At 72.7% G+C, this 57,365-nt stretch carries 49 protein-coding genes, 1 pseudogene and 1 riboswitch; of the genes and pseudogenes, 14 read left to right on the top strand and 36 right to left on the bottom strand.

Annotated elements, in window-relative coordinates; translation table 11 throughout:
* Window positions 1-18: 18 nt before the first annotated feature.
* Entirely contained in the window at window positions 19-1,176 is a 1,158-nt protein-coding gene (locus ACIQNG_RS24400; protein ID WP_401487795.1) for a serine hydrolase domain-containing protein, read from the top strand.
* A gap of 95 nt (window positions 1,177-1,271) precedes the next feature.
* Here the strand turns inward: ACIQNG_RS24400 and ACIQNG_RS24395 are convergent.
* Both ACIQNG_RS24395 and ACIQNG_RS24390 read right to left on the bottom strand, forming a co-directional pair.
* Window positions 1,272-1,775: pseudogene (locus tag ACIQNG_RS24395) on the bottom strand (hypothetical protein); the annotation flags it as partial.
* A 156-nt stretch (window positions 1,776-1,931) separates the two neighbouring features.
* Window positions 1,932-4,214 (bottom strand): heavy metal translocating P-type ATPase, encoded by a 2,283-nt coding sequence (locus ACIQNG_RS24390; protein ID WP_401487736.1) that lies wholly within the window; start codon window positions 4,212-4,214, stop codon window positions 1,932-1,934.
* A gap of 138 nt (window positions 4,215-4,352) precedes the next feature.
* On the opposite strand from ACIQNG_RS24390, the gene ACIQNG_RS24385 reads away from it, so the two are divergent.
* Entirely contained in the window at window positions 4,353-5,345 is a 993-nt protein-coding gene (locus ACIQNG_RS24385; protein WP_401487734.1) for a hypothetical protein, read from the top strand.
* Window positions 5,346-5,514: 169 nt separating this feature from the next.
* On the opposite strand, the gene ACIQNG_RS24380 is transcribed toward ACIQNG_RS24385, so the two are convergent.
* On the bottom strand, window positions 5,515-6,198 hold the full coding sequence (locus ACIQNG_RS24380) for a GntR family transcriptional regulator (RefSeq protein ID WP_401487733.1): 684 nt from the start codon (window positions 6,196-6,198) through the stop codon (window positions 5,515-5,517).
* A 62-nt stretch (window positions 6,199-6,260) separates the two neighbouring features.
* Window positions 6,261-6,761, bottom strand: coding sequence for a VOC family protein (locus tag ACIQNG_RS24375; RefSeq protein ID WP_401432619.1), 501 nt, complete (start codon window positions 6,759-6,761; stop codon window positions 6,261-6,263).
* 192 nt (window positions 6,762-6,953) lie between these two features.
* On the opposite strand from ACIQNG_RS24375, the gene ACIQNG_RS24370 reads away from it, so the two are divergent.
* On the top strand, window positions 6,954-9,152 hold the full coding sequence (locus tag ACIQNG_RS24370; RefSeq protein ID WP_401487731.1) for a thiamine pyrophosphate-dependent enzyme: 2,199 nt from the start codon (window positions 6,954-6,956) through the stop codon (window positions 9,150-9,152).
* Between the two features lie 40 nt (window positions 9,153-9,192).
* The gene (locus tag ACIQNG_RS24365) at window positions 9,193-10,692 is read left to right on the top strand and encodes a dihydrolipoamide acetyltransferase family protein (protein WP_401487729.1); all 1,500 of its coding nucleotides are present in this window, start codon (window positions 9,193-9,195) and stop codon (window positions 10,690-10,692) included.
* Between the two features lie 15 nt (window positions 10,693-10,707).
* Here ACIQNG_RS24365 and ACIQNG_RS24360 read toward each other — a convergent pair whose 3' ends face one another.
* Window positions 10,708-11,787 (bottom strand): LacI family DNA-binding transcriptional regulator, encoded by a 1,080-nt coding sequence (locus tag ACIQNG_RS24360; RefSeq protein WP_401487727.1) that lies wholly within the window; start codon window positions 11,785-11,787, stop codon window positions 10,708-10,710.
* Window positions 11,788-12,264: 477 nt separating this feature from the next.
* On the opposite strand from ACIQNG_RS24360, the gene ACIQNG_RS24355 reads away from it, so the two are divergent.
* Entirely contained in the window at window positions 12,265-13,806 is a 1,542-nt protein-coding gene (locus ACIQNG_RS24355) for an amidohydrolase (RefSeq protein ID WP_401487725.1), read from the top strand.
* 67 nt (window positions 13,807-13,873) lie between these two features.
* Here the strand turns inward: ACIQNG_RS24355 and ACIQNG_RS24350 are convergent, their stop codons facing one another.
* Window positions 13,874-16,504: a SpoIIE family protein phosphatase gene (locus ACIQNG_RS24350; protein WP_401487723.1), complete on the bottom strand. Its 2,631-nt coding sequence runs from the start codon at window positions 16,502-16,504 to the stop codon at window positions 13,874-13,876.
* A 94-nt stretch (window positions 16,505-16,598) separates the two neighbouring features.
* Between ACIQNG_RS24350 and ACIQNG_RS24345 the strand changes: the two genes are divergently transcribed.
* A complete protein-coding gene (locus tag ACIQNG_RS24345) occupies window positions 16,599-18,497 on the top strand; it encodes a hypothetical protein (protein WP_401487721.1) in 1,899 nt (632 codons plus the stop codon).
* A 1-nt stretch (window position 18,498) separates the two neighbouring features.
* On the opposite strand, the gene ACIQNG_RS24340 is transcribed toward ACIQNG_RS24345, so the two are convergent.
* Together ACIQNG_RS24340 and ACIQNG_RS24335 are read right to left on the bottom strand one after the other, a co-directional pair.
* Window positions 18,499-19,689 (bottom strand): spermidine/putrescine ABC transporter substrate-binding protein, encoded by a 1,191-nt coding sequence (locus tag ACIQNG_RS24340; protein ID WP_401432596.1) that lies wholly within the window; start codon window positions 19,687-19,689, stop codon window positions 18,499-18,501.
* 249 nt (window positions 19,690-19,938) lie between these two features.
* Window positions 19,939-21,375, bottom strand: coding sequence for a gamma-aminobutyraldehyde dehydrogenase (locus tag ACIQNG_RS24335; RefSeq protein WP_401432594.1), 1,437 nt, complete (start codon window positions 21,373-21,375; stop codon window positions 19,939-19,941).
* 197 nt (window positions 21,376-21,572) lie between these two features.
* On the opposite strand from ACIQNG_RS24335, the gene ACIQNG_RS24330 reads away from it, so the two are divergent.
* The 6 genes from ACIQNG_RS24330 (at window position 21,573) to ACIQNG_RS24305 (ending at window position 27,597) form a co-directional block, all read left to right on the top strand.
* Window positions 21,573-22,079, top strand: a complete 507-nt coding sequence (locus ACIQNG_RS24330) for an Lrp/AsnC family transcriptional regulator (protein ID WP_401432591.1) — start codon at window positions 21,573-21,575, stop codon at window positions 22,077-22,079.
* A gap of 20 nt (window positions 22,080-22,099) precedes the next feature.
* Entirely contained in the window at window positions 22,100-23,464 is a 1,365-nt protein-coding gene (locus ACIQNG_RS24325) for an aspartate aminotransferase family protein (protein WP_401432588.1), read from the top strand.
* 255 nt (window positions 23,465-23,719) lie between these two features.
* Window positions 23,720-24,460: an ABC transporter ATP-binding protein gene (locus tag ACIQNG_RS24320; RefSeq protein ID WP_401432586.1), complete on the top strand. Its 741-nt coding sequence runs from the start codon at window positions 23,720-23,722 to the stop codon at window positions 24,458-24,460.
* Window positions 24,442-26,046, top strand: a complete 1,605-nt coding sequence (locus ACIQNG_RS24315) for a hypothetical protein (RefSeq protein WP_401487718.1) — start codon at window positions 24,442-24,444, stop codon at window positions 26,044-26,046. The genes ACIQNG_RS24320 and ACIQNG_RS24315 overlap by 19 nt, the downstream gene beginning before the upstream one ends.
* A 171-nt stretch (window positions 26,047-26,217) precedes the next feature.
* A complete protein-coding gene (locus ACIQNG_RS24310; protein ID WP_401432581.1) occupies window positions 26,218-26,625 on the top strand; it encodes a VOC family protein in 408 nt (135 codons plus the stop codon).
* A gap of 309 nt (window positions 26,626-26,934) precedes the next feature.
* A complete protein-coding gene (locus tag ACIQNG_RS24305; RefSeq protein ID WP_401487792.1) occupies window positions 26,935-27,597 on the top strand; it encodes an LAETG motif-containing sortase-dependent surface protein in 663 nt (220 codons plus the stop codon).
* Between the two features lie 105 nt (window positions 27,598-27,702).
* On the opposite strand, the gene ACIQNG_RS24300 is transcribed toward ACIQNG_RS24305, so the two are convergent.
* From ACIQNG_RS24300 to rlmN, 5 genes are all read right to left on the bottom strand, one after another.
* The gene (locus ACIQNG_RS24300) at window positions 27,703-28,500 is read right to left on the bottom strand and encodes a maleylpyruvate isomerase family mycothiol-dependent enzyme (RefSeq protein WP_401487716.1); all 798 of its coding nucleotides are present in this window, start codon (window positions 28,498-28,500) and stop codon (window positions 27,703-27,705) included.
* A 9-nt stretch (window positions 28,501-28,509) separates the two neighbouring features.
* Window positions 28,510-29,610: an ABC transporter ATP-binding protein gene (locus ACIQNG_RS24295; RefSeq protein ID WP_401487714.1), complete on the bottom strand. Its 1,101-nt coding sequence runs from the start codon at window positions 29,608-29,610 to the stop codon at window positions 28,510-28,512.
* Between the two features lies 1 nt (window position 29,611).
* Window positions 29,612-31,288 (bottom strand): ABC transporter permease, encoded by a 1,677-nt coding sequence (locus ACIQNG_RS24290; protein ID WP_401487712.1) that lies wholly within the window; start codon window positions 31,286-31,288, stop codon window positions 29,612-29,614.
* Window positions 31,264-32,352, bottom strand: a complete 1,089-nt coding sequence (locus ACIQNG_RS24285; RefSeq protein ID WP_401487709.1) for a thiamine ABC transporter substrate binding subunit — start codon at window positions 32,350-32,352, stop codon at window positions 31,264-31,266. The genes ACIQNG_RS24290 and ACIQNG_RS24285 overlap by 25 nt, the downstream gene beginning before the upstream one ends.
* 80 nt (window positions 32,353-32,432) lie before the next feature.
* Window positions 32,433-32,551: riboswitch (TPP riboswitch) on the bottom strand.
* Between the two features lie 21 nt (window positions 32,552-32,572).
* A complete protein-coding gene (gene rlmN, locus ACIQNG_RS24280; protein WP_401487707.1) occupies window positions 32,573-33,679 on the bottom strand; it encodes a 23S rRNA (adenine(2503)-C(2))-methyltransferase RlmN in 1,107 nt (368 codons plus the stop codon).
* 110 nt (window positions 33,680-33,789) lie between these two features.
* Here rlmN and ACIQNG_RS24275 point away from each other — a divergent pair, with 110 nt between their 5' ends.
* Window positions 33,790-34,281 carry a hypothetical protein gene (locus ACIQNG_RS24275; RefSeq protein ID WP_401432563.1) on the top strand — a complete coding sequence of 164 codons (492 nt, stop codon included), beginning with the start codon at window positions 33,790-33,792 and terminating at the stop codon, window positions 34,279-34,281.
* Between the two features lie 660 nt (window positions 34,282-34,941).
* Here ACIQNG_RS24275 and ACIQNG_RS24270 read toward each other — a convergent pair.
* From ACIQNG_RS24270 to rpsB, 6 genes are all read right to left on the bottom strand, one after another.
* Window positions 34,942-35,652 carry a hypothetical protein gene (locus ACIQNG_RS24270; protein WP_401487703.1) on the bottom strand — a complete coding sequence of 237 codons (711 nt, stop codon included), beginning with the start codon at window positions 35,650-35,652 and terminating at the stop codon, window positions 34,942-34,944.
* Between the two features lie 111 nt (window positions 35,653-35,763).
* The gene (locus ACIQNG_RS24265; protein ID WP_401487702.1) at window positions 35,764-36,966 is read right to left on the bottom strand and encodes a phosphatidate cytidylyltransferase; all 1,203 of its coding nucleotides are present in this window, start codon (window positions 36,964-36,966) and stop codon (window positions 35,764-35,766) included.
* On the bottom strand, window positions 36,966-37,523 hold the full coding sequence (gene frr, locus ACIQNG_RS24260) for a ribosome recycling factor (RefSeq protein WP_401432554.1): 558 nt from the start codon (window positions 37,521-37,523) through the stop codon (window positions 36,966-36,968). The genes ACIQNG_RS24265 and frr overlap by 1 nt, the downstream gene beginning before the upstream one ends.
* A 198-nt stretch (window positions 37,524-37,721) precedes the next feature.
* Window positions 37,722-38,480: a UMP kinase gene (gene pyrH / locus ACIQNG_RS24255; RefSeq protein ID WP_401432551.1), complete on the bottom strand. Its 759-nt coding sequence runs from the start codon at window positions 38,478-38,480 to the stop codon at window positions 37,722-37,724.
* 208 nt (window positions 38,481-38,688) lie between these two features.
* The gene (gene tsf, locus ACIQNG_RS24250) at window positions 38,689-39,525 is read right to left on the bottom strand and encodes a translation elongation factor Ts (RefSeq protein ID WP_401432548.1); all 837 of its coding nucleotides are present in this window, start codon (window positions 39,523-39,525) and stop codon (window positions 38,689-38,691) included.
* A gap of 291 nt (window positions 39,526-39,816) precedes the next feature.
* Window positions 39,817-40,776 (bottom strand): 30S ribosomal protein S2, encoded by a 960-nt coding sequence (gene rpsB / locus ACIQNG_RS24245; protein ID WP_401432545.1) that lies wholly within the window; start codon window positions 40,774-40,776, stop codon window positions 39,817-39,819.
* A gap of 1,102 nt (window positions 40,777-41,878) precedes the next feature.
* Between rpsB and ACIQNG_RS24240 the strand changes: the two genes are divergently transcribed.
* The gene (locus ACIQNG_RS24240; protein WP_401487699.1) at window positions 41,879-42,598 is read left to right on the top strand and encodes a M23 family metallopeptidase; all 720 of its coding nucleotides are present in this window, start codon (window positions 41,879-41,881) and stop codon (window positions 42,596-42,598) included.
* Window positions 42,599-42,849: 251 nt separating this feature from the next.
* Here the strand turns inward: ACIQNG_RS24240 and ACIQNG_RS24235 are convergent, their stop codons facing one another.
* The 17 genes from ACIQNG_RS24235 to ACIQNG_RS24155 all read right to left on the bottom strand — a co-directional run bounded on the left by ACIQNG_RS24235 (window position 42,850) and on the right by ACIQNG_RS24155 (window position 56,393).
* Window positions 42,850-43,407 carry a TetR/AcrR family transcriptional regulator gene (locus tag ACIQNG_RS24235; protein WP_401432842.1) on the bottom strand — a complete coding sequence of 186 codons (558 nt, stop codon included), beginning with the start codon at window positions 43,405-43,407 and terminating at the stop codon, window positions 42,850-42,852.
* Window positions 43,408-43,653: 246 nt separating this feature from the next.
* On the bottom strand, window positions 43,654-44,499 hold the full coding sequence (gene whiG, locus ACIQNG_RS24230; protein ID WP_401432539.1) for an RNA polymerase sigma factor WhiG: 846 nt from the start codon (window positions 44,497-44,499) through the stop codon (window positions 43,654-43,656).
* A gap of 271 nt (window positions 44,500-44,770) precedes the next feature.
* Entirely contained in the window at window positions 44,771-45,916 is a 1,146-nt protein-coding gene (gene dprA / locus ACIQNG_RS24225; protein ID WP_401487697.1) for a DNA-processing protein DprA, read from the bottom strand.
* Entirely contained in the window at window positions 45,913-47,538 is a 1,626-nt protein-coding gene (locus ACIQNG_RS24220; RefSeq protein ID WP_401487694.1) for a YifB family Mg chelatase-like AAA ATPase, read from the bottom strand. Before ACIQNG_RS24220 ends, dprA begins: the two co-directional genes overlap by 4 nt.
* Before the next feature lies 1 nt (window position 47,539).
* Window positions 47,540-47,902: a YraN family protein gene (locus ACIQNG_RS24215; RefSeq protein WP_401487692.1), complete on the bottom strand. Its 363-nt coding sequence runs from the start codon at window positions 47,900-47,902 to the stop codon at window positions 47,540-47,542.
* A 152-nt stretch (window positions 47,903-48,054) separates the two neighbouring features.
* Window positions 48,055-48,363 (bottom strand): DUF2469 domain-containing protein, encoded by a 309-nt coding sequence (locus ACIQNG_RS24210; RefSeq protein WP_003965949.1) that lies wholly within the window; start codon window positions 48,361-48,363, stop codon window positions 48,055-48,057.
* Window positions 48,364-48,419: 56 nt separating this feature from the next.
* Window positions 48,420-48,968, bottom strand: coding sequence for an NUDIX hydrolase (locus ACIQNG_RS24205; protein ID WP_401487690.1), 549 nt, complete (start codon window positions 48,966-48,968; stop codon window positions 48,420-48,422).
* A gap of 25 nt (window positions 48,969-48,993) precedes the next feature.
* Complete coding sequence (gene lepB, locus ACIQNG_RS24200; RefSeq protein WP_401487688.1) at window positions 48,994-49,788, bottom strand: signal peptidase I; 795 nt, start codon at window positions 49,786-49,788, stop codon at window positions 48,994-48,996.
* 184 nt (window positions 49,789-49,972) lie between these two features.
* Window positions 49,973-50,977, bottom strand: coding sequence for a signal peptidase I (lepB, locus tag ACIQNG_RS24195; RefSeq protein ID WP_401487686.1), 1,005 nt, complete (start codon window positions 50,975-50,977; stop codon window positions 49,973-49,975).
* Complete coding sequence (gene lepB, locus ACIQNG_RS24190; RefSeq protein WP_401432520.1) at window positions 50,868-51,986, bottom strand: signal peptidase I; 1,119 nt, start codon at window positions 51,984-51,986, stop codon at window positions 50,868-50,870. Before lepB (ACIQNG_RS24190) ends, lepB (ACIQNG_RS24195) begins: the two co-directional genes overlap by 110 nt.
* The gene (gene lepB, locus ACIQNG_RS24185) at window positions 51,979-52,761 is read right to left on the bottom strand and encodes a signal peptidase I (protein ID WP_401432517.1); all 783 of its coding nucleotides are present in this window, start codon (window positions 52,759-52,761) and stop codon (window positions 51,979-51,981) included. Before lepB (ACIQNG_RS24185) ends, lepB (ACIQNG_RS24190) begins: the two co-directional genes overlap by 8 nt.
* 45 nt (window positions 52,762-52,806) lie before the next feature.
* Window positions 52,807-53,157, bottom strand: a complete 351-nt coding sequence (gene rplS / locus ACIQNG_RS24180) for a 50S ribosomal protein L19 (RefSeq protein WP_030852073.1) — start codon at window positions 53,155-53,157, stop codon at window positions 52,807-52,809.
* 135 nt (window positions 53,158-53,292) lie between these two features.
* On the bottom strand, window positions 53,293-54,126 hold the full coding sequence (gene trmD / locus ACIQNG_RS24175) for a tRNA (guanosine(37)-N1)-methyltransferase TrmD (RefSeq protein ID WP_401487682.1): 834 nt from the start codon (window positions 54,124-54,126) through the stop codon (window positions 53,293-53,295).
* Complete coding sequence (gene rimM, locus ACIQNG_RS24170; RefSeq protein WP_401432511.1) at window positions 54,126-54,668, bottom strand: ribosome maturation factor RimM; 543 nt, start codon at window positions 54,666-54,668, stop codon at window positions 54,126-54,128. Before rimM ends, trmD begins: the two co-directional genes overlap by 1 nt.
* A 127-nt stretch (window positions 54,669-54,795) precedes the next feature.
* Window positions 54,796-55,035 carry an RNA-binding protein gene (locus tag ACIQNG_RS24165; protein ID WP_003973401.1) on the bottom strand — a complete coding sequence of 80 codons (240 nt, stop codon included), beginning with the start codon at window positions 55,033-55,035 and terminating at the stop codon, window positions 54,796-54,798.
* A 5-nt stretch (window positions 55,036-55,040) separates the two neighbouring features.
* Window positions 55,041-55,460 carry a 30S ribosomal protein S16 gene (gene rpsP / locus ACIQNG_RS24160; protein ID WP_401432508.1) on the bottom strand — a complete coding sequence of 140 codons (420 nt, stop codon included), beginning with the start codon at window positions 55,458-55,460 and terminating at the stop codon, window positions 55,041-55,043.
* Window positions 55,461-55,793: 333 nt separating this feature from the next.
* The gene (locus ACIQNG_RS24155) at window positions 55,794-56,393 is read right to left on the bottom strand and encodes a hypothetical protein (RefSeq protein ID WP_401487680.1); all 600 of its coding nucleotides are present in this window, start codon (window positions 56,391-56,393) and stop codon (window positions 55,794-55,796) included.
* Window positions 56,394-57,365 lie beyond the last annotated feature (972 nt).

Below are 57,365 nucleotides of genomic sequence, written 5' to 3'. Positions count from 1 at the left end.
CGCTTCCAGGAGCAGCAGATGTCCCGTCGTCCGTCCGTCCTCGCCGCCACCGCGGCGGCCCTCGCCCTCACGCTCGCGGCGGGGCCCCTCGCCGCTCCGGCCCTCGCCGGGTCGGGGCGCACCCCCGCGGCCTGCCCCGCCGTCTCCGACCGGGGGCCCGACATCGCGGCGCTCACCGGGGAGTTGGCCGCGCTGCCGGACACGGAGGCCACCTCCGGGACCGTCCGGGTGGGCGGGAGGTGCTCCTGGAGCGGGGCGGGCGGGGTGCGGGACGTCGGAAGTCAGGCGCCCGCGCTGGAGAACGGGCGGTTCCGGGCCGGTTCGGTGACCAAGGTGGTGACGGCGGCGGTGGTGCTGCGGCTGGTCGCCGAGGGCCGGATCCGTCTGGACGGCACGGTCCAGGAGTATCTGCCGGGACTGCTCACCGACGCGTTCGAGCCCATCACCGTACGGCAGTTGCTGAACTACACCAGCGGTCTGAAGCCGGGGGCCGCGCAGCCCGGTGGGACGGTCGACGCGAGTTATCCGCACCGGTTCGAGACGGTGACCCCGCGCGAGGTGGTGGCGGCGTCGGTGGCGGCGGGGCCGGAGGCCGGGCCCGGCACGGTGCAGCGGTACGGCAACATCCACTACACCGTGCTGGGGCTGCTGATCGAGGAGGTGACCGGAGACTCGTACGCGGGGCAGGCCGAGAAGCGGGTCTTCCGGCCGCTCGGCATGCGGCACAGCTCCTTCCCCTCCGGGGCGGACCCGCGCGTGCGGGGCCCGCACAACCGGGGGTACGACGTGATCGACGGGCGGCTGACCGATGTCACCGAGTGGAACATGTCCGACCGCTTCGCGGCGGGCGATCTGATCTCGACCACCGCCGATCTGGAACGGCTGCTGAAGGGGCTGCTCGGCGGACGGCTGCTGCCCGCGCCGCTGCTTGAGGAGATGCTCACCGTGCCGGAGGTCGAGGCGGGGGACGCCCGTTTCGGGATGGGCTTCGAGCGGGTGACCGTCGGTGGCGTGGAGTTCTGGGGCAAGTCCGGCTCCCGGCCCGGGTACGCGACGGGCGTCGCCGCGACCGAGGATCTCGCCCGGACCGTCGTCTACTCGGTCACGTCGACGGACGCCAAGGAGGTCGGCGGGTCCGTGGTCCAGCGCTTCGGGTTCCCGGCACTGCGGCCCTGACCTTCCGGCCCCTCCGTGGCTTCGGGCTTATCCGTGGCTTGGGGCCTATCCGTGGCTTGGGGCCTATCCGTGGCTTCGGGCTTATCCGTGGCTTCCGGCCCCTCCGCCCCCAGCGCCTCCAAGCGCTTGATCTTCCGGCGGACGACGTACAGCGGGATGACCCCGAGGACCCCGAAGGCCATGTCGATCACCGACCACCACAGGGGTATGCCGCGGATCGGGCCGCAGATCAGGGCGAGCGGGACGATGCCGACGCAGGCGATCATCCCGAACTCGATCACCCAGATGTTGCGGACGGGGTCGCGGTAGGGGCCGTAGAAGGCGACCGCGATGACGAGATGGGCGAAGGCCAGCCAGTCGGTGCCGTAGAGGAGGAAGGGGTACTCGGCGTCGGCGGTGTCGAGGCCCTGCCGTACGCGTTCGATCCACTCGGTGAGGCCGGGCAGGTGGTCACCGGCCGACAGGTGACTCAGCAGATCGTCGGCCCAGCGCACCTCATGGACCAGGGGGAAGGCCGTGGCGCCGCTGAGCACCAGGCAGACGACGAAGAACACAAGCCACGCGCGGATGCCCTTGAGCAGGGCGGCTCTGTCGCTCATGCCGGCAGCGTACGCCTGGAGTTGAACGTGTTCAAAAACGGGGGTTCGCCATCCGGCCGGCAGGGCCTGGAACGGCGGTGGGGGCGGTGGTCGCGGACTCGCCGCTCGCACCGCCCCCCACCGCCCCCGTGCCCGGGCCCGCGGTCCGCCATCCGCTCAGGTCGTCGCCTTGAACCCCCTCAGCCGCAGGGAGTTGCCGACCACGAAGACCGAGGAGAAGGCCATGGCCGCTCCGGCGAGCATCGGGTTGAGCAGGCCCGCCGCGGCGAGCGGGAGGGCCGCCACGTTGTAGGCGAAGGCCCAGAACAGGTTGGTGCGGATGGTGCCGAGGGTCTTGCGGGCCAGTCGGATGGCGTCGGCGGCGGCCCGCAGGTCACCGCGGACCAGGGTCAGGTCACCGGCCTCGATGGCGGCGTCCGTGCCCGTGCCCATCGCCAGGCCCAGGTCCGCCTGGGCGAGGGCCGCCGCGTCGTTGACGCCGTCCCCGACCATGGCGACCGAACGGCCCTCGGCCTGGAGGCGCTTGACGACGTCGACCTTGTCCTCGGGCATCACCTCGGCGATCACCTCGTCGATGCCCACCTCCCGGGCGACCGACTCGGCGACCGCCTTGTTGTCCCCGGTCAGCAGCACCGGGCGCAGGCCCAGGGCGCGGAGCCGGGTGATGGCCTCGGCGCTGGTGTCCTTGACCGCGTCGGCGACCTCCAGGACAGCCCTTGCCTCGCCGTCCCAGGCGACCGCGACGGCGGTACGGCCCGCCGCCTCGGCCGCCCGCTTGGCCTGCTGGAGCGCGGCCGGCAGTTCCATGGCCCACTCGGCGAGCAGCTTCTCCCGGCCGACCAGGACGGCGTGGCCGTCGACCACGCCCTGCACCCCGAGGCCGGGGACGTTGGCGAAGTCCTCCGGGACCGGGAGGGGGCCGGTGCGCTCGGCGGCGCCGGTGGCGACGGCCTGGGCGATGGGGTGCTCGGAGGCGTGCTCCAGGGCGCCCGCGAGCCGCAGGACGTCCCGCTCGTCGGTGCCCTCGGCGGTGTGCACACCGAGCAGGGTCATCCGGCCGGTGGTGACGGTGCCGGTCTTGTCCAGGACGACGGTATCGACCTTGCGGGTGGACTCCAGCACCTCGGGGCCCTTGATCAGGATGCCGAGCTGGGCGCCGCGGCCGGTGCCGACCATGAGGGCGGTCGGGGTGGCCAGACCCAGGGCGCAGGGGCAGGCGATGATCAGGACGGCGACGGCGGCGGTGAACGCCGCGGCGGCTCCGGCGCCGTTGCCGAGCCAGAATCCGAGGGTGGCGAGGGACAGGGCGATCACGATCGGCACGAACACGGCCGAGATCCGGTCGGCGAGGCGCTGGGCGGCGGCCTTGCCGTTCTGCGCGTCCTCGACCAGCTTGGCCATCCGGGCGAGCTGGGTGTCGGAGCCGATCCGGGTGGCCTCGACCACGAGCCGGCCGCCCGCGTTGACGGTGGCGCCGGTGACCCCGTCGCCGGGGGCGACCTCGACCGGCACGGACTCGCCGGTCAGCATGGAGGCGTCCACGGCCGAGGTGCCCTCGATCACGGTGCCGTCGGTGGCGATCTTCTCGCCGGGCCGCACCACGAACCGGTCGCCGACCGCCAGCTCGGAGACCGGGATCCGGACCTCCTGGCCGTCGCGCAGCACGGTCACGTCCTTGGCGCCCAGCTCCATCAGGGCGCGCAGGGCGGCGCCCGCCTTGCGCTTGGAGCGGGCCTCGAAGTAGCGCCCGGCCAGGATGAAGGCGGTGACTCCGGCCGCGGCCTCCAGATAGATGTTGGCCGAGCCGTCGCTGCGGGCGATGGTCAGCTCGAAGGGGTGGGTCATCCCCGGGGTGCCCGCGGTGCCGAAGAAGAGCGCCCACAGGGACCAGACGAACGCCGCCGACGTGCCGACGGAGATCAGGGTGTCCATGGTGGCGGCGCCGTGCCGGGCGTTGGTCCAGGCGGCCTTGTGGAAGGGCCAGGCGCCGTAGACCACGACGGGCGCGGCGAGGGTCAGGGACAGCCACTGCCAGTACTCGAACTGGAGCGCCGGGATCATCGCCATGGCGATCACCGGCACGGAGAGCAGGACGGCGGTGATCAGCCGCTGCCGCAGCGGGGTCAGCTCGTCCGGCCCCTCGGCGGCGCCGTCCCCGGCGGCTCCCGCGGCCCCGGCGGCACGCGGCGGCTCGGGCTCGCGGGCGGTGTAGCCGGTGGCCTCGACGGTGGCGATCAGGTCGGCGACGGCGATGCCGTCCGCGTAGCTGACCTTGGCCTTCTCGGTGGCATAGTTGACGGTCGCGGTGACGCCTTCCATGCGGTTGAGCTTCTTCTCGATGCGCGCCGCGCAGGAGGCGCACGTCATCCCGCCTATCGCCAGCTCGACATCGGCGGCGTCCGGTGCGGTGGTGGGACTCACGGCGACTTCACTCCTCATCGCTCCTCCTGGGGCCTTCCTCTTCACTTTATACCCCTAGGGGGTATAAGCTGCTTCCATGTATACCCCCCATGGGTATAGAAGGCAAGCAGCGTCGCACGATCGCACCGCTCACGGAAACGACCCCAGGAGTCCGAGATGAACGCCCTCCAGAAGATCGGCACCTTCGGCGCGGCCCTCGCGGCCTGCTTCGCCGCGGCGTACGGGGTCGGCAACGCGGTCACCCCGGTCGACACCGACCCGGAGCCGGCCGCGCACGCGGACGCGGGCCACGGAGACACGCCCGAAAACGCCGAGGACGCCGAAGACGCGGGTGGCGCCGGTGGCACGGGACAGACGACGGGGGACAACACCACTCCCGGCGGCCTCCAGATCTCCCAGGACGGCTACACGCTCGACCTCGGCACCCAGCGGGTCGCCGCGGACCGGGCGAGTGAGCTGCGGCTCACGATCCGTGACGGGAACGGCCGGCCGGTGACCGAGTTCGCGCGCGAGCACGAGAAGGAACTGCACCTGATCGTCGCCTCACGCGACCTCACCACCTTCCGCCACCTCCACCCGGAGCGCGCGGCGGACGGCACCTGGAGCACGCGGGCGACCCTGCCCGAGCCCGGCGGCTACCGCGTCTTCGCGGACTTCCGCCCGGCCGCCGAGAAGGAGGGCCTCACCCTCGGCGCGGACCTCGCGGTCTCCGGTCCGTACGAGCCCACCGCCCTGCCCCCGGTACAGGCGACGGCGAGCGTGGACGGGTACGAGGTGGAGCTGAGCGGCGCGCTGAAGGCGGGCGAAGAGAGCGAGCTGGCCTTCACCGTCACCCGGGACGGCAGGCCGGTCACCGATCTGGAGCCCTACCTGGGCGCGTACGGCCACCTGGTCGCGCTGCGCTCCGGCGACCTCGCCTACCTGCACGTCCACCCGCACGAGGAGGCCACCGGCACCGCGGTCTCCGGCAGCCCGGAGGTCGCCTTCACGGCCGCCGCGCCCAGCGCCGGTGACTACCGGCTGTTCCTGGACTTCAAGGTCGGTGGCGAGGTCCGCACGGCCGCGTTCACGGTGACCGCGGGCGAGCGCCCGGCCGGGGAGCCGACGCGGAACGCCCCGGCGGACGAGGAGGCCCCGCACGACCACTGACCGCACGGGAGCGTCCCCCTGGAGGGAACGGGGCGCAGGGGGTCACGCGGAGGGGGTGACGCGCAGGGGGGTCACACGGAGGGGGGACCCGCAGGGGGGTGACGCGGAGGGGATGACGGAGGGGATGACGCCCGCGGGGTGACGCGCAGGGGACGCCCGCGGGCCCGGTTCACGCCGGGTCCGTCGTCGTCCGGAACACCTCCGGGTGCTGGGCCAGCTCCACCCGGGTGCGGCGGATGTGCAGTTCCAGGACGCGTTCCGCCGAGCGCGGGTCGCGGTCACGCAGCGCCTCGATGAGCAGCCGGTGCTCGGCGTTGATGATCCAGGCCCCCTGGTCGAGGGTCAGCCGGGTGAAGGCGCGGCGGTAGTGCTGGGTGGTGTCCCACAGCCGGGCGACGACCCCGGCGAGTTCGTCCGCCCGGTGGTGCCGGTACGTCGCCCAGTGCAGCTCCCGGTCGAGCACCAGGAACTCCTCCACGTCCCGGGTCCGCTCGATCCGGTCCTGCACCTCGGCCAGGGCGGCGATGTCCGCGTCCGTGAGCCGGGCGGCGGACTCGGCGAGCAGGAGCGGTTCGAGGCGTTCGCGCATCTTGTAGCTCAGCTCGCACTCGCGCATGTCCATCCGGGTCACCCAGGCGCCCTGGTTGGCGCGCAGGGTGACCAGCCCCTTGGACTGGAGGATGCGCAGCGCCTCCCGGACCGGGAGGCGGCTGGTGTTCAGCTCGTCGGCCAGTTCGTCCTGGATGATCCGGGTGCCCGGGGCCAGCCGGCCCGACAGGATGCGCTCCCGCAGTTGGTCGGCGATCCGCTGGCTGGCCACTCCAGCGCGTAGCGTGCCGTTGCCCTCGGACACCTGACTCACTCCCGTCGGCCCGCGCGTTCCCGCCGCGCTCGTGCTGGCGCCCGGGCCGCTGCTCAGGCGAAGGCCGTCGGATCGTGGTCGTGGGCCTTGCCGCCAGGATAGGAAACCAGCTCGCACTGCATGCCCCAGGGCGACAGGAAGTAGACCCAGCGCTGTCCCTCGCTGGCGCCCCGGCTGGTGGTGGGCTCCCCGAGGACCCGCAGCCCGCGCCGGCGCAGCCAGTCGACCGCCGCGTCCAGGTCCTCGACGTAGAGCGCCACATGGTGGCCGCCGATGTCGCTGTTGCGCGGGAGGTCGGCGCGCTGGTCCGGGGCCTCGTAGGCGAAGACCTCGAAGACGGCCTGCCCGCCGAGCCGGTAGAAGTGCAGCCGGCGCATCACGGCCCGGTCGTCCACGTTCAGATGCTCGCTCATCCAGGAGCCGTCGTCCTGGTAGGGCCCGAGGGCGTACATGTACGTGCAGCCGAGCACGTCGACGAAGAACGCGTGCGCCTCTTCGAGGTCCGGCACGGTCAGCCCGATGTGGTCGAGACGAGTCAGTCCCGGTATCGCCATGCTCTCTCCGATCTCCCAGCCCGATCTCACAGCCGGACCCTTGATTGGATCCATTCAGTCTTGCGATCGTACCTTCCGAGGCGCATAGTCTAGGTCATACGCCCACCGGGAGCGGGCCCGGTCACTGCAAATGGATCCAATCCACCCGCTGTCTCACCCTCCAGTCGGCCCCGTCACCCTCAGGGAGCGCCCATGCCCAGCCGTGATCCGTTGTCCCCCAGCTCGCCCTGGGTGGAGCTGCGCACCTCAGCCGAGGACTGGGACGCCGCCGACCCGTCGCTGCTGCTGGGGATGCTCGGGCAGGGCCTGTGGATCCGGGCCTTCGAGGAGTACGCGCTCGAACTCGCCGGTCAGGGCCTGATCCACGGCCCGGTGCACTCCAGCATCGGCCAGGAGGGCGGGGCCGTCGGCTCGGTGCTGCCGCTGCGCAGCGACGACTTCGTCAACGGATCGCACCGCGGCCACCACCAGTTCCTCGCCAAGGCGTTCACCCATGTCCTGCCGGAGAAGACGGACCGGCTGCCCGAGGTGACCGACGACGTCCGCACGGTGCTGCGCCGCACCCTCGCCGAGATCTGCGGGCTGACCGACGGCTTCTGCCAGGGCCGGGGCGGCTCGGTGCACCTCCAGTGGCGCGAGGCCGGGGCGATGGGCACCAACGCCATCGTCGGCGGCGGGGTCCCGCAGGCCGCCGGGTTCGCCTTCAACCAGCTGCGCGCTGGGACCGACGCGGTCACCGTCACCTACTTCGGCGACGGCGCCGTCAACATCGGCTCGGTCCTGGAGACCTTCAACCTGGCGGCGGCCTGGAAGCTGCCCGTCTGCTTCTTCATCGAGAACAACCTCTACGCCGTCTCCACCCCCGTCTCCGAGGCCACCGCCGAGGCGCGGCTGTCCGGCCGGGGCCCCGGCTTCGGCATCCCGAGCTGGCGGGTGGACGGCATGGACCCGCTCGCCGTCCAGCTCGCCACCACCGAGGCGCTCGCCCATATGCGCGCCGGGCACGGCCCGACCGTCATCGAGGCCGAGGTGTACCGCTACTTCCACCAGAACGGCCCCTACCCGGGCAGCGCGTTCGGCTACCGGGACAAGGCCGAGGAGCGGGCGTGGCGCGACCGCGACCCGCTGGACCTGCTGCGCGGCCATGTCGTACGCCGCAAGCTGGCGACCGCGCGGGAGGTGACGGCCGCGGGCAAGAAGGTGGCGGCCGTGCTCCGCGAGATCGGCGACACCGTCTTCGAACCGGACCCCGCGGGCAAGCCCGGGGTGCGCCGCATCCGGGCCTCGGCCTGGCCCGACCCCGCGACCGTGGACCACGGGGTGCGCGGCGACCTGAGCGAGCTGGCGGACAGCCGCTACGAGGAGGCCGGGACCTTCTCCGGCCGGCTCGCCGAGCGGCGGTTCATCGACCTGGTCAGCGAGGTGATCGGCCGCCGTATGGAGACCGACGAGCGGGTCGTCGTGCTCGGCGAGGACGTCAACCGGCTGCGCGGCGGCACCAACGGCGCCACGAAGGCGGCGCTCGAACACTTCCCGGAGCGGGTGCTGGGCACCCCGATCAGCGAGAACGCCTTCACCGGGCTCGGCGGGGGCATGGCGATGGACGGCCGGTTCCGCCCGATCGTGGAGTTCATGTACGCCGACTTCATGTGGGTCGCCGCCGACCAGCTCTTCAACCAGATCGCCAAGACCCGGCACATGTTCGGCGGCACCGAGGCGATGCCGTTCGTGCTGCGCACCAAACTCGCCGCGGGCTCCGGCTACGGCTCGCAGCACACCATGGACCCGGCCGGCATCCTCACCACCGCCGCCGGACTGCGGGTGGTCGCCCCGTCCACCCCGTTCGACTACGTCGGCCTGATGAACACCGCGCTGGCCTGCGACGACCCGGTGGTCGTCCTGGAGCACGTGGACCTCTACGGCACCACCGGCACCGCCCCCGTCGACGACCTCGACTACCGCATCCCGGTGGGCCGGGCGGCCCTGCGCCGCGAGGGCGACGACCTCACGGTGATCTCGTATCTCGCGATGGTCGGCCGCTGCGCCGAGGCCCTCGACCAGGTGCCGCGGCTGCGGGCCGACCTCATCGACCTGCGCTGGCTCGACCGAGCCTCCCTCGACTGGGAGACGATCGGGACGAGCGTGCGCAAGACCGGCCGGGTGCTGATCGTGGAGGAGGGCGCGCGCGGGACGTCGTACGGCGACTGGCTGGCGGACGAGATCCAGCGCCGTCTCTTCGACTGGCTGGACGCGCCGGTCGAGCGGGTCACCGGCGGCGAGGCGTCGCCCAACATCAGCAAGGTCCTGGAGCGGGCGGCGATCGCCCGTACCGAGGAGGTCGTCGCCGCTCTGCGCGACATCGCCGCGGACCACGACAGCGCCGCGCGCTGAGCCCCGGCCCCAGACCCTCAGACCCAGGTAGGAGAAGACCATGGCAACGCTGCTTCGGGTGCCCGAAGTCGCCGCCGGAGCGACGGAAGCCGTCCTGTCCGAATGGCTGGTCAAGGAGCACGCCCCGTACCGGACGGGGGATCCGATCGTGGTCCTGGAGACCGACAAGGCGCTGGTGGAGGTGGCCGCCGAGTCGGACGCGGTGATCCTGCGCGCCCTCGTGCCGAACGGCACCACCGTCGCGGTCGGCGCCCCGATGGCCGTCGTCGGCTCCCTGGCGGAGAGCACCACCGACCTCGACCGGCTGCTGACCGAACTGGGGGTCGCCGCGGGGGCGGCAGGCCCCGACAGCCCGTCGGCCGCACCCCCGGCCGCAGCACCGGTCGAACCCGCGGTCGCACCCGCGGCCTCATCGCCGGTCGCACCCGCGGCCTCATCGCCGGTCGCACCCGCGGCCGCAGCGCCGGTCGGTCCCCCGGCCGCAGCGCCGGTCGAACCCGGGGTCGCACCACCCACCGCACCGCCGGTCGATCCCCTGATCGCGCCGCCGGTCGCGCCGCCGGTCGCGCCACCCGTCGTCGATGCCTCCGAACGCACCCGCGTGTTCATCAGCCCGCTCGCCCGCCGGCTGCTGCGGGAGGCAGGTCTCCCCGTGGAGCGGGTCCGGGGGACCGGGCCGAACGGCAGGATCGTGCGGCGGGACGTCGAGCGGGCGGTGGCAGAAGCCGGGGCGGGGGCGGGTACCGCGGCGGGCGCGTCGGCCGGGGCCGGTGCGGTGGCCCCGACCGGGGGGCCGACGGGAGCCGGTGCACCGGCCGTCCCCGCCGAGCAGACCGCCCCCGCCCCCTCCCGACCCGCCGCCGACCACCAGGTCGTCCCGCACTCCCGGCTGCGCCGGGCGATCGCGAGCCGGCTCACCGCGAGCAAGCAGCAGATCCCGCACTTCTACCTGAAGCGCACCGCCCGGATCGACGCCCTCCTCGCCCTGCGGCGGCAGCTCAACTCCGTGGCGCCGCAGAAGATCTCGGTCAACGACCTGATGATCGCGGCCGTCGCCGTCGCCCACCGGGAGGTGCCGGACGCCAATGTCGTCTGGACCGAGGACGGCATGCGGCGGTTCGAGTCGGTGGACGTGGCGGTGGCCGTCGCCTCCGAGCGCGGCCTGGTGACCCCCGTCCTGACCGGCGTCGAGCGGATGTCCCCCAGCGCCATCGCCCGTGAGGTGCGGACGTACGTCCGGCAGGCCGACGAGGGCAGCCTGCGCCAGCGCGACCTCGAAGGCGGCTCGATCACCGTCACCAACCTAGGGATGTACGGGGTCGAGGAGTTCGCGGCGATCATCAACCCGCCGCACTCGGCGATCCTCGCCGTCGGCGCGGGACGCCCCGAGCCGGTCGTGACCGACGGGGCGGTCGAGATCGCCACCCGGATGACGCTCACCCTGTCCGTCGACCATCGCGCGATCGACGGGGCGCCCGCCGCCCTGTGGATGCAGGCACTGGTCACCGCGGTGGAGGAGCCGCTGCGCCTGGTGGCGTGAGTCCCTCGCCGGGGCTCAGGCGGCGGCGCCGGGCCGAGGGGGCGCCGTGGAGGCCCGCACCACCAGATGGACGGGGAGCAGGACCGTCTTCGCCACCGGCGCGGAGGGGTCCCGCTCCCCGGCGCCGTCCCCGCCGCGGCCCCCCTCCCCCGCGTCGAGCCGTTCCAGCAGCAGCCGCGCCGCCTCCGCGCCCAACTCCAGGTGCGGGACGTGCACGGTGGTCAGCGGCGGCCGGAACTCGTCGGCGAACTGTATGTCGTTGAAGCCGACCAGGGAGAGGTCCTCGGGGCAGCGCAGCCCCCGCGCCCTCGCCGCGTGCAGGGCGCCCAGCGCGATCAGATCGTTCCCGGCGCAGATCGCGGTCGTACCGGGCCACCGGTCCAGCACCTCGTGCGTGGCCCGCTCGCCCGCCGCCACCGCGTACGCGTCGCACACCACGACCGGCGTCGCCTCCGGTGCCAGCCCCGCCGCCTCGGCCGCCGCGCGGAACGCCCGGGCGCGGATCACCCCCGTGGACATGGACTGCGGGCCGGACAGACACCCGAGGGCCCGGTGCCCGAGCCCGGTCAGATGCCCGACGGCGAGGGCCGTCCCGGCGGCGTCGTCCCCGGCGACCCACGGGAACAGGCTGCCGTCGGTGCGCCGGTTGACCAGCACGATGGGGACACCCGCCGAGCGGGCCCGGTCGAGCAGGGTGTGTTCACGCCGGGCGGTGGCCACGATGAACCCGTCCACCTGGCGTCCGCGCAGCGCCTCGAACCGGTCGCGCTCCTTGGCCTCGTCGTTGTCCGTGTTGGCCAGCAGCGCGGTGTAGCCGCGCGCGCTGAGCGCCTCCTCGATGCCCCGGACGACGGGCGGGAAGAGGGGGTTGGTGAGGTCCGGGATCAGGACGCCGACCGTGGAGGAGCGGTTGGTGCGCAGACTGCGGGCGGCCGAGTTGGGGGTGAACCCGAGCCGCTCGGCGGCCTGACGCACCCTGCGGGCGGTCACCGAGTTCACCAGCCCCTGGGTGGCGGGGTTGAGGGCGCGGGAGGCGGTGGCCTTGTGCACCCCGGCGAGTGCGGCCACGTCGGAGATGGTCGGTCGCTTGTTCACCCGGGCAGTGTAAGGAGGGCGGACCTTCCCGGTGAGGAGGGCGGACCTTCCCCACAATCGGTTGCAGCGATTCCGCTTGAGGGGCCCCCATAGCACGACAACGATGCCTGCGATCGATTGCATGAACGCACGGGCGCAGGTGGCGAGTCGTGGTGACCGGGACGGCGTACGCTCCGCACACCCCGCCTCCTCCGGACCGTGTCGTCCGGGACGGAAAGGAACCTCGGAATGGAGCATCTCCCCTCCGCCGCGGCACCGGACACGGTCTATGTGGACGGCCGGATCTGGCCCGGCCTGCCCGAGACCGGGGCCCGGTCCCAGGGCCGGTCCGAGACCCGGTCCGAAGCCCGGTCCGAGGCCCGGTCCCAAGCCCGGTCCGAGGCCCGGTCCCGAGGCGGGCCGGATCCGGCGCCTCCGTCACCTCCGTCACCCCCGGCAGCCCCGGCACCCCCGGCGTCCGGCTGCACGGCCCTCGCGGTGACCCACGGACGGGTGAGCGCCCTCGGCACCACCCGCGAACTGCTCGCGCTGGCCGGGCCGGACACCGAACTGGTCGACCTGGCCGGCGCGCGGATGGTCCCGGGGCTGATCGACGGCCACATGCACGCCGTACGGGCCGGTACGACCTGGTCGACCGAGCTGCACTGGCAGGGCATGCCGAGGCTGTCGTACGCCCTGGACAGCATCCGGGAGCGGGCGGACGCGACGGAGCCCGGCGACTGGGTGGTGGCGGTCGGCGGCTGGCACCCCTGCCAGTTCGAGGAGAACCGGCCGCCCACCCGGGCCGAACTGGACGAGGTGGCCCCGGACCGCCCGGTCTACGTCCAGGCCCTCTACGAGATGGCGGTGCTCAACAGCCGTGCCGCGGCGCTCGTGGACCTGGAGCACTGGGCGGAGCCGCCCGGCGGCACGGTCGAACGGGACCCCGTGACGGGCCGGGCGACCGGGGTGGTGCGCGGGCTCGGCGCGTTCACCCGCTGCCTGGCCGCCATCCCCGAACCCGGCCCGGCCCGGCAGCGCGCCTCCACCCGGGCCATGCTCGCCGACCTCAACGCGGCGGGGCTGACCGGAGTGGTGGACGCGGGCGGCTTCGGGATGTCCCCCGAGCGCTACGACGCCCTCTTCGACGTGTGGCGGGCCGGTGAACTGACCGTCCGGATGCGGCTGTACGCCTCCGCCGTGGACGCGGGCCGTGAGCTGGAGCAGCTCGACGGCTGGCTGCGGCACGCGCGCAGCGGCTTCGGCGACGGCCTGCTGCGCACCCTCGGCGCGGGCGAGATCATCCACTACGGCTGCCACGACTTCGAGGGCCTGACCCCCTTCACCCTCGACGACACGGCGTACGACGAACTGCTCGCCATCACCCGGCGGGTCGCGGCACGCGGCTGGCCCATGCACATCCACGCCGTGCTGGACTCCACCGTGGACCGGGTCCTCGACGCGTGGGAGACGGTCCACCGCGAGACCCCGATCGACGCCCTGCGCTTCTCCCTCGCGCACGCCGACACGATCGGCCCCCGCAACATCCGACGGCTCAGGACGCTGGGCGCGGGGGTGGTGGTGGACGACCACCAGGTGTTCAAGGGCGGTGCCTCGGAACGGGCGTGGGGGCCGGGCAGCATGGCCGCGGTGCCGCCGCTGGGCGATCTGCTGGCGGCCGGGGTGCCGCTCGGCGCGGGTACGGACGCCACCCGCGCCTCGTCCTACAGCCCCTGGCTGTCGCTGTGGTGGCTGACCGAGGGCCGCTCCCTGGACGGGGCCGTACGGCGGGACCCGCGCCACTGCCTCTCCCGCGAGCGGGCGCTGCACCTGTACACCCGCGGCAGCGCCTGGTTCTCGTACGAGGAGGGGGACCGGGGCCATCTGTACCCCGGCGCGCACGCCGACCTCGCCGTGCTGAGCGACGACTACTTCACCGTGCCGGCCGCCCGGATCCCCTCCCTCACCTCCCGGTTGACCGTGGTCGGCGGCCGGACCGTGCACGCGGCACCGGGCTGGGGAGCACGGGCGGAACCCTGACCGGGACGCCGGGGACGCCGGGGACGCCGGAGCCCGCTCGTGCACGGATGTCTCCCGTACGCCCGGCTCAGGTACGAGCCTTGACGCCCATCTCGAACCAGGTCGTCTTGCCCCGCCCGGCCGGTGAGCTGCCCCAGGCCGACGCCAGCGCGTCCACGATGAGCATGCCCCGGCCGGACTCGGCGTCCGCGTCCCCGGTGGCCCCGGGCCCGAGGTCGGCGACCAGCAGCGGAGGGCGGGGGTCGCTGTCGCGGACCTCGACCCGCAGATGCCCGGGGTACTCCCGCAGCCGGATGTCCACCTCGCTGTCGGCGTGCACCAGCGCGTTGGTGACCACCTCGGTGAGCAGCAGTTCCAGATCGTCCTGGAGCCCGGCGAGCCCCCAGGTGGGCAGCAGTTCACGCAGGTAGTGCCGCAGCCGCCGCACCCGCTGCATGTCCCGGCGGCGTACGAGGACCTGGGCGACGTGCCGGTACGGTCCCTCGCCGGGGCCGTCGTAGCGCACCAGCAGCAGCGCGAGGTCGTCGTCGCGCCGGGCCGACGTGCCGAAGTCGCCGACGATCCGGTCCGCGAGCAGTTCCAGGTCCTCGTCCCGGCCGGCGGCGAGGGTGCGGCGCAGCCGGGCGAAGGCGGCGTCCATGTCGACATGGTTCAGATCGAGCAGCCCGTCGGTGTAGAGGGCGACGAGCGAGCCGGGCGCCAGGGTGAACTCGGCCTGGAGGTAACGGGATTCGGCGTCCACCCCGAGCGGTGGTCCGACCGGCACCTCGAAGGTGACCTCGGTGCCGCTCGGGTCGCTGACCACGGGGGCGGGGTGGCCGGCCCCGGCGACGGTGGCCGTGCCGGTGTCGAGGTCCAGCCAGAGGCAGAGGCAGGTGGCGAAGTGGTCGGCGTCGAGGTCGGCGAGCAGCCGGTTGCCCCGGTTGAGCACCCCGGCGGGGTCGTGGCCCTCGGTGGCGTAGGCCCGTATGACACTGCGCAGTTGGCCCATGGTGCCGCAGGCGTCGAGGCTGTGGCCCTCCACATCGCCGATAACCAGCCCGACCCGGTTCCCGCCGGGCAGCCGGATCATGTCGTACCAGTCGCCGCCCACCTCGGCCCCGGCGTCGGCGGGAAGATAGCGCGAGGTGGAGACGATCTCCGCGAGGTGGGGCAGGGTCCGGGGCAGCAGACCGTGCTGCATGCTCCGGGCGATCACATGCTCCCGCTCGTACGCCCGCGCCCGCTGGAGCGACTGCGCGACCTGCCCCAGCATGATCATGAGTACGGCGAGGTCCTCGTCCCGGAGCGCGTGGGACCGCGGGGCGGCCATCACACAGCAGCCCATGGCCTGTCCGTCGGCGATGAGCGGAAGAAAGAGCCAGGCGGACCCGACGGCGTCCGGGACACCGGGGAGGTCCGAGGCGTCCGGGATGTCCGAGGCGTCTGCGGCGTCAGGGGCGTCCGGGGCACCCGGGGCATGTGCGCCGCCCGAGGCATATGTGCCGGCCGAGGCAGGTGTGCCGGCCGAGGCACCTGCGCCGGCCGCACCCCCTGGGCCATCCACACCACCCGCACCACCCGCACCACCTACGCCATCCACACCACCCGCACCACCCGCACCACCTACGCCATCCACACCACCCCAGCCACCCGCACCACCTACGCCATCCACACCACCCCAGCCACCCGCACCACCTACGCCATCCGCCCCGCCCGAGCCCCCCGCTCCACCCGGCACGTCCAGGACGCCGTCCGCGCCGTCCGGTGCCTCCGGCAGGTCGTCCCGCCCGTCGCCGTACTCCTCGTACCGGTCGAGGCCCGGATACGTCCTGCGCAGCTCCCGCCGGTCCGGGAAGAACAGCAGCCGGAGCCCGACCGTGGCGTCGGTCTCGGGGCCCGGGCCGGTCAGCAGCAGTCCGTCGACGCCGCGCAGCTCGGACCGGGTGAATCCGGCCGAGCCGACCACCCGCAACCGCCCCCGGTCGGCCAGGCACAGGGCCATGGCCCGGCCGCCGAGGGGCCGCAGCACCTCGGACCGGGCGATGGCGAGGATGTCCCGGGTGGTCCGGGCGGCGGCGAGACCGGTGGCCAGTTGCTGGAAGCGGAACAGGAACCCGGTGGTGACGCGGGTGTCCCGGCCGGGCTCCCCGCTGGGGATGAAGACGGGCGCCGGGGGCGGTTCGAGGGCCGTGCCGTCCTCGGCGACCCGCTCCAGGGCGAGGGCCAGCCGGTCCGCCGCGGCCATCAGGAACTCCATGCCCTCCGGGGCCAGCTCGCGCGGCGGCGCCCAGCGCAGGGTCAGGGCGCCGAAGCGGCGGCGCTGGGTCCGTACCGGCACCGAGACCACGATCATCGAGTACGGCGCGTACTGGATCATCGTGGGCTCGCTCCGGACCAGGGTGTGGATCCGTGCGTCGTCCCAGGTCACAGGGGTACCGGTGAGATAGGCGGCAGCTGTCGAGTAGCGCTGGTCGGCGGCCGGCATCCCGGGGGTGAGGGTGAAGGCGAGCGGGGTGTCCACCGCCATGGCGGGCAGCAGCATGCCCGCGTCGGGCCGGGCGCCGGGCCCGTCGGCGCCGGTCACCAGGTACGCCGTGCTCGTACTGGGGCGTAGGCGGGCCTGGATCTCCCGGAGGGCGTCGGCCAGACAGGCGTCACGCCGGGCGTCCGGTGACCCGCCCGGCCTGTCGGCGCGCGGGGCGGCATCGCCATCCATACCTCCATGCTATGCCCGCGGCACCCCGCTCAACGGGGGTTGTCGGTGGGGGCCGGTACGGTCGGCGGACATGATCAGCTGAGAGGCGCCGCCCATGAGATCCCCGGCCGAACTGGACACCGTCCCGTGGCATTCCCTGACCCATGCCTACGGGTCCGCCGAGGATGTTCCCGAGCTGATCAGGGCGGTGTACAGCGAGGACGCGGAGGTCGCCGAGGAGGCGCTCACGGAGCTGTTCGGCACCGTCCACCACCAGGGTTCGGTGTATCCGGCCTCGGCGCCCTCGGTGCCGTTCCTCGCCCATGCCGTGCTGCACGCCCCCGGTGGACGCCGGCAGCTGCTGTGGCTGCTCGCCGCCCTCGCGGAGCACGGGCGGGAGGACCGTGAGGGGGCCCGCTGGTCCGGCGGTGCGGTCGAGGCGATCTGCGAGGAGCTGTGCCGGGTGCTTCCGGGGCTGCTGCCCTGTCTGGACGACCCCGAGCCCGAGGTGCGCCGGGCGGCGCTGCACGTGGTGGCGACCGTGACCCCGCTGCTCCCCTACCGGACGTGGGGTGCGGCCCTCGCCCGGGTCGAGGCGGTCCACGCCGGTGATCCGGTGCCGAGGGTCCGCGCGGACGCGCTGGTGGTGCTGAACCGCTTCGGCCGGGTGCTGGAGCCGCTCGACAGCCCGCTGGCCGAGGTCAGACTGGCCGCGGCCCGGATGACCGCCGAGCGCTGCGGTCCGCCGTACGCGCCGCAGGTGGTGGAGATCCTCGCCGAGGACGGCGCGGAGCCGGACCCGGTGTACGCGGACATCCACTGGCCGGACGGCGTCCCGCTGGAGGAACTCCTCACCGGGGATCCGGACGCGGGCCTGGCCGTCGCCGATCGCTGGATCGGGTACGGCGATCTGGGCGGGCGGGGCACCCGGCTGGCCGAGCGGATCGTGGAGACGTGGCGCGACCGTGAGCCCGAGGCCCTGGAACTGCTGCTGCCCGCCCTGGCGGAGCGGCGCGGCGACCCGGAGGGACTGGGTGCCGCGCTGGGCGTCGTCGTCCCGTGGATCGGTCATGTGCCGCAGCCGGAACCGGAGTTGACGGACCCGCTGTACGAGCTGGCGTGCGCCGGGGAGGAGGTGTCGGACACCGCGCTCCTGGGCCGTGGGTACCCCTGGGCCGGGCTGTCGAACCCGGCGCTGTTCGCGCTGGTGCGCGCCCGGGACCCCCGTGCCCTGGAGCTGGTGCCGGACCATCCGGACACCCGGCTCCTCGTGCTGGCGGCGGAGTGCTTCCCGGCGGCGGGCGACCGGCTGGTCCCGGTGATCGGGCGGGCGCTGCGGGCCGGGGCCGGCGGTTCTGAGCGGGTGGCCCTGGTGGAGGCCCTGGCGTCGTTCGGGCCGGGCGCGCGGGAGGCCGTGCCGGAGCTGCTGGAGTCGTTGCGGACCGGCCGGGCGGCGACGGCCGCCGCGCGGGTGCTGGGGCGGTGCGGCGCGGCGGCGCCCGGGACGGTGGCGCTGCTGGGGGAGGCCGCGCTCCGTCCGGACTCCTCTCTCGCCCTGGCGAGCACGCTGGCCCGGTTCCGGCTCACCGGTGACCCGGAACCGGCTCTCGCCCTCCTCGGGGAACTCCTCTGCGACGGGGGCGGCGCCGCCGGTCACCTCGGCGCGGCGGCTCTCCTGGGCGCCGCGGCGGCTCCGCTTCTGCCGCTGGTGGAGCCGTGGCTGACGTCGTGGAAGCGGGAGGACCGGCGGGCGGCTGCGGTGGCCCACCACGGCATCACCGGCTCCGTGGAACGCGCGGTCCCGGTCCTCGCCGACCTGGTGGCCCCGACCCTGATCGGGCTCGGCGCCCTGGAGTCACTGGCCGCGATCGGCACGTGCCCCGAGGAACTCCGCCCGGTCCTGCGCGGCTTCGCCTTCTGCCCGCTGCGCCTGCTGGGCCGCCCGCTGTTCCCGGAGGAGCCCCACCCCGACGAACGCCTGCGCTCAGCGGCCTGGCGGCTGCTGACGGCCTAGCCTAGAGCCCGGCGACGGCGTTCCACCGTTGGCCGAACTCGACCCGTTCCCGTGAGGTGATGTCCCGGGCGATGGAGAGCCGTGCGCGCAGGGGGCCGTCGGGGAAGATCAGCGGGTCCTCGGCGAGGGCGGCGCGTTCCCCGTCCGTGGAGGAGGCGAGGACGTCGCGGGCGGCCGGGACGGGGCAGACGTAGTTGACCCAGGCGGCCAGGTCGGCGGCGACCTCGGGCTCGTAGTAGTGGTCGATCAGCCGCTCGGCGTTGGACTTGTGCGCGGCGAGGTTGGGGATCATCAGCGACTCCGCCCACAGCTCGGCGCCCTCCTCGGGCACCACGAACTCGATGTCCGGGTCGTCGGCCTGGAGCTGGATGACGTCGCCGGAGTACGCCTGGCAGGCGAGGACGTCCCCGCTGGAGAGGTCCTTGATGTAGTCGTTGCCGGTGAAGCGGCGGATCTGGCCGCGGCTGACCTGCCGTTCGACCTGGTCGCACATGGTGTGGAAGTCGTCGGCGGTCCATCGGGTGATGTCGACGCCGTCGCCCTGCATCAGCAGCGCGAACGCCTCGTCCAGACCGGACAACAGGGTGACCCGCCCTTTGAGGTCGTCCGCCCACAGGTCGGAGACCTGGCGCAACTCCCGTCCGAGGCGGCGCCGGTTGTACGCGATGCCGGTGATGCCCGACTGCCAGGGCACGGTGTACTTCCGTCCCGGGTCGAAGGCCGGGGAGCGCAGCAGCGGGTCCAGGTGCTCGGTGACGTGGGGCTGTCCGGTCCGGTCCATCTCCTGGACCCAGCCGAGGCGTACGAACCGGGCGCACATCCAGTCGCTGATGACGATGAGATCCCGGTCGGTGGCCTGGTGGTTCATCAGGGACGGGCTGATCTTGCCGAAGAACTCGTCGTTGTCGTTGATCTCCTCGACGTAGTCGACCGAGATCCCGGTGCGCTTCTCGAACGCGTCGAGCGTGGGCCGACGGGCCGTGTCCTCGTCGTCCGTGTCGATGTAGAGAGGCCAGTTGGCGAAGGTCAGCCGGTGGTCCCGCGCCGACCGGTCGGCGCCGGCACGGTCACCGGGCGCGACATAGGCGGCGGGCACCCCGCACCCGGCGAGTCCGCCGAGGGCGGCGCCCGCGCCGAGCGCCCGCAGCAGGCTCCGGCGCGAGACGGGTCCGGTTCTCGTAGGCGACGACATTCCCGCAGCATGCGCCCGGGTCCGCCACCAGGACAACGGACGCAACGTCAAGCACCGGGCGGCAGGCGAGACACCCTGTCGACCATGCCGTGAAACGGGCGCGGGGGCGCGGCCGGCCACAGCCGACCCGCCCCCGCGCCTACGCCTGCGCCTGCCCCCGTGCCCGTGCCCGCGGACAGCCACCGCCCGGGGCGCCGGCCCCCGCACCCGCCGCGTACATCCAGCGCCCGGAGCGCTGGAAAGGAAAACTCAGTCCAGGGACGTCATCACGTGCTTGATGCGGGTGTAGTCGTCGAACCCGTATCCCGAGAGGTCCTTGCCGTACCCGGACTTCTTGAACCCGCCGTGGGGCATCTCCGCGACCAGCGGGATGTGGGTGTTGATCCACACGCACCCGAAGTCCAGCGCCTTCGACATGCGCATGGCCCGGCCGTGGTCCTTGGTCCACACGGAGGAGGCCAGCGCGTAGTCCACGCCGTTGGCCCACTGGACGGCCTGCGCCTCGTCGGTGAAGGACTGGACGGTGATGACCGGTCCGAAGACCTCGTTCTGGATGATCTCGTCGTCCTGCTTGAGTCCGGAGACGACGGTCGGGGCGTAGAAGTAGCCCTTCTCGCCGACCCGGTGGCCGCCCGCCTCGACCTTGGCGTGGGCGGGGAGGCGGTCGATGAAGCCGGAGACCTGCTGGAGCTGGTTGGGGTTGTTCAGCGGGCCGTAGAGCACGTCCTCGTCGTCAGGGAGACCGGTCTTCGTCTCGGACGCGGTCTTCGCGAGAGCGGCGACGAACGCGTCGTGCACCGACTCGTGGACCAGGACGCGGGTGGCGGCCGTACAGTCCTGGCCGGCGTTGAAGTAGCCCGCCGTGGCGATGTCCTCGACGGCCTTGTCGAGGTCGACGTCCTCGAAGACGACGACGGGCGCCTTGCCGCCCAGCTCCAGGTGGACCCGCTTGACGTCCTTCGCGGCGGACTCGGCGACGGAGATACCGGCCCGTACGGACCCGGTGATGGAGGCCATCGCGGGGGTGGGGTGCTCGACCATCGCCCGGCCGGTGTCCCGGTCGCCGCAGATGACGTTGAAGACGCCCTTGGGCACGACCGAGCCGATGATCTCGGCGATGAGGACGGTGGAGGCGGGGGTGGTGTCCGACGGCTTCAGCACCACCGTGTTGCCGGCGGCGAGGGCCGGGGCGAACTTCCACACGGCCATCATCATCGGGTAGTTCCACGGCGCGACCTGCGCGCAGACGCCGACCGGCTCGCGACGAACGATGGAGGTCAGGCCCTCCATGTACTCACCGGCGGAGCGGCCCTCCAGCATCCGCGCGGCACCCGCGAAGAAGCGGATCTGGTCGACCATCGGGGGGATCTCCTCGGTGCGGGTGAGCCCGATGGGCTTGCCCGTGTTCTCCACCTCGGCCGCGATCAGTTCCTCGGCGCGCTCCTCGAAGGCGTCCGCGATCTTGAGGAGGGCCTTCTGCCGCTCGGCGGGCGTGGTGTCCCGCCAGGCGGGGAACGCCGCCGCGGCGGCCTCCATGGCGGCGTCCACGTCGGCTTGCCCCGACAGCGGCGCGGTCGCGTACGCCTCGCCGGTGGCCGGGTTCACCACCTCGGTGGTCCGTCCGTCGGCGGCGTCCCGGAACTCTCCGTCGATGTAGTTGCGCAGACGACGCAGTTCGGTGCTCACTGGCGGCCCTCCAAGTTCGGGTGTCCCCATGTGCGGGTGTCCAATCACTGAGACACCCAGCCTAATCCGTAGCCCGACGGTTTCAACACCCCCCGCCGCGCCGATGCTGCGAAATCCGCAAACTGGGATGCCTCAAACAACGAAATTCATCGCCTGACCCTTGCGAAACTGTCGAGACCTCGGGCACAGTGAGGACCGTGGCCAGTCGAAGCGCAGAGCCCAGGGGCTCCAGTCAGTCCAGGACCGGGAACGGAAGTCCCGTTCTGGACGATGTCTCCCTCGCCATCATCGAGCAGCTCCAGGAGGACGGCAGACGGCCGTACGCCGCGATCGGCAAGGCCGTGGGCCTGTCCGAGGCGGCCGTGCGCCAGCGCGTCCAGAAGCTGCTCGACCAGGGCGTGATGCAGATCGTCGCCGTCACGGACCCGCTCACCGTGGGTTTCCGCCGGCAGGCGATGGTCGGCATCAACGTGGAGGGGGACGTGGAGGCCGTGGCGGACGCGCTGACGGTCATGTCCGAATGCGAGTACGTGGTGATGACCGCGGGCTCGTTCGATCTGATGGTGGAGATCGTCTGCGAGGACGACGACCACCTCCTCGACGTCATCAACCGACGTATCCGGACCATCCCCGGAGTGCGCTCCACCGAGAGTTTCGTCTATCTGAAGCTCAAGAAGCAGACCTATATGTGGGGAACCCGATAACCCGTGAGGACCCGATAACCGTGAGCACCAAGGACCTCAGCCAGAGCGCGTACGACCACCTGTGGATGCACTTCACCCGCATGTCGTCGTACGAGAACTCCCCCGTTCCCACCATCGTGCGGGGCGAGGGCACCTACATCTACGACGACAAGGGCAAGCGCTACCTCGACGGGCTTGCCGGTCTCTTCGTGGTCCAGGCGGGTCACGGGCGCGTCGAACTCGCCGAGGCCGCCGCCAAGCAGGCGCAGGAGCTGGCGTTCTTCCCGGTGTGGTCCTACGCCCACCCGAAGGCCGTCGAGCTGGCCGAGCGTCTCGCGGACCACGCGCCCGGCGACCTGAACAAGGTCTTCTTCACCACCGGCGGCGGTGAGGCGGTCGAGACCGCCTGGAAGCTCGCCAAGCAGTACTTCAAGCTCAAGGGCCAGCCGACCAAGTACAAGGTCATCTCCCGCGCGGTCGCCTACCACGGCACCCCGCAGGGCGCCCTGTCCATCACCGGCCTGCCGGCCCTCAAGGCCCCCTTCGAGCCGCTGGTGCCGGGCGCCCACAAGGTCCCGAACACCAACATCTACCGCGCGCCGATCCACGGCGACGACCCGGAGGCGTTCGGCCGCTGGGCCGCCGACCAGATCGAGCAGGAGATCCTGTTCGAGGGCCCGGAGACGGTCGCCGCCGTCTTCCTGGAGCCGGTGCAGAACGCCGGCGGCTGCTTCCCGCCCCCGCCCGGCTACTTCCAGCGGGTCCGCGAGATCTGCGACCGCTACGACGTCCTGCTCGTCTCGGACGAGGTCATCTGCGCCTTCGGCCGGCTGGGCACGATCTTCGCCTGCGACAAGTTCGGCTACGTCCCGGACATGATCACCTGCGCCAAGGGCATGACCTCGGGCTACTCCCCGATCGGCGCGTGCATCGTCTCCGACCGGATCGCCGAGCCGTTCTACCAGGGCGACAACACCTTCCTGCACGGCTACACCTTCGGCGGCCACCCCGTGTCGGCCGCGGTGGGCCTCGCCAACCTCGACCTGTTCGAGCGGGAGAACCTCACCCAGCACGTCCTCGACAACGAGGCGGCGTTCAAGTCCACCCTGGAGAAGCTGCACGACCTGCCGATCGTCGGCGACGTCCGCGGCAACGGCTACTTCTACGGCATCGAGCTGGTGAAGGACAAGGCCACCAAGGAGACCTTCGACGACGAGGAGACCGAGCGCGTCCTGTACGGCTTCCTCTCCAAGGCGCTCTACGACAACGGCCTGTACTGCCGGGCCGACGACCGCGGCGACCCGGTCGTCCAGCTCGCCCCGCCGCTCATCTCCGACCAGGGGACGTTCGACGAGATCGAGCAGATCCTGCGCGCGACGCTGACGGAGGCGTGGACGAAGCTGTGATCCCGCCCGCGGCGGCCACCACCGCCGCACCGGCTTCCGATCTTCCTTCTGGATGATCAACTCCGGCCCCGGTACCGTCCGTCCGAGTGAGAAACGGCGGTCCGGGGCCGCGTGCTGTCCGGCCCCGCTCCGGCGAGTACCTAGCGTGCCCAGTGACCGATCGGCCCGGCCTTCGTTCCCCCGCACGGGGGAGACCCCCGCCCCAGGGGGGACACGGCAAGGGACAACGGACGATCCGAACTGAGGTGTACGCCCATGGAGGCCCCGCCGGACAACGATGTGCTCTGGGCCCGCTCCCTGCACTTCACGCACGACGACGGCTCCCCAGCGCTCTGCGGGGTCTCACTGGAGGTCCGGGAGGGCGAGATCCTCGCCGTCGGCGGCCCGCGCGGCAGCGGCAAGACCTCCCTGCTGCGCTGTCTGTCCGGGCTGTCCCGGCCGAGCCGGGGCGAGGTCTGGTTCAACAGCGTCCCCGTGCACACCCTGGGCCTCCTCGCCCGGGAACGGCTGCGCCGCGACCGGTTCGGCTGGATCGACCCCGCCCCCGTGCTCGTCCCCGAACTCACCGTGTGGGAGAACGCCGCCCTGCCGCTGATGCTGCGCGGCACCAGCAGGCGCCGGGCCAGGACCGCCGCCCTGGAGTGGCTGGAACGCCTCGACATCGGCGACCACGCCCGCCGCCACCCGCACGAACTGCGGCAGGCCGAACGCCAGCGCGTCTGCATCGCCCGCGCCCTGGCCCCCGCCCCCTCCGTGCTCTTCGCCGACGAGCCGACGGCCCCGCTGCACCGCGCCGACCGCGCCCATGTGCTGCGCACCCTCACCACGGCCGCCCGCTCCCACGGCATCACCGTCCTGCTCGCCACCCATGACGCCGAGACCGCCGCGCTCGCCGACCGCACGGTCGCGCTGCTGGACGGCCGCCGGGTGCGTACGGTCCATCTGCCGCCCGTCATCGAGACCGAGCCGGAGGCCGCGTGCTCGCTCTCCGTCTGAGCCGCGCGGGCCGTCCCGCCGTCCAGGTGCGCCGGCTGCTGGTCGCCGCCGCCTCCGGCGGCACCGGGTTCCTGCTGCTGTGCACCCTCGGCCACGCGCTGAGCCACCCCCACAACCCGGGCGGGTCGGCGCTGCGGCTGGCCTGGTGCCTGGTGCCGGTCGCGGCCACCGTGCAGTTCGCGGTCGCCGTGGCCCGTACGGACCCCGGGACCCGGCCGCGCCCCGGGCTCTCGGCGATCGGCCTGGGACCGGCCCGGCTGATGGCCGTGTCGGCGACCACGACCGCCCTGTCCACCCTGCTCGGCTCGATGCTGGCGCTGCTGTTCTTCCTCCATCTGCGCGGGGACCTGTCGGGGATGCCGTTCGACGGCGCCGCGTCCGACGTCCTCGCCGCCGACCGGCCCCTCCCCCTGCCCGCCGCCCTCACCCTGCTCGCGGTGGTCCCCATGGCCGCCTCGATCGCCACCGCCCTGGCCCTGCGCCCGAGGGAGCGGGGAGCGGTCGTACGGCGGATCCGGTGGAGCGGGATGGGCACCGCCGCGGCGGGTACGGGAGTCCGGCCGACGGCCGCGGCGACCCGGTCCCGGCGCGCGGCGGCCGTGGAGGCGTTCCGGGCCGTCGCGGACACCGACGGGTTCGGCACCCGGGGACGTACCGTCATCACGCGCACGGCGACGACGGACCCGGACCACGCGCCGGACGCCGCGGGCCGGACGGAGACCAACGGGACGGCGGGGCCCACGGGCGCGGCCCGGACCGCGGCCGAAGGCTTCCGGCGGCGGGCGCGGAAGGGCGCCCGGGGCGCCACCGGCACGGTCGACCCGGCGGACCCGGCCGCTACGGCTGATACGGCTGATACGGCCCATGCGGCCCGTGGGGACACGGACGGCCCGGACGGCGGCGGCTCCGACGCCACCCGCCCCGCGACGGGCACGGACCTCGGCACCGGCGCCTTCCCCGCGCCCCGGCAGGCGCCCACCGGGCTGCCCTGGGGCGTCGCCGTCCTGGCGGCCGGGCTCGCGGTGGAGGCGTACGCCACTCGTATGAAGCCCGGTACCGAACCGGCCACCCTGCCCGGCGGGCTGGCCGCCGGTCCGATGAGCGTGCTGGTCGGCTGGACCCTGACCGCCGTAGGGCTCGCGCTGGCCGGCCCCGGCCTCACCCACCTGTGCGGACGGCTGCTCCAGGCCGTGCGGCCCGGCGCGCTGCGGCTGCTGGCGGGGCGGGTCCTGATGGCGGAGGCGGGCCGGATCGGCCGGCCGCTCGGCGTGGTCTGCGCGGTGGCCTCGGCGGCGTGGGCGACGGCCGCGCTCCAGCGCCCCGGCGGCACGGACGAGCCGGTCTTCGGCCCGCTCACCACCCTCGGGGCGCTCGTGGTGGCGGGCTGCACCGTCGCCACCCTGTGCACGGCGGCCGTCGAGGCCCGGCACGCCCGCTCCGACACCACGGCCGCGCTGCTGCGGCTCGGGGCCCCGGCGACCATGCTGCGCAGCGCGGCCCTGCTGCGGGCGGGCACGCTGCTGGCCCTGTTCGGCCCGCTGACCCTGCTGGTGGCGGAACTGGCGGCCCAGCCGCTCATCCGGTGAGGGACTCCGGCGAGAGCACCGTGGCCAGGTCCCGCACGTCCGTAGCCTGATCCTCACCGAGGATCACGGAGAACGAAAAAAAGCGAAGGACGATCGCCGAACAGCGATGAGTTCCGATCCCGCCCCCGGTCCAACCCATCGAAAGCGGCACCAGCGACGGGAGAGACCCCGATGTACCAGCAGATGATTTTCGTCAACCTGCCCGTGAGCGACCTCGACGCCTCGAAGAAGTTCTTCACGGACCTGGGCTACCGCATCAACCCCCAGTTCAGCGACGAGAACGCGGCGTCGGTGGTGATCAGCGACACCATCGTGGTCATGCTGCTGACCAAGCCGTTCTACGCGACCTTCACGCACAAGGAGATCGCGGACGCGACGAGCACCAGCGAGACGCTGATCGCGCTGAGCGCCGAAACCCGCGAGAAGGTGGACGAACTGGTCGACCGGGCGATCGCCGCGGGCGGCACGGCGACGGGCAAGGTCCAGGACCTCGGGTTCATGTACGGCCGCGCGTTCGACGACCTCGACGGCCACACCTGGGAGATCACCTGGATGGACCCGTCGGCGCTCGAAGGCTGACCTGGGAACACCTGGGGACACCTGGGAACGGCCGCCAACTGACGCCCCGGCGAACGGAATTCGCTCCAAACGCCGGGCTCGGTAAAGACCTCCAAAAGTGCCCGGATCAAACGGACACAGGCATTGACGCTCCTTACGGGACGCTTATAAAGCTATGAGCCTCAAGGGGTACCGCCTGCTCCACGGCGGCTCCCCCAACCCCCCGCGTTTACATATCCCGTAAGGACAAACGTGTCCAAGTCGTTCCCGTCGCCCGCGCACCCCGTGTCCCGCGAGCCCCGCACCTCCCGCCGCAGCACCGGTCTTCCGGTGCGGGCGCTCGGTGTCACCGCGGCCTCCGCGGCACTCGCGCTCTTCGCCGCGGGCAGCGCGCTCGCGTGCGACATCAAGGATTTCTCCGCCGCCGCGATCTGCGACGGCACCAAGGGCGTCATCACCGTCACGGACAAGGACCCGGCGGGCACCCCCGCGACCGTGTCCGTCTATCTGGAGAACAACGGCGCCGACGAACGGCTGGTCGGCACCCAGGAGGTGAAGGGCTCCCGCGAGGGGGTGACCATCACCTTCGAGGAGCAGTGGAAGCCGGGCGCCGAGTACCGGGTCCACGTCAAGGCCGGCGATCAGGTGGACGAGGACATCAAGCCCAACCTGGTCACCCCGTCCACGCCGTGCGCGACGGACAGCACGCCCACCCCGACGCCCACTCCCACGCCGACCCCGACGCCCTCGGAGTCCACGCCGGGGGAGTCCCAGACCCCGACCCCGTCGCCGTCGTCCCCGGAGCAGAGCGCGAGCGCTCCCGTGGAGACCGCGAGCAACGCGCCGTCCCCGGCCGGTGAGTCCCACCTCGCGGAGACCGGCGCCGGTTCCAACACCGGGATGATCGCCGGGATCGCGGCGGCCCTGGTCGCCGTCGGCGGTGCCGCTGTCTTCCTCGGCTTCCGCCGCCGGGGGGCCAAGGACAACGGCTGACCCCCCGGAGCGGGCCGTCCGGACCCCCAGGAGCGGACCGTCCGGACCCCCCGGAGCGGACCGGCGGCCCGTCCCCACGGTCGTGGGGGCGGGCCGTCCGCCGGTTCACCCGAACGTGGCCCGCTCCAGCCAGAAGTCCAGCACCTCCCGCTCGCCCACGACCTCCAGGTCCCCGCTCTCCAGCGGCACCCGCCGGTAGAACGCGAGCAGCACCTGCGTCAGCGGCCCGCGCAGGGCGACCGTCGCCCTCTCGTGCCCCCGGCGCCACTCCACCCCGGCCTCGGCCAGCTCGATCACCCACTCGGCGTCCAGCCCCGGCGCGTCGGTCGCGTGGAGGTGGAGGCTCCGCCCCCCGCCGCGCAGTTCGGCGGCGGCGTCGTGCGGCTCATGGCGCTGGACGAACGTCACGATGTCCAGCCACTCGTCGATCGCGTCGGCGGCGACGTCCGCGGCGACCTCGTAGGGCACGCCCACGGTGAGCGCCGCGTCGGCCCGGTGCACGGTGATCTCATGGGTCACCCGCCGCGCCCAGAACCCGGCGGTGAACACCCCGGCCCAGCTCCACACCTGCGCGTCGGGCCCGGCCTCCCGCAGGGCCGCGACGACCGCCGCCGCGCTCTCGGCGAACCACGCGTCCAGCGCCGCGAGATCCCCCCGCTCCTGCGGTCCCCCGCCCAGCGGCACCCGCTCCTCCGGCACCTGCTCCTGCGCCCGGGTCCGCACCATCAACTCGATCCAGCGCAGCGCACCCCCCAGATGCCGGGTCAGCTGTTCCAGGGTCCAGTCCGGGCACGTCGGCACGGTCGCCGACAGATCGGCGCCGGGTGCCTTCAGCAGCGCCCTGAACTGCTCCGCCTGGTGGGTGATCTCGTCGCAGTAGCGGTCATGAGGGAGGTGAGTCATGGCCGCACCCTACGATCGGGCCGCCCCCGCGAGCACCACGATTTCCGCCGCGTCGAAATCCACCCCGACCACGTCCCCCACCTCGGGCGCGTCCCGCAGCGCGCACGCCGCCTCCAGCGACGCCCCGCCGTCCTCGGGCCGCAGCCGGACGGCGACATGGGTGCCCTTGAAGGTACGGGCGACCACCACGCACCGCGGCCCCGCCCCTCCGACCCCACCGGCCCCACCGGGTCCACCGGCCCCACCGGGTCCCGCACCCGCCAGCCGGACCCCGGCCGGCCGCACCAGCACGTCCACGGCCCCCTGCGCCGACCCCTCCGGCACCGGCAGCTTCCCCCACTCCGTGACCGCGACCCGCCCGCTCACCATGCCCGGCACCACATTGTCGAAGCCGAGGAAACGCGCCACGAACGCGTCCGCCGGCCGCTGCCACACCTCCAGCGGCGTACCGGACTGGGCGATGCGCCCCTCCCGCATCACCACCACCCGGTCGGCGAGCGCGAACGCCTCGCCCTGGTCGTGGGTGACGGCCAGCACCGTCGTCCCCAACCGCCCGAACAGCTCCCGCAGTTCCACCACCAGCCGCTCCCGCAGCGAGCGGTCGAGCTGTCCGAGCGGCTCGTCCAGCATCAGCAGCCGCGGACCGGGCGCCAGCGCCCGCGCGAGCGCCACCCGCTGCTGCTCGCCCCCGGACAGCGCGGCCACCGCCCGGCCCGCCGCCCCCGGCAGCCCGACCAGCTCCAGCAACTCCGCGACCCGCGCCCGCTGTTCGCCCCGTGACGCCCCGCGCATCCGGGGCCCGAACGCCACGTTCCCGGCCACGTCCCGCTGCGGGAAGAGCTGATGGTCCTGGAACATCAGCCCGATCTCCCGCCGGTGCGCGGGCACCCCGGCCTGGTCCCGGCCCTCCAGCAGCACCCGCCCGGCGTCCAGCGGCTGGAGCCCGGCGACCGCCCGCAGCAGCGTCGACTTGCCACTGCCGCTCGGCCCGAGCACACACACGGTCTCGTGGCCCACGACCGCCAGGTCCACGGCGTCCAGCACCACCCGCCCACCGAGCCGTACGGTCGCCCCCTCCAGCCGCAGCAGCGGCACCGGAACCTCCCTCATCTCAGAACTCCCCGCTCCGGTCCGTCCGCAGCCGCTCCAGCACCAGCAGCGCCACCGCGCACACCACCATCAGAATCGTCGAAAGGGCCATCGCCTGGCCGTAGTTGAGGTCCCCGGGCCGCCCCGCCAGCTTCGCCACGGCCACCGGCAGCGTCGGGTTGTCGGGCCGGGCGATGAACACGGTCGCCCCGAACTCGCCCAGCGACACCGCGAACGCGAACCCGGCCGCGACCAGCACCGCCCGCCGCACCAGCGGCAGATCCACCTCCCGCCACACCCGCCACGGCGACGCCCCGAGCACGGCCGCCGCCTCCCGCAGCCGTACGTCCACCGCCCGCAGCACCGGCAGCATGATCCGTACGACGAACGGCACGCCCACCAGCGCCTGGGCGAGCGGCACCAGGATCCAGGTCGCCCGCAGATCCAGCGGCGGCTCGTCCAGCGCGATCAGGAAACCGAAGCCGACGGTCACCGCGGACACCCCGAGCGGCAGCATCAGCAGCGCGTCGAAGCCGCGCATCCACCGCCCGGCGTCCCGCCGCGCCAGCGCCGCCGCGGCCAGCGCGCCGACGAGTACGGCGATGGCGGTGGCGGCTGCCGCGTACGCCAGCGAGTTGCCGATCGCGTGGATCGGCGGCACCAGGAACACCTCGGACTCCGCCGAAGCCAGCGCCCGGTAGTAGCCGAACCCGGGCGCGTCCAGCGAGCGCCGCACCAGCACCCCGAGCGGCAGCAGGATCAGGACGAGGACGCTCACCAGGACCCCGGCCAGCAGCGCCCGCTGCCGGGCCCCGCGCGGGGGCCGGGCCGTCATCGCCGGGTCCACCAGCCGCAGGGCGCTCTCCCGGCGCCGTACGGTCCAGGCGTGCACGGCGAGGATCGCGCCCACGGCGACGAACTGGATCACCGTCAGCACGGCGGCCGTGGACAGATCGAAGAGTTCGGAGGTCTGCCGGTAGATCTCCACCTCCAGGGTGGAGAAGGCCGGTCCGCCGAGGATCCGCACCACACCGAAGGAGGTGAAGGTGAACAGGAACACCATCAGCGCGGCGGCGGCCACGGCCGGCCCGAGGGCGGGCAGGGTGACCCGGCGCCAGGCCGCGAGCGGCGAGGCGCCCAGCATCCGCGCCGCCTCCTCCTGCCGCGGGTCGAGCTGGGACCAGAGCCCGCCGACGGTCCGGACGACGACCGCGTAGTTGAAGAAGACATGCGCGAACAGGATCGCCCACACGGTGGTGTCGAGCCGTACGCCCCACAGCTCGTCCAGCAGTCCGCCGCGCCCGGCCACCGCCAGGAACGCCGTACCGACGACGACCGTCGGCAGCACGAACGGGACGGTGACCACGGCCCGCAGCACCTGCTTGCCCGGGAAGTCCAGGCGGGCGAAGACATACGCGCCGGGCAGCGCGATCAGCAGGGTCAGGGCGGTGGACGCCAGCGCCTGCCAGGTGGTGAACCACAGCACCTGCCGGATGTCCGACTGCCCCAGCACCTCCCACAGCCGCCCCGCCTGCCAGACCCCGTCGACCTTCAGCCCGCGGGCGAGGATCGCGGCGACGGGGTAGGCGAAGAAGAGGGCGAAGAACGCGAGGGGCAGGGCGAGCAGCCCCAGCCGCAGGGCGCCCCCGCGGCCCCGGGTCCGGCCCGCCGGGCTCACCTCAGGACGAGCGACGTCCACGCCTTGACCCAGTCGTCGCGGTGGTCGGCGATCTTCGCCGGGTCCATGGTCTCGGGGTCCTTCGCCTGCGGCCCGTGCTGCGCGAACACCTCGGGCACCCGGGCGCCCTCGACCACCGGGTACACGAACATGTTCAGCGGCATGTCCTCCTGGAACCGCTTGCCGATCAGGAAGTCGAGGAGCGCCTTGCCGCCCTCGGCGTTCTCCGCGTTGCTGAGCAGTCCCGCGTACTCGATCTGCCGGAAGCAGGTGCCGTCCACGACCCCGGTGGGCGCGGTCTTCGGCTGCGGGTCGGCGTAGACGACCTCGACGGGCGGGGAGGAGGCGTACGACACCACCAGCGGGCGGTCGCCCCCCGCCTTCTTGCCGCCGGCCGAGCCGGAGAACTCCTCGTTGTACGCCGACTCCCAGCTGTCGACCACCTTGACGCCGTTGTCGGTGAGCTTCTTCCAGTAGTCCTGCCAGCCGTCGTCGCCGTACTGCGCGGCCGTGCCCAGCAGGAAGCCGAGGCCGGGCGAGGAGGTGGAGGCGTTCTCGGTGACGAGCAGGTCCTTGTAGGCGGGCTCTATCAGGTCGTCGAAGGTCCGGGGCGGGGCGAGGTCGCGCTCGCTGAAGTACGCCTTGTCGTAGTTGACGCAGATGTCGCCGGTGTCGACCGGGGTGACCCGGTGCCCGGTCGCGTCGGCGCGGTAGGCGGCCCGGACGGTGTCGGCGCCCTTCGCCTCGTACGGCTGGAAGAGCCCGTTGTCGAGGGCGCGGGAGAGCAGGGTGTTGTCGACGCCGAAGAAGACGTCGCCCTGGGGGTTGTCCTTGGTGAGGACGGCCTTGTTGACGGCGGCTCCGGCGTCGCCGTCCTCCAGCACCTTGACCTGGAGGCCGGACTGCTTCTCGAAGTCGGCGAGCACGTCCTTGGAGACGGCCCACGAGTTGTGGCTGACGAGCGTGACGGTCTTGGAGTCCCCGTCGCCGCCGGAGCCGGGCGACGACCCGGACGACGAGCCGCACGCGGACAGCGTGACCAGGCCCAGCCCGACGGCCGCGGCCACGAGGGTCTTGGTGTTCACCGGTGTTTTCCTCCTGGGACGTTCCAGGAAGAGACGCGGCCCCGCCGGGAGGTTCCGTGCCTCCGGGCAGGGCGCAACAGCATGAGCGACGACCGATCTCCCTACCCAGAATGACCTGGGCGAGGTTCAGAGGGTCTGCGGCCCGCCATCGTTCTGGCTGCCGCACTCTCAGCGCTGTGGCGCTCCCCTGTCGGAATATGAAGATATGGGTGCTTGGATCCTACCGCTCGGTCGCCGCGAGCTGACCGCAGGCCCCGTCGATCTCCTGCCCCCGGGTGTCGCGGACCGTGACCGGCACCCCGTGCGCGGCGATGGCCTCCACGAACGCCCGCTCGTCCTCGGGCCGGGACGCGGTCCACTTGGAGCCGGGCGTCGGGTTGAGCGGGATCAGGTTCACATGCACGGGCCGCCCCTTGAGCAGCCGCCCGAGCCGGTCCCCGCGCCACGCCTGGTCGTTGATGTCCCGGATCAGCGCGTACTCGATGGACAGCCGCCGCCCGGACCGCTCCGCGTACTCGAACCCGGCGTCCAGCACCTCACGCACCTTCCAGCGCGTGTTGACGGGGACGAGGGTGTCCCGCAGTTCGTCGTCGGGCGCGTGCAGCGAGATGGCGAGGCGGCACTTGAACCCCTCGTCGGAGAACCGGTGGATCGCGGGCACCAGGCCCACGGTCGACACGGTGATCCCGCGCTGCGACAGCCCCACCCCGTCCGGGGCGGGGTCGGTCAGCGCGCGGATGGCGGCCACGACCCGCTTGTAGTTGGCGAGCGGCTCCCCCATCCCCATGAAGACGATGTTGGACAGCCGCGCCGGGCCCCCGGGCACCTCCCCGTCCCGCAGCGCCCGCATCCCGTCGACGATCTGGTGGACGATCTCCGCGGTGGACAGGTTGCGGTCCAGCCCCGCCTGCCCGGTCGCGCAGAACGGGCAGTTCATCCCGCAGCCCGCCTGTGAGCTGATGCACATGGTGACCCGGTCCGGGTACCGCATCAGCACCGACTCCACGAGCGTCCCGTCGAACAGCCGCCAGAGCGTCTTGCGGGTGGTCCCCTGGTCCGTGGAGAGATGCCGTACGACGGTCATCAGCTCGGGCAGCAACGCCTCCCGCAGCCGCTCCCGCGCCCCGGCCGGGATGTCCGTCCACTGCTCGGGGTCGTGCGCGTACCGGGCGAAGTAGTGCTGCGACAGCTGCTTGGCGCGGAACGGCTTCTCCCCGATCTCCGCCACCGCGTCCTTGCGCTCGGCGGGCGAGAGGTCGGCGAGGTGCCGCGGCGGCTTCTTGGCTCCGCGCGGCGCGACAAAGGTGAGTTCTCCGGGTGCAGGCATAACCCTCCCAGTGTCGCAGATCAATTCGTACGACAAACTCGCCGACGAGGACCCCGCACAAGGCTATGGCGGCGGCCTCGGACGCCCCTATCCTCTTGGCAAGGGGTGCCATGGACTGGATTCCCGTGGCCGGCACGCTCTTGGGGACGCTGGTCGGTGCCGGTAGCGCGTTCTCCCTGGAGCGGCTGAGGGTGCGCAGCAGCTACGACCAGGAGGGCCGGCGCTCGCGGGCCGAGGCGTACATCACGTTCATCGACGCGCTGCACGAGTCCAGCGGGGCGATCCGGACCCTGGCCCTGCGGATCAACCAGGTCCCGGAGGCCGAGTGGCGCCCGCAGGCCCGCGAGGCGTTCCGCTCCAGCGGCCTCTACTCCGCCCGCGAACGACTCATCCTGCTCGCCCCGGAAGCGGTCGTGCACATGGCGAACGACCTGTTCATCACCCTCCGCAGCAAACGCAACGCCGTCGCCGCGGGCCACGACGCCCACAGCCCCGAATACATGCAGGCATCGAACTCCTACGCGGAAGCCCTCCAGACCTTACGCTCCGAAATCCGCAAAGACCTGGGCCGAGGCGCCCTCAAACGCCGGGTGGAGTACTGACGTGGGGTGGGGGGCGGCTTCTGGGGCGGGGGGCGGCTTCGGGACGGGGGCTACCTCTGGGGCCGGGGGGATGGCGGGGCGGGGGGCGAACGCCGGGGGGCTGGACGGCTGCAGCGAACGGCGGGGCCGAACGCCGGGTGGCCGGTCGGAGGGCCCGATCGCCGGGGCCCGATCTCTGGGGTGGGGCCCGACCTCCCGGGGGGGGGGAGCCCGAATGCCGGGGGGCCCGAATGCCGGGGGGGCCTGATCGTCGGGGGAACCTGATCGCCGGGGTGAAGGCCGACCGCCGGGTCGATCCCTGTCGCACCGGGCGCTTTCGTCGCGCCCCGTGACCTCGGCCGGGACCGGCGCAGACTCCGGGCGCAGCACCGGCCGACGGGTCGGCTGCCGGGGAAAGCCCGACCGCCGGGGCCCGACCGCCGGGGCCCGACCGCCGGGCCCGGCCCGGTGGCCCCAGGTGTGCTCGTCGCGCCCGTTGCCTGGGCCGGGGCGGGCACGAGCGCCGGGCCCGGCATCGGCCGGCGGGTCGGCTGCCGAACCCGAGGAGGAAGGCGGACCGCCGAGAGGGGGCCGGACCGCCGAGAGGGAGGGACCCGGCCCTCCGGGGGGGGCAGCCCGATTGCCGCGGGCCTGGGCTCCAGGGGGAGCCCGGTTGTTGGGTCAGGTCCAGTCGCCGCGGGCGTTTTCCGCGCGCAGGGTCGACAGTTCGCGTTCGACGTCCTCGTACAGGCTCGCCGGGCCGCGGTCCGGGAAGGCCCGCACGCGGCCCTCGTCCAGGGCGGTCAGGCGTCCGGTCAGGGCTATGAGGCGGCTCCGGCGGGCGGGCCAGCCCGGGGAACCCTCGGTCGCCGAGAGTTCGGCCTGAGTGGCGCGGAGCGTGGCGTGGGCGCGTTCCCGCAGCGGGGCCAGCTCCTCCTGGAGCCGCTCCAGCCACTCCTGGAGGTCGAGGACGCATTCGATCGCCCCGGCCAGGGCGTCCATGATCCCGGCCATCGCCTCCGACTGCTCCACGAGCGCGTCGAAGAGCCCCATCAGCACGTCGAGGTCGGGGGAGGGCGCGGCACCGGCGACGTACTCGGGATGGGCGGACACCCGGGTGCGGGACGTGAGGTACTCCCGGGACACCCCCTCGGCCCGGGCCAGCACGCTCCCGGCCGAGGACAACTGCGCGCGGGCCGACGCGAGGGGCAGCCCGTCGCCCCCGCCGAGCATCACCTCGGTCTCGGCCATTTCGAGCGCGAGCTGCTGGCGCAGCTCCGCCAGATCGCGATGGGTCTCGTCGGTCTCCCCCAGCGTGACGCGGATGTCGTCACGGATGGAGCCGGCCAGCTCGGCCGTCTCCCGTTCCCAGCCTGCGTCCCGCCCCGGCATGCACGCCACCCCTTCCGTTCCTCCGTCGCCCCGTCCCCCCAGATGGGGATCATAAGTACGGAAGGGGTGATTCCGAGCGGTCGTGACGCCGCTGCCCGAAACCGGCTCCGGTCAGCCGGACCCCACGAACAGCACCATCAGCAGCCACACCACCGGCGCCGTGGGCAGCAGCGAGTCCAGCCGGTCCATGATCCCGCCGTGGCCTGGCAGCAGCGTGCCCATGTCCTTGATACCGAGGTCCCGCTTGATCATGGACTCCCCGAGGTCGCCCAGCGTGGCGCTGGCGGCGACCGCGAGGCCCAGCAGCAGCCCCTGCCACCAGGTGCCGCCGTCGATCAGGAACTCCATGCACAGCGCGCCCGCCACCATCGCGAAGGCGACCGCGCCGAACAGGCCCTCACGGGTCTTGCCGGGGCTGATCCGCGGCGCGAGCTTGTGCTTGCCGAACCGCCAGCCGATCGCGTAGGCCCCGGTGTCGCTGACGACGGTGAGCAGCAGGAACGTCAGTACCCGCTGCGCCCCGTCGTCGGCGGTGAGCAGCAGCGCGACGAACGTGGCCAGGAACGGGACGTAGAACGCGGCGAAGACCCCGGCGGTGACGTCCTTCAGATAGCCCTCGGGCGGTTCGGTCATCCGCCAGACCAATACGGCGAGCGCGGTGAGCGCCATGGCGACCCAGGCGCCCTCGGGGCCCCGGGCGTACCCGGCGACCACCATGGCCGCGCCGCCGACCGCGAGCGGTACCAGCGGCGCCTTGATCCCCTTGCGCTCCTCCAGCCGCCGGGTCAGCTCCCACAGCCCGACGACGACGGCGACGACTATCACGCCGACGAACACGACCTTGACGAAGAACAACGACGCGACGATGACCGCGCCGAGCCCGACACCGACCCCTATGGCCGCGCTCAGATCCCGGCCCGCGCTCTTCTTCTGCGGTGCGGGCGCCGGCTGCGGGGCGTCGGGCATGGGCTCCGGATTCTGCGGCGCCGCCGCAGGCGGCTGCGCCGACGGGGTCTCGTCGCGGAACGGCTCGTTGCGGTACGTCTCGTCGGGGTACGTGTACGACGCGGCGGCGGGGGAGGTCTCCTCACGGAACAGGGGGCCGCTCAGCCGAGCGGTCCCCCGGTCCTCATCCTGGTCACCGCCGTACGCGGGCAGGTCGGGCACGATGGGCATGGGGCGAGTGTGCTGCGCCTGTTGCGCATCGTACGCGGGACCCGCCGGGGCAGCCCCTTGGGCGGGTCCGTGCTCGGTGGGCCCCCAGTACCCGGTCTGCCCGGTCCCGGGCGGCGCCCCCCAGGAAGAGTCGTTCATCAGACTTCGAGCAGCTCCGCTTCCTTGTGCTTGAGAAGCTCGTCCACCTGGGCGACGTACTTGGCGGTGGTGTCGTCGAGTTCCTTCTCCGCGCGGCGGCCCTCGTCCTCACCGACCTCGCCGTCCTTGACCATCTTGTCGATGGCGTCCTTGGCCTTGCGCCGGACGGAGCGGATGGACACCTTGGCGTCCTCGCCCTTGCCCTTGGCGACCTTGATGTACTCGCGGCGGCGCTCCTCGGTCAGCTCGGGGAACACCACCCGGATGATGTTGCCGTCGTTGCTGGGGTTGACACCCAGGTCCGAGTCGCGGATCGCCTGCTCGATATTGCGCAGGGCGGTCTTGTCGAACGGGGTGACGACCGCCATGCGGGGCTCCGGCACGGCGAAGGAGGCCAGCTGGTTGATCGGGGTCGGCGCCCCGTAGTAGTCGGCCACGATCTTGTTGAACATCGCCGGGTGCGCACGGCCGGTGCGGATCGCGGCGAAGTCCTCCTTGGCGACCACGACGGCCTTCTCCATCTTCTCCTCGGCCTCGAGGAGGGTCTCTTCGATCACCACTTGCTCCTGCGTGTTGTGAGTCGGCCCGGCTGCGTCCGCGTGTCGGCGGCCGGCTGCGTCGCGTCTGCTTCCTGCACGGTTCCCGACCGGCAGGTCATTGTCCATCCCCCGATCAGGCCCCGCTCCGGCCCCGTCCGGGTCCGGTCGGGTACCGGTCGGGTTCCGGTCAGGATCCGGACGGGTTCCGTCCCGCGGTCAGGACCGGCTGTCCTGATCACCCACCAGCGTGCCGATCTTCTCACCCTTGACGGCGCGCGCGATATTGCCCTCGGTCACCAGCTCGAAGACCAGGATGGGCAGCTTGTTGTCGCGGCACAGGGTGACGGCCGTGGCGTCGGCGACCTTGAGGTCCCGGGTGATGACCTCGCCGTAGCCGAGCGAGTCGAACTTGACCGCGTCCGGGTTGGTCTTCGGGTCGGAGTCGTAGACCCCGTCCACACCGTTCTTGCCCATCAGCAGCGCCTCGGCGTCGATCTCCAGGGCGCGCTGCGCGGCCGTGGTGTCGGTGGAGAAGTACGGCATGCCCATACCGGCGCCGAAGATGACCACCCGGCCCTTCTCCAGATGGCGCACGGCCCGCAGCGGGATGTAGGGCTCGGCGACCTGCCCCATGGTGATGGCGGTCTGGACGCGCGACTGGATGCCTTCCTTCTCCAGGAAGTCCTGGAGGGCGAGGCAGTTCATGACGGTGCCGAGCATGCCCATGTAGTCGGAGCGGGCCCGGTCCATGCCGCGCTGCTGGAGTTCGGCGCCGCGGAAGAAGTTGCCGCCGCCGATGACGACGGCGATCTGGGCGCCGTCGCGGACGACGGCCGCGATCTCGCGGGCGATGGCGTGCACCACGTCCGGGTCGACGCCCAAGCCCCCGCCACCGGAGAACGCCTCTCCCGACAGTTTCAGCAGAAACCGGCCGCGTACTTTGCCGTCGTCGCTCTTCTGGGCCTTGGTGGTCATCGTTATCCCGCCTCTTTCACGTGGTGCACATGCGAAGAAGGCCATTGCCGGTGGGGTGGGTTCTCCCTTGCGCGGCAATGGCCTCCTTGTCAGATCTGCCGTCGTCCGCCACGCGCGCGTGCGGGACGCAGTGCGCGCGCGGCGCGGACGACTGCGTTCGACCCTAGCGGGATTCCGCCGGGGATCGCGCGTCGATCGCGGTACGGACTCAGAGACCGACCTTGATGCGCGTGAAGCGCTTCAGGGTGACACCGGCCTCGTCCAGGACCTTCTGGACCGACTTCTTGGGGTCGAGGGCGTAGGACTGGCCGAGCAGCGTGGCGTCCTTGAAGAAGCCGTTGACACGACCCTCGACGATCTTGGCGATCGCGGCCTCGGGCTTGCCCTCGGCGCGGGTGGTCTCCTCGGCGATACGACGCTCGTTCTCGACCACGTCGGCCGGGACGTCGTCCTTGGCGAGGTACTGCGGCGCGAACGCGGCGATGTGCTGGGCGATGCCCTTGGCGACGTCGGCGTTCGGCTTGTCCAGCTCGACCAGGACACCGATCTGCGGGGGCAGGTCGGGCATGGTGCGATGCATGTAGGCGAGGACGAAGCCGTCGTCGAACCGCGCGAAGCGGTCCAGCACGATCTTCTCGCCGAGGGTGGCGTTGGCCTCGTCCACGTACGCCTGGACGGTCTTGCCGGGCTCGATCTCGGAGGCGAGCAGCGCCTGGAGGTCGGCCGGGGCGGTCTCGGCGACGTGCTCGGCGATGGTGCGGGCGGCGGCCTGGAACTTCTCGCCCTTGGCGACGAAGTCCGTCTCGCACTTCAGCTCGACCAGGACACCGGAGGAATTGTCCTCGGCGATGATCGAGACCACGGCGCCGTTCTCGGCGGAGCGGCCCTCGCGCTTGGCGACGCCCTTCTGGCCCTTGATCCGGAGCGCCTCGACGGCCTTCTCGACGTTGCCGTCGGCCTCGTCCAGGGCCTTCTTGCAGTCCATCATGCCGGCACCGGTCAGCTCACGGAGCTTCTTGACGTCGGCGGCGGTGTAGTTCGCCATGAGAATGTGTGTCTTTCTCGAAGTCTGGAAGATCGAAGATCTGCGGGGCCGCGAGCCCGGGGAGATGAGCCCTGGAGCAGAGGTCCTGGAACAGAAGTCCGGGGACAGTGGTCCTGGAGCAGAGGCCCTGGAACGGCGGTCCTGGTGGGTACGGGTGCCCGGTACGGGGTCCCCGTCCCATGGAGCCGTGGCCGTGTCCGTGGCCGGTGGACTCGCGGCTGACCGGCGGGTGGACGACGGGGGCGCGACGGATGTCGACGCCCCCGTCAGTTCACCGCGAGAGCCGGTGGATCAGCCCTGCTCGGCGTCGGCGGCCGGGGCGTCGGCGGCCGGAGCCTCGGTGGCCGGGGCGTCGGCAGCGGGGGCCTCGGCGGCCGGAGCCTCGGCCTCGGCGGCCGGGGCCTCGGCGGCGGCGTCAGCGGCCGGAGCCTCCGTGGCGGCGGGGGCGTCGGCGGCCGGGGCGGCCTCGTCAGCCTTCTTCTCGCCCTCCAGCAGGTCGCGCTCCCACTCGGCGAGCGGCTCGCCCGCGGCCTTCTCGCCCTTGCCCTCCGTCGCCACGCCGGAGCGGGAGATGAGCCCCTCGGCGACGGCGTCGGCGATCACACGGGTGAGCAGGGTGACGGAGCGGATCGCGTCGTCGTTGCCCGGGATCTTGTAGTCGACCTCGTCGGGGTCGCAGTTGGTGTCGAGGATCGCGACGACCGGGATGTTGAGCTTCCGGGCCTCACCGACCGCGATGTGCTCCTTCTTGGTGTCCACGATCCAGACGGCGCTGGGCACCTTCTGCATCTCGCGGATACCGCCGAGGGTCTTCTCCAGCTTGGCCTTCTCGCGCGAGAGCACGAGAAGCTCCTTCTTGGTCAGACCGGACGCCGCGACGTCCTCGAAGTCGATCTGCTCCAGCTCCTTGAGGCGCTGCAGCCGCTTGTAAACGGTCGAGAAGTTGGTGAGCATGCCGCCCAGCCAGCGCTGGTTGACGTAGGGCATGCCGACGCGCGTGGCCTGCTCGGCGATGGCCTCCTGCGCCTGCTTCTTCGTGCCGACGAACATGACCGTGCCGCCGTGGGCGACGGTCTCCTTGACGAACTCGTAGGCGCGGTCGATGTACGACAGCGACTGGAGCAGGTCGATGATGTAGATGCCGTTGCGCTCGGTGAAGATGAAGCGCTTCATCTTCGGGTTCCAACGGCGGGTCTGGTGACCGAAGTGGACGCCGCTTTCCAGCAGCTCCCGCATCGTGACGACGGCCATGGCCGTGTTCTCCTTGGTTCTCGGTTGCCGCGGATGCCGGATGGCTTCCGCGCCTGACGCCCGCTGTCGCGCCGTGCCACAAGGGACCGAGGGGCGCTGACCGGGACCGTTTCCGGCCGCCGTTCCGGGGCGTGCGAAGTCGACCCGGTGGCCCGGGTCGCCACCAGAAGTGTACGGGACCCACGGGGCAGCGGATGACGCCCATGTCCATGACCCGAGGACGCCGACCGCCGGCGTGGGCCGGCGGGGGCGGAGGCCGGGTCGCCTGCCGACGGGGCGGGGGCTGGTCGGTGGCCTGGGGCGGGGGTGACACCGGGGTCTGCGGCACCCGAGGGGGGCGACGCTGACGCCCGGGATCCGAGGGCGGCTGCGCCAGGGTCCAGACCCCCGGGGGGCATCCGGTGCGGTGGTGCCGTGCTCCACGTCCCCGGGGGCGGCCGGGCAACAGGCACCTGGGCGGAACCATGCCGGACTAGGCCGGGAATCATGGCCCGGGAGGCACCGGGGCAGCCGTGGTCCACGACCGCGGAGGGCGGAGCGGCACCGCCGTCCACGAGCCAGGGGCAGCAGGGCGACGCATCGGTCCACGGCTCGGCGGAGGGCGCGGCGTGATGCCTCAGCCCACAGGCCCGGGCGGGGCGACGCCGGGTACTGCGGCCCGGGAGGCACCGGGGCGGCCGTGCTCCACGGCCCCGGCGGACGGAGCCACAGCGCCGGTCCACAGCTCCGGGGGTGGCAGGGCGCGACGCCGTGGTCGACAACTTCGGGGCCGGGGTAGCAGGGCGGCACCCGGAGTCCACGGCTCGGCGGAGGGCGCGGCGTGATGCCTTGGTCCATGGCCCGGGGGCTCGGAAGAGCCCACGTCCACGGCGTGGGAGGCGCGCGGTGGTGTCAGGTGCACGGCTCTGGAGGGGGCGTAAGGGACCCGGCGTAGACCTGCCGGGGGGTTTCGGGTGACGGGGTTGTCCACAATCCGTGCGTTGTCCACAGGGTCCGGCCGTGGTCGGTGCGGGTGCGGGACCGTGTGGCCATGGAGCGATCTTCCCGACCGCCACAGCCTCTACGATCCCGGCGTCCGCCGCGTCTGCTGGGGGCGGCCCTGGTGGCCCTCACGCTGGCTGTCCTGCCCGGCGCGGCCCGCGCGAAGGGGCCGCCGGCCGGTGTCCCACCCCAGGCCGCGCCCGGTACCCCGCCGGTGCCACGGGTGGCCGTCGGCTGGCCGGTGGGCGACCGTCCCCGGGTCCTGCGGGGCTGGGAGCCGCCGCTGACGCCGTACGGCGCCGGGCATCGGGGGGTGGATCTGGAAGCGGGGTCCGGCCTGCCGGTGCGGTCGCCGGTCCCGGGGCGGGTGACTTTCGCGGGCCCGGTCGGGGGCAAGGGCGTCATCGTGGTCGAGCTGACCGGCTCGGGTGAGCCGCCGCTGCGGACGACGTACGAGCCGGTGCGGGCGTCCGTGCGCAAGGGCGCAACGATCCAGGCGGGCGAACAGCTCGGCACCGTGACGGCGGCGGGCGCCTCCCACTGCGCGGGCCGCTGTCTGCACTGGGGCCTGCGCCGCGCGGACGCCTACCTCGACCCCCTCACCCTCCTGCCGTCGCACCTCCTGCGCGGGGCACCGGTCCGGCTGCTGCCGGTGTATGGAGTGCCCGAGCCTCCGCAGCGGGTACGGCAGCGGACCGGCAGACGGTCCCGCCCCGACCACCGCCGGATCCGTCAACCGCAGGGGCACGATCACTCGGACGGCCGAGGAAAGGACGACTCACCGCGGGGCGCGTTGTGCCGCCGGTCGGTCAAGCGGTCGACAGCGGCTGGGCGGTCGTAGCTCCGCTCGACGGGGGCGCTGCCACCCACCTCACACGTGTCTTCGCGGGCGTCACCCCAGTCACCGCCGTCCAAGACCGCCCCACCGCCGATGGCCGCCGACCGTGACCGAGCCGTCCGCGCTCGTTCGGTCGGCGGCCCACGTCAGCGCCTCCACCGGCACCGCGCCGCCCGGGGCCACGCGCAGCGGGGCCCGTCCCAGAGCGGGCCCGTCGGCGATCGCGCCCCGCACCCGCGTCAAAGGGGCGCCTCTCAGCCCAGGACCCCCCGCAACACCATCCCCACCGCCGCCTCCGTGATCGTCGGGGGCTCCTCCGCCGCGCCCAGTTCGATCCTGCGCACGGCCGCGTCCACGACCCCCTGGAGCAGCATCGCGGCGAGGCGGGGTTCGGTGTGGCCCATTCCGGCCAGTGCCTCCACGATCATCGTGACGAGGCCGCCGTGGGCCGCGCGGATCTTCTCCCGCGCCCCGGCGTCCAGCTCGCTCGCGGAGATGGCGACCACGGCGCGGTGCCGTCGGTCCCCCACCAGTTCGAGCTGCTTGCGGACATACGCCTCGACCTTGGCCTCGGCCCCGTCCGCCGCGTCCATCGCCGCCTCGACCTCCGCCGCCCACACGGGGAAGTCGACCTCGCACAATTCCTCGACCACGGCCGCCCGCGAGCGGAAGTACTCGTAGACGGACGAGCGCGCCAGCCCCGTCCGCTCGGCGAGGGCCGGGAAGGTCAGCGCCTCCGTACCGCCCTCGGACAGCAGGGAGCGGGCCGCGTCCAGCAGGGCGGCTCGCTGCATCGACCGGTGCTCGGCCACGGAGGCCGCTCGAATCCTTGGCACGTCAACCACTCTACGGATGCACCCCCCGCTCCGGCAGTGACGCAGCCCGCCCGAATCCCGCCCCGGCCCTCGCCGACCGGAGCCGCGGCCCGCTCGGCACGGCCGAAAACAGACCCCGGTATCGCTCATGTCAGCGCATCCGGGACCCGCTTCGGGGCCGGGCCCGGCCGCCGGGATCGCTCACCTGTGCCCGTCCGGGACCGGATCCGGCCGCCGGGCACCTCACTGCCCAAATGACGCCAGTTTCGCCCGCAGTTGCAGAACGGACTTGGTGTGGATCTGGCTGACCCGGCTCTCGGTGACCCCGAGCACATGGCCGATCTCGGCGAGGGTGAGCCCTTCGTAGTAGTAGAGCATCACCACGGTCTTCTCCCGCTCGGGCAGCGTGTTGATCGCCCGCGCCAGGAAGCGCCGCAGCTCACGGTCCTCCGCCACCTCCACCGGATTGTCCGCGGCCGTGTCCTCCAGGGTGTCCCCCAGGCTCAGCCGGTCACCGCCCCCCTCACCCCCCACATGCAGCAGATCCTCCAGCGCGACCACATTGGCCAGCGAGAGCTGACTGAAGACGGCGTGCAGCTCATCCACACCGATCCCCAGCTCGGCCGCCACCTCCGACTCCCCCGGCGTCCGCCGCAGCCGCGCCTCCAGCGTCGCGTACGCCCGCTCCACGTTCCGCGCCTTCTGCCGTACCGACCGGGGGATCCAGTCCAGCGCCCGCAACTCGTCGATCATCGCCCCGCGGATCCGTGTGATCGCGTACGTCTCGAACTTGATCTCCCGGTCCACGTCGAACTTCTCGATCGCGTCGATCAGCCCGAACACCCCCGACGACACGAAGTCCGCCTGCTCCACATTGGGCGGCAGCCCGACACTCACCCGCCCCGCCACGTACTTGACCAGCGGCGAGTAGTGCAGAATCAGCTGCTCCCGCAGCCGCTCGTCCCCCGTCGCCTTGTACGACCGCCACAGCTCGTCCAGCGTCGAGGGAGCGGCCGGCCGCATGCTGTCACCGTCACGGGCGGCTGGGGGGAGCGCCGCCCGGTCGGACCCGGAGGTGTGCTGGGGCATTCGTCGCCTTGTGCCGTTCTGCCGTGAAATACGTGCGGAGGGCGCCTGTGGAGGCGTCGGTCGGGTGTGGCCGGTCTGCACCGGATCCTCGTGAGCGTAGCGTGACTGAGCCGTCGCGGTGTGCGAAGAACGGGTGACGGGCGGTCCGCGGACCCGTTCCGTCCGGCGGCCCACCGGGGCCCGGCGCCGCCGCCGCGTGACCACGTCACCCGGTCAACTCCGCCCGCCCCCAAGGAAGTCCGGCGTCCCCCGGACGGCCGAACGCCCTCGGTCAGCGGTCACCCGGACCCCTGCCGACCGACACCATCGCCTGGCGTGTCAACTTCCAGCCATCGCCGTGTCGTTCGACGTAACCGAGTGCTCTGAGTTCGTACAGTCTCGCGATCGTGTCGTCCGGTGTGGTCTGGGCTCCCCGGGCGATTTCGGCCACCGCGGTGGCCTCGCGGGCGGGCAGCGCCGCGAGGATCCGGCGGGCGCCGGGTGCCAGCAGATCGCGGGGCAGGACCGGCCCGCGCCGCTCGGGTGCCAGTTCGCCCATGGCGCCGACGAGTTCGACCACCTCGGCGGCGTCGGTGACCACGACCGCGTCCTCGCGCAGCAACTCGTGCACCCCCGCGGACAGGGCGCTCGTCACCGGTCCCGGAACCCCCATGGTCGGCCGGCCCAGCCGCCGGGCGGCCCGGGCGGTCACCAGAGAGCCGCTGCGGTAGGCCGCCTCCACGACCACGGTGCCCCTGGTCAGCGCGGCGATGACCCGGTTGCGCAGGACGAATCTGCTCGGCGTCGGATGATCGCCCGGCGGCAACTCCCCGACGACCAGTCCCTGTTCGGCGATCCTGGAGATCAACTCGGTGTGTCCGCGGGGGTAGGGCCGGTCGACCCCGCAGGCCAGCACGGCGACGGTGGCCCCGCCCGCGCTCAGCGCGCCCCGGTGTGCGGCGCCGTCGACCCCGTAGGCGCCGCCGGAGACGACCACCCACCCCCGCTCGGCGAGACCGGCGGCGAGGCCGACGGCCACCTGGGCGCCGTACTCGGTGCAGGCCCGCGCCCCCACCACCGCGACCGACTTCAGTGCCCATATCCGCAGGCTGGAGCGTCCGCGCACCCACAGTCCCAGCGGACGCGCGTCCCCGAGGTCCTCCAGTTGCCTCGGCCACTCGCCGTCGCCCGGGGCGACGAACCGCACCCCGGCCGCCCGCGCCGCCGCCAGGTCGTGCCCCGGCTCGGCGTTGCCGGCCCGGGCCCGCAGCCCGGCCCACCGCTTCCCGCTCACCCCCGGCAGGACGGCCCCGCCGCCCCGGAGCCGCCGGGCCACCTCTCCCACCCCCAACTCCCGCACCCATCGCCCACCGGTCTCGTCCCCGGGCTCCAGGACCCGGGTGAGGAAGACCCGGTCGTGGAGGGCGTCGCCGCTCATGTCAGGGCGCCGATCGCCATCGGCACACCACGCGGGACCCCGGTCCGCAGTTGCAGGGCGAGGGCGACGTCGGTGGCCGTGGGCCGGTCGTGACCGACCAGGTCGGCGACGGTCCAGGCGACCCTCAGCACCCGGTCGAGACCGCGCGCGGTCAGGGCGCCCCGCTCCAGATTGCGCTCGGCCTCGTCCATGGCCCCGCTCACCGGGTGCCACCGGGTGCGCAGCTCACGCCCCGGCACCTCGCTGTTGGTGCGCCACGGGGTGCCCGTCAGCCGGACCGCCGCCCGCTGGCGCGCCGCCCGCACCCGGTCCGCGACGCGCCGCGTGGACTCGCCCCGCGCGCCCCGGTCGACCAGTTCGGCACGGGTCACCCGGTCGACCACGACGCGCAGGTCGACCCGGTCGAGCAGCGGCCCCGAGAGCCTGGCCTGGTAGCGGCGGATCACGGACGGCGGGCATTCGCACAGGTCACCGGTGAGCGAGAACCTCCCGCACGGACAGGGATTGGCGGCCAGCACCATCAGGAACCGGGCCGGGAAGCGCACCACACCGGCGCTCCGCGCGATCACCACATGCCCCGCCTCCAAGGGCTGCCGCAGCGCGTCGAGCGCCTTCCCGCTGAACTCCGGCGCCTCGTCCAGGAACAGCACGCCCCGGTGGGACAGGGACACCGCGCCGGGCCGGGCGACGCCCTGACCGCCGCCGACCAGCGCCTGCATGGTCGCCGAGTGGTGCGGGGCGCAGTAGGGGGCGACGTCGATGAGCGGCTTTCCCGGCGGCAGCAGTCCCGCGACCGAGTGCACCGCCGTGACCTCCAGCGACTCCTGCCGCCCGAGCCCGGGCAGGATCGCGGGCAGCCGCTCCGCGAGCATCGTCTTGCCCGCGCCCGGCGGGCCCTCCAGGAAGAGGTGGTGGCCACCGGCGGCGGAGACCTCCACCGCCGTGCGGGCCGAGATCTGGCCGACGACGTCGGCCAGGTCGTGCTCGGCGTCCTGCTGCGCGGCGCCGACGCCGTGCATACCGGTCGCCGCGCCCGTGCCGGGCACCCTCAGTCCGGCGAGCAGCGGGTCGGGGCGCCCCGATTCGTCCGGTTCCTCCTCGGGCACCGGCTCGTCGGCGAGCACGGCGATCAACTGACGCAGACTGCGCACGCCCAGTACGGACACCCCGGGCACCAGCGACGCCTCGGCGGCGGCGCACTCGGGGACCACGACCTGTTCGTAGCCGGCGTCCGCCGCGGCCAGCACCGCGGGCAGGATGCCCCGCACCGGCCGCACCCGTCCGTCGAGCCCCAGCTCGCCGATCATCACGAGGTCGGCCAGCACCCGGGGGTCGATCCGCTCCGCCGCGCCCAGGACCGCGCAGGCCACGGCCAGGTCGAAGCCCGATCCGCCCTTGGGCACCGAGGCGGGGCTGAGTCCGACGGTGAGCTTCTTCTGCGGCCACTCGCCGCCGGAGTTGACCACCGCCGCCCGCACCCGGTCGCGGCTCTCCGTCAGGCTCTTGTCGGGCAGTCCCACCAGGGTGAAGGCCGCGACCCCCGGTTCCAGGTCCGCCTGGACCTCGACGACCACGCCCTCCACCCCGACGAGGGCGACGGAGCATGTGCGCGCGAACCCCATCTCAGGCCACCCCCCGCGCGTGCTCGACCACGGGGGCGCCCCGCTGCGGCAGCAGCACCCCGACCAGGTCGATGCGGACCCCGCCGGGCGGCGCGCCCCCGTGCTCCTGGGTCCATCGCTCGGCGAGCCCGCGCAGCCGTTCCGCCTTGGCCGGCGTGACCGCCGCCATCGGATGCTCGAAGGCTCCCGCCCTGCGGGTCTTGACCTCGCAGACCACCAGGACGTCCCCGTCCCGGGCCACGATGTCGATCTCACCGGCCCTGCCACCGCGCCAGTTGCGCTCCAGGACCGTCATACCGGCCTCGGCCAGCCGTCGGGCGGCCAATTCCTCGCCGTACCTGCCGAGTGCGTCTCGTGCGTTCATGTCGGCACCTCCTGGCGCCCACGTTCACGCATCCCCGGAACGGAAGTGGATCTTGGTGAGTTACCGGCCGGTTGTGGATATCTCCGCCACCCACACGAGTGAAACGCCCCGTGCGCCCCTCACCGGGCGGACGCCACCGGCGACGGACGGCCTCACCCGCCCGGCAGCTCCAGATCACTCTTGTTCAGCTCCTCGATGTTCACGTCCTTGAACGTCAACACCCGGACCTGCTTCACGAACCGAGCCGGCCGATACATGTCCCACACCCAGGCATCCGCCATCGACACCTCGAAGAACACCTCACCCTGGACCGAGTGCACCTGCATCTCGTAGTCATTGGTCAGATAGAAGCGCCGCTCGGTCTCGATCACATATTTGAACAGACCGACGACATCGCGGTACTCCCGGTAGAGCTTCAGCTCCATCTCGGTCTCGTACTTTTCGAGGTCCTCGGCGCTCATGGCATGTTCCCCTTCAGCCGTGCGATCCCACCATTGTGCGCCCGTCCCGCGAGCCTCTAGACGATTTCCGTGTCAAGGATCTCGGGCCGGGGCGGGGGACCTTCGCCGAGCAGTCTGCGCAGCAGCCCGGCGAGTCTGGTCGGATACACCGTCTCATGCGCCCGGGCCAGTTCCTCACACGTCCACCAGCGCGCTCCAGCGACGGTGCGCCGCTCCAGCTCGGTCAGGGCCAGAGCCCGTGTGACGGTCTGGGCCGTCCGTGCCAGGTAGTACCACTCGTCCTGGTCCCAGCGCCGCCCCGCGAACGGGAAGGAGCATCTGCGCCGCCACAGCACCGGCCCCAGCTCGACCTCGGTGATCCCGGTCTCCTCCGCCAGCTCACGCAGCGCGGCCTGCTCCAGACTCTCCTCACCCTCGACGCCGCCGCCCGGTGTGAACCACCAGTCGTCGGTGGGATCGTCCGGCTGGTGCCCGTGCAGCAGCAGGATCCGGTCCCGCGGATCGAGCAGTACGACCCGGGCGACCTTCCGCAGCCCACCCCGGAACGCGTCCTCGGCACCCTCGACCGGGACTCCCTCGGCCCCGGTCACCGCGCCCCCGGTCACAGCGCCCCCTCCCGCACCACCGTGTTCAGCCGACACGCCCGGCCTCCCGCCGCGCCCCGACCCGCTTCGCGACCGGCCCGTACGCCGCGCCGCCCAGCACCAGCACGGCCCCCGCCACCACCAGCACGGTGATCGTCCGCAGCGGCCCCGGCGCGGAGAGCGCGCCCATGTCCTCGAAGCCGCTCGGCCGCTCCAGCATCCCGTCCATGGGCCATACGACGGCGTCCACGCGCGCGGTGACCGCGCCACGGGCCACCGTGCCGCTCGCGGCGTCCGTGAGGTGGGCCGTGGAGTCCAGCGAGCCGTGCCGTTCGTCGCCGAGCAGGAAGATCCGTCCCTCGGGCACGGTCACGGTCGGGAAGTCGTCCGCCCCGGCGGGCTCGTCCGCGGGCAGATACGGTTCTTCGATCGGCCGGCCGTTGACGGTCAGCCTGCCGTCCGTGCAGCAGGCGACCGTGTCCCCGCCGACCGCCACGACCCGCTTCAGCACCGGCGCGTCGGCCCAGCCGGCGTCCTTGAACACGACGACATCGCCACGGCGTACGTCGGCGCCGTCCACCCGCTCGGCGAGCACCCGGTCCCCGACCCCGATCGTGGGGGACATGGAGCTGGTGGGCACGGTGTACGGGCGGTAGACCACCGCTCCCCAGGCGAACGCGCCCAGGAACATCACCAGGCCCAGCCCCACCGCGAGCCCGGACAGCACCTGCCCGGTCCGCCCGCCCGCGGGACCACGGCCCGTCGCCCCGCGCGCGGGACCGTCACCGGGGTCGGTCCCCCCGCCGTCCGGGGCCGTACGTGTCACGCTCTCGCCGCCCAAAGATCCGCCCCCGCCGCTCGATGACCCGGGCCCACCGCCCATGGACCCGCACCCTACCGGGCGGTTCCGGACCCGGTCAGCCCTCGGCCGGTCACCCGGTCGGCCCGGTCCGCGGCACGCCGACGGGGCCCTCGTACGTGCGCGAGGGCCCCGTCGGTACGGCGGTGCGGGTGGGCGGGTGCGGTCAGCGGGTCTCGGCCGGGGCGATCCGGCGGCGGCGCCACAGGACGACCGGGATCACACCGGCGACGGCCAGCGCGTTCGGCGCGAGCACCGGACCGGCCGCAGCGGCGGACTGGTCCCCGAGGCCGGGCTGGTCGAAGGTGTCCGGAACGGGCAGGGTGCCCCAGCGGTTGATCGGCCACGCCTTGACGATGGCCCGGCCGACGACCTCGTCCACCGGGACCATGCCGCGGTGCTTGTCGGCGGTGTTGTAGCGGGAGTCACGGGAGTTCTGGCGGTGGTCGCCCATGACCCAGATGAACCCCTCGGGCACCTTCACCGAGAACTGGCCGCCCTGGTCGTCCACGCTGCACGGGGTGTTGCCGGGATAGACGTACGGCTCGTTCAGCGCCTTGCCGTTGACCGTCACCGGGCCGGTGCCCTTGCACACGACGGTGTCGCCGCCGACGCCGATCACCCGCTTGATCAGGTCCTTCTCCTCGGAGGACGGCATCAGGCCGATCCAGCTGAGGAAGGTCTGGAGGGCGTTGGGCTCGGGGGTCGGCTCACCGGCCAGCCAGTTGTCCGGGTCGTGGAAGACGACGACCTCGCCGCGCTCGGGCTCGGAGCCGAACCACGGGGTGAGCTTGTCGACCAGCACCCGGTCACCCTGCTGGAGGGTGTTCTGCATCGAGTCGGAGGGGATCGAGAACGCCTGCACCAGGAACGTCTTGATCAGCAGCGCCAGCACCAGCGCGATACCGATCAGGATCGGCAGTTCCTTCCAGAAGGAACGGGGCTTCTTCGGCCGGGGCGGCGCATCACCCGTCTCCCGGTCACCGGGATCGGTGGGGCCAGTGGGGCCGAAGGGGCCCGAGGGGCCGGCGGGGTCGGGCGACCCAGGCGCCGTACCGTTCTCATTCCCGGAGGTCACGGCGCCGTCGGCCGGGGTGGACGCGTCCACGGGACGCCCGTGGTGATCCTCGCCGTCGTGTCCGGACCGTGCGCCAACCGCAACATCCCCCACGCCAACTCCTTACCTTGTGCCGCCGCCCGCCCCATGCCCGGCGCAGGCCCACCACTCCCATAACGAGCGGGAGTTCCGCCGGGGTCGGGAGCTGGATTGCGTTCATCTCGATCGGATTGCGATCCACTGCGTTCGGATCGTAGGGGGCAACCCTATGCGACACCCGTGGCCCCGCGGTCGCCCCGGGTGCCGAGTCGGTCACGGATGCGTAGGTTCCGGGTTCGTCCAGGGTGGACCAGTGGTTGAACGGCCAGGCGATGACCACGGCCCGGCCCACCACCTTGTCCTCGGCGACCGTGCCGCCGTATTCGCTGTCCTGGTGGGCGCGTGAGTCGGCGGAGTCGGAGCGGTGGTCGCCCATCACCCACAGCCGGCCCTCGGGGACGGTGATGTCGAACTTGGTTTCGGAGGGTGCGTTCCCGGGATAGAGGTAGTCGCTCTCGGCGAGGGGTACGCCGTTGACGGTCACCCGGCCCTGTGCGTCGCAGCACTGGACGCGGTCGCCGCCGACGCCGACGACCCGTTTGATGAGGTCCTTCTCGTCCTCCGAGGGCAGCAGCCCGATGAAGGTGAGAGCCCCCTTGACCTGTTTGACGACCACGGGGTCGTCCTTCGCCTGGGTGGGCTGCTCCTCGGCGAGCCAGCCGCCGGGGTCCTTGAAGACGACGACGTCCCCGCGCTGCGGCTCGGAGCCGAACCAGGGGGTGAGCTTGTCGACCAGGACGCGGTCGCCGACCTGGATCGTCTGCTCCATGGAGCCCGACGGGATCACGAACGCCTGCACGAGGAAGGTCTTCAGGACCAGCGCGATGAGTACGGCCACGCCCGCGAGCAGCGGTATCTCCTTGACCGCCGAGCGGCGTCGGCGCCGTTTGACCTTGCGCTGGAGTCTGCGGCGTTCCGCGCGCGTGCGTCCGGTTCCCGGGGTGGAGGTGCGGCGGGTGCCGGTGGGGAGCAGGTTCTCGGCGGGGTCGCCGGAGACACCGCGCGGTCTTCCTCGGTTACCCATGGCCGCCGTCCGGTTCGGCCACGCGCGCGTAGGCGTCCGGCCGGGACAGCCGGGTCCAGTGCCCGGCGGGCCAGACGATCCAGTCGGCCCGGCCGATGACGTCGTCCACCGGGACCATGCCGCCGCCGGGCGAGCCGAGGCGGTCACGGGAGTCGCTGGAGGCGCTGCGGTGGTCGCCCAGGACGAAGAGGGTGCCGTCGGGGACGTCGGCGACGAAGGGGACCGAGGAGGCGCTGTCGCCGGGGTACAGGAACCCGGTCTCGTCCACCGGTCCGCCGTTCACCTCGATTCTCCCCTTCCGGTCACAGCAGACCACCCGGTCTCCCCCCACCCCCACGACGCGCTTGATGTAGTCGGCGTTCCCGAAGGAGCCGGTGCCGTCGAACACGACGATGTCCCCGCGCTCGGGATCGGCACCAAAACGGTACGCCAACTTATTTACGAGAACGCGGTCCCCGATCCTCAATCCCTTTTCCATGGATCCACTGGGGATTTCGAACGGCCGTGCCACAAAGGTGTTCATGAGCAGCAGGAACACCAGGCAGATCAGCAGGGTGAGGCTGATCCGGCCGCCGGGGAGCCAGCCGGAGAGACCCCGGGCGGGCGACCGGGCGTCGTCGTCGGTGGCGACGGCCTCGCTGCCGGTCTCGCGGGCCGCACGCGGCGGGAACGCGGAACGCGACCGGTCCTCCGGCCCCTCGGGTCCCCGGCTGTCGCCGGTTCCGGAGGGACGGGAGGAGCGGTCGCGCTCCGTGGGCTGAGCTTCGGTGTCCATCGGGGCCAGATGCTATCCGGCCCCGCCATGAACCCTCGCGCGCGCTCAGTTCTCGCGCTTCTCCTTGATCTTCGCGGCCTTGCCGCGCAGCTCACGGAGGTAGTACAGCTTGGCGCGGCGGACGTCACCCTTGGTGACCAGCTCGATCTTCTCGACGATCGGGGTGTGCACCGGGAAGGTGCGCTCGACGCCGACGGAGAAGGAGACCTTGCGGACCGTGAAGGTCTCGCGCACGCCCGAGCCCTGGCGGCGGATGACGACGCCCTTGAACTGCTGCACACGGGAGCGGTTGCCCTCGATGACGCGGACGTGCACGTTGACCGTGTCGCCCGGACGGAAGGCGGGGACGTCGCTGCGCAGCGACGCGGAGTCGACGGTGTCGAGCAGGTGAGACATGTCGTCTGCTTTCTTCGCTGATGCCACAGGTCATCAACGGCATCTAGAGGTTCTTGAGGAGTGCTGTGCTCGTCGGGGCGGACGTCGTGTCCCCCTGTGGCAGGGGCGCACACCGGACGGACGCACAACAGCGGCCTATTCTTCCACGCCGTCGGTCCTGCGCCAAAATCGGCCGTACGGCTCCCCCGCCGGGTCCGGCTCCCAGCCGAGGATCGACAGCATCTCGCGGTCCTTCTTGTCGAAGCCCGCGGGGTCGGCGTGGGCGATCAGGTCGGGGCGGTGGGCCGTGGTGCGGCGCAGCGCCTCGTCCCGCCGCCAGCGGGCGATCTTGCCGTGGTGGCCGCTGAGCAGCACGTCCGGGATGGCCCGGCCGCGCCACTCGGGCGGCTTGGTGTAGACGGGCCCTTCCAGCAGGTTCGCCATGGCGCCGGGCGCGAACGAGTCGTCCTGGTGGGACTCCGCGTTGCCGAGGACGCCGGGCAGCAGCCGGGCGACGGCCTCGGTGACGACCAGTACGGCGGCCTCCCCGCCGGCGAGGACGTAGTCGCCGATGGACACCTCGTAGACCGGGACGCGGGTGGCGTACTCGTCCATGACCCGGCGGTCGATGCCCTCGTAGCGGGCGGGCGTGAAGATCAGCCAGGGGCGCTCGGCCAGTTCGACGGCGAGGCGCTGGGTGAAGGGGCGTCCGCTGGGGGTGGGCACGACGAGCGCGGGGGCGTGGGCGCCGGCCTCGTAGCCGTCGGCGAGGACGGAGTCGAGGGCGTCGCCCCAGGGCTCGGTCTTCATCACCATGCCGGGGCCGCCGCCGTACGGCGTGTCGTCCACCGTGTGGTGACGGTCGTAGGTCCAGGTCCGCAGGGGGTGGACATGGACGTCGAGCCGTCCGCGCGCGCGGGCCTTGCCGACCAGCGAGACATTCAGCGGATCGAGGTACTCGGGGAAGATCGTGACGACGTCGAGGCGCATCAGGCGTCGTCCCGCGAGGACGCGGTCTCGGCGCGGTCGTCGATCAGGCCGGGCGGCGGGTCGATCAGGGCCCGCTGCTCCTCCAGGTCGATCTCGGTGACGATCTCCTCCACGAACGGGATCATCACCTCGCTGCCGTCGGGGCGCTCCACGATGAACAGGTCCTGCGAGGGAAGGTGCGAGATCTCGGTGATCCGGCCGACCGCCTCGCCGTCCACGGTGACGACGTCGAGGTCGATGAGCTGGTGGTCGTAGTACTCGTCCTCGCCCTCGGGCATCTCCTCCGGGTCGATCTCGGCGATCAGCAGGAGGTTGCGCAGCGCCTCGGCGCCGTTGCGGTCCCGTACGCCCTCGAAGCGCAGCAGCAGCCGGCCGCTGTGCACCCGTCCGGACTCGATGGTCAGCGGACCGGCCTCGGCCGGGTCGGTGGCCAGAACGGCGCCGGGGGCCAGCCGGAGCTCCGGTTCGTCGGTACGTACCTCCACGCCGACCTCGCCCTTGATGCCATGGGCGCGGCCGATCCGGGCCACTACGAGCTGCACTTTCCTGGTTCTCCTTCACGGGTACGGTTCCCGTACGACGACGGGCCGGGGACGGCCCTGGGGCCGTCCCCGGCCCGAGCCGGAGCTGTGTTCTCAGCGTCAGCGATGTGACGTCAGCCGAGTGAAGTCAGCGGACGTGATCCACGTCGACCAGGTCGACCCGGACACCGCGTCCGCCGATGGCGCCCACGACGGTGCGCAGAGCGCGCGCGGTGCGGCCGTTGCGGCCGATCACCTTGCCGAGGTCGTCGGGGTGCACCCGGACCTCCAGCACGCGTCCGCGGCGCAGGTTGCGCGAGGCGACCTGCACATCGTCGGGGTTGTCGACGATGCCCTTCACGAGGTGCTCAAGCGCCTCTTCGAGCATGCTGCTCAGGCCCCGGCCGACTCGGACTCGGCCGCGGCCTCGTCCTTCTTCTCCGCCTTCTTCTTCTGGGTGATCGCCTCACCCTTGCCCTCGTCGTCGCCGCCGAGAGCCTCGAACGACGGACGCGTGGCCTTGGCCTCGGCGACGAGCAGCGGCGCCGGGGCGGGCTCGCCCTTGAACTTCTGCCAGTCGCCGGTCTTCTTCAGGATGGCGAGCACGGGCTCGGTCGGCTGGGCGCCGACACGGAGCCAGTACGCCACGCGGTCGGCGTCGACCTCGATGACCGAGGGGTGGTACGTCGGGTGGTACTTGCCGATCTCCTCGATGGCCCGGCCGTCACGGCGGGTACGGGAGTCGGCGACGACGATGCGGTAGTGAGGCGAACGGATCTTGCCCAGACGCTTCAGCTTGATCTTGACTGCCACGGGAGTGGGTTCTCCTGGAATTGACGTGGTTGGGCACGGCGAGATGAGCCGCGTGGGGTTGCGGTACCCGAGTGCCCGATGGACGCGTCAGCCGGAGGAGAGAGGGGTCCTGTGCGACTGTCGAGTACAGCTAGTCATTGTGCCACACCTGGCGGGACGCTCCGGGCCGAGGGCTCACGAGGGCACGACTGAGGGGCGCCGGACCCTACGGCGGGCCCGGCGCCGGTGGCGGCACCACCGGGGCACGGTGAACCGAGCGCACGGCCCCGTCACCGCCCGCGTGCGCGGGCGGCCCGGTGGCCGTCCCCGGCATCCACGAGATGCCGGGGGTGCTCAGCCCGCCGCGCCCGCGCCCACCACTTCGGGGATCCGGAACGGCTTCCCGCAGCCGCCGCAGACGATCGGGGCCTGCGCCAGGACGGACGGCACGACCCGGACATTGCGCCCGCAGTCGCACACCGCCTTGACGCGGACTCCGCCGCCGGAGGACCCGTGGCGGGCCGCCGGACCGCGGAAGGCGCGGGTGGCGTCGGAGGCGGTCGCGGCGGTGTGCGCCTTCAGGGCGCGCTGGAGCCGCTCGATGGTCGTGCGGTAGCGACGCTTCGCCTCGGGGTTGAGCGTGACCAGGGAGAAGCCGCTGCTCGGGTGCGGCTCCTCGGGGTGGTCGAGGCCCAGCTCCTCGGCGATCGCCAGGAATCTGCGGTTGTGGTAGCGGCCTGCGCGGGAGGTGTCTCGGACGCCGCGCGCGGCGGCGATGCCGTGGACTGCCTCATGGAGCAGTCGCTCGAAGGAGAGCTCATGCCCGCAGGCGGACGAGGACTCTCCGATCAGGGACTCGGGCGCGGCAAGATCGGGCAGCTCGGGGTGGTACCGCTGAATGTCGGCCCACGCCTGCGCCAGCTCTGCGGCGAGAACAGGTGGTGTCGTGCTCACGTAATGACAACGAGCCGGGGTTGCGCTGTGTTCCTATTCCGGGCATCCCAAATAATTTGCACGTACCCGTCAGTTGCCACTGATGCGTGCCGAGGAGGGGCGGGTGCGCTGATCTGCGGAGAAGCCTCACAGCTCATACCAAGGTGGTGCGTAGTCCCTGCTACGACCCGGGGCGCGGGCGGGGTCCGGGCGCCCGGGGAGGGCGGCGGGCGGGAGCGCAAGGGGCCTTTCGGCCGCCTGTCCGACCGGCGCGGCCGGGTCCGGCGGCGCGTGTGACGCCCCAGACGTTACCGCGCTCCCCATCCCCCTACGAAACCGCCCGTTCACACGGGCGGTTCCTGTCGCGGCACCCTCCACGCGGTGACTCGTGCCGCCTTCGACCTTGGCCGGAACGCCGCGTCGCTCCGCGCACCGCGCACGCCGGGCGACATCCGCGCGAGGGCCCCACGAGCGCCCCGCCCCGCCCGCACCCGGGCCCACCGGGAGGACCCGATTCCGGCCACTCCGGGCCCATCCGGAACACCGAGTTCCGGCCAAGCCGGGGGGAGGGAGGGGAGGGGGGCGTGGGGGTGCTCGCCGCTCGGTGTGGGTACGGCGGGTCGCCGGGTCGGCCGGGGCGCTGGGCTGCCGGGTCGCCGGGGCGGGCGGGTCGCCGGGTCGGCCGGGTCAGCCGGGCCGCCGGGTCGGCCGGGCAATAGGGCGGGAGGGCGCGCCTTGAGCTGTGGCGGCTGGGGGGGCGGGGCTTGCTCCCGGTGCATGGCAGGGGCTTGGGGCGCGGGGCTCGGGGCGCCGGATCATGGCACGTGCGGGGCTCGGGGCGCCGGATCATGGCACGTGCGGGGCTCGGGGCGCCGGATCATGGCACGTGCGGGGCTCGGGGCGCCGGATCACGGCACGTGCAGGGCTCGGGGCGCCGGATCACGGCACCCGAAGGGCGGGGGCGCCGGGCCAGGCAACGCCGCAGGGCTCCGG

Origin of the sequence: Streptomyces sp. NPDC091377 (genome assembly GCF_044757045.1) — a bacterium.
In the GTDB taxonomy this organism is placed as follows: Bacteria; Actinomycetota; Actinomycetes; order Streptomycetales; family Streptomycetaceae; genus Streptomyces.
Note: the sequence above shows the minus strand (reverse complement) of the source record. Positions and strands in the feature narration are given on the sequence as shown.

Excerpts from the sequence above, each read along its gene's own strand:
- ACIQNG_RS24215 (WP_401487692.1), bottom strand. The coding sequence starts at position 47,902 with ATGAACGCACGAGACGCACTCGGCAGGTACGGCGAGGAATTGGCCGCC.
- rpsB (WP_401432545.1), bottom strand. The coding sequence starts at position 40,776 with ATGGCCGTCGTCACGATGCGGGAGCTGCTGGAAAGCGGCGTCCACTTC.
- ACIQNG_RS24350 (WP_401487723.1), bottom strand. The coding sequence starts at position 16,504 with ATGGATGGCGATGCCGCCCCGCGCGCCGACAGGCCGGGCGGGTCACCG.
- ACIQNG_RS24310 (WP_401432581.1), top strand. The coding sequence starts at position 26,218 with ATGTACCAGCAGATGATTTTCGTCAACCTGCCCGTGAGCGACCTCGAC.
- ACIQNG_RS24345 (WP_401487721.1), top strand. The coding sequence starts at position 16,599 with ATGAGATCCCCGGCCGAACTGGACACCGTCCCGTGGCATTCCCTGACC.
- ACIQNG_RS24275 (WP_401432563.1), top strand. The coding sequence starts at position 33,790 with ATGGACTGGATTCCCGTGGCCGGCACGCTCTTGGGGACGCTGGTCGGT.
- ACIQNG_RS24265 (WP_401487702.1), bottom strand. The coding sequence starts at position 36,966 with ATGAACGACTCTTCCTGGGGGGCGCCGCCCGGGACCGGGCAGACCGGG.
- trmD (WP_401487682.1), bottom strand. The coding sequence starts at position 54,126 with ATGCGCCTCGACGTCGTCACGATCTTCCCCGAGTACCTCGATCCGCTG.
- ACIQNG_RS24375 (WP_401432619.1), bottom strand. The coding sequence starts at position 6,761 with ATGGCGATACCGGGACTGACTCGTCTCGACCACATCGGGCTGACCGTG.
- ACIQNG_RS24320 (WP_401432586.1), top strand. The coding sequence starts at position 23,720 with ATGGAGGCCCCGCCGGACAACGATGTGCTCTGGGCCCGCTCCCTGCAC.
- ACIQNG_RS24365 (WP_401487729.1), top strand. The coding sequence starts at position 9,193 with ATGGCAACGCTGCTTCGGGTGCCCGAAGTCGCCGCCGGAGCGACGGAA.
- ACIQNG_RS24210 (WP_003965949.1), bottom strand. The coding sequence starts at position 48,363 with ATGAGCGCCGAGGACCTCGAAAAGTACGAGACCGAGATGGAGCTGAAG.
- tsf (WP_401432548.1), bottom strand. The coding sequence starts at position 39,525 with ATGGCGAACTACACCGCCGCCGACGTCAAGAAGCTCCGTGAGCTGACC.
- ACIQNG_RS24270 (WP_401487703.1), bottom strand. The coding sequence starts at position 35,652 with ATGCCGGGGCGGGACGCAGGCTGGGAACGGGAGACGGCCGAGCTGGCC.
- rlmN (WP_401487707.1), bottom strand. The coding sequence starts at position 33,679 with ATGCCTGCACCCGGAGAACTCACCTTTGTCGCGCCGCGCGGAGCCAAG.
- ACIQNG_RS24220 (WP_401487694.1), bottom strand. The coding sequence starts at position 47,538 with ATGGGGTTCGCGCGCACATGCTCCGTCGCCCTCGTCGGGGTGGAGGGC.
- ACIQNG_RS24400 (WP_401487795.1), top strand. The coding sequence starts at position 19 with ATGTCCCGTCGTCCGTCCGTCCTCGCCGCCACCGCGGCGGCCCTCGCC.
- pyrH (WP_401432551.1), bottom strand. The coding sequence starts at position 38,480 with ATGACCACCAAGGCCCAGAAGAGCGACGACGGCAAAGTACGCGGCCGG.
- lepB (WP_401432520.1), bottom strand. The coding sequence starts at position 51,986 with ATGGGTAACCGAGGAAGACCGCGCGGTGTCTCCGGCGACCCCGCCGAG.
- whiG (WP_401432539.1), bottom strand. The coding sequence starts at position 44,499 with ATGCCCCAGCACACCTCCGGGTCCGACCGGGCGGCGCTCCCCCCAGCC.
- dprA (WP_401487697.1), bottom strand. The coding sequence starts at position 45,916 with ATGAGCGGCGACGCCCTCCACGACCGGGTCTTCCTCACCCGGGTCCTG.
- ACIQNG_RS24390 (WP_401487736.1), bottom strand. The coding sequence starts at position 4,214 with ATGAGGAGTGAAGTCGCCGTGAGTCCCACCACCGCACCGGACGCCGCC.
- ACIQNG_RS24165 (WP_003973401.1), bottom strand. The coding sequence starts at position 55,035 with ATGCTCGAAGAGGCGCTTGAGCACCTCGTGAAGGGCATCGTCGACAAC.
- ACIQNG_RS24295 (WP_401487714.1), bottom strand. The coding sequence starts at position 29,610 with ATGAGGGAGGTTCCGGTGCCGCTGCTGCGGCTGGAGGGGGCGACCGTA.
- ACIQNG_RS24340 (WP_401432596.1), bottom strand. The coding sequence starts at position 19,689 with ATGTCGTCGCCTACGAGAACCGGACCCGTCTCGCGCCGGAGCCTGCTG.
- lepB (WP_401432517.1), bottom strand. The coding sequence starts at position 52,761 with ATGGACACCGAAGCTCAGCCCACGGAGCGCGACCGCTCCTCCCGTCCC.
- rplS (WP_030852073.1), bottom strand. The coding sequence starts at position 53,157 with ATGTCTCACCTGCTCGACACCGTCGACTCCGCGTCGCTGCGCAGCGAC.
- ACIQNG_RS24370 (WP_401487731.1), top strand. The coding sequence starts at position 6,954 with ATGCCCAGCCGTGATCCGTTGTCCCCCAGCTCGCCCTGGGTGGAGCTG.
- ACIQNG_RS24300 (WP_401487716.1), bottom strand. The coding sequence starts at position 28,500 with ATGACTCACCTCCCTCATGACCGCTACTGCGACGAGATCACCCACCAG.
- ACIQNG_RS24385 (WP_401487734.1), top strand. The coding sequence starts at position 4,353 with ATGAACGCCCTCCAGAAGATCGGCACCTTCGGCGCGGCCCTCGCGGCC.